This is a genomic window from Bacteroides sp. AM54-2NS (assembly GCF_003602935.1).
Classification (GTDB): domain Bacteria; phylum Bacteroidota; class Bacteroidia; order Bacteroidales; family Bacteroidaceae; genus Bacteroides; species Bacteroides xylanisolvens.
This window is the reverse complement of sequence record NZ_QTMZ01000005.1, coordinates 115,344-173,014: the sequence shown is the minus strand read 5'-3', so window position 1 is coordinate 173,014 and position 57,671 is coordinate 115,344. Positions and strand designations below refer to the sequence as shown.

Genomic DNA, 57,671 nt, shown 5'->3' with positions numbered 1-57,671 from the left:
TTTTTGGTTAGTCAAACGTACACGAGCTACTTTACGCATTGCAGAGTTCGGCTTCTTCGGAGTAGTAGTGTATACTCTCACGCAAACGCCACGTCTTTGAGGACATGAATCCAAGGCTGGAGATTTACTTTTCTCCACCAGCACTTCGCGTCCTTTTCTTACTAATTGCTGAATTGTAGGCATTTTAATTGTTTTTTGATTTATATTATTGTTATATTAATTTCGTAACTATACATTTTGGGCTGCAAAAATACGAATAATATTTGAATATTCAATGCGCTACAACTTTTTTTTCTTTTTTAATGTTTTTATATCATCCTCACGCTTCGCCTTTTACACCCGTCAAAGGAGAAATAGGGGGTTCATCCGAAGTACGAATCGGACCGAATACGCGCTCATACTTTGCTATATTATCTTCTAATGCCCGCAGCAGACGTTTTGCGTGCTCCGGAGCCACAATAATACGAGATTGCACACCAGCCTTCGGTATGCCCGGCATTACGCGCACGAAGTCAAGGATGAATTCAGAACTCGAATGAGTAATAATAGCAAGATTTGCATAAGTTCCCTGTGCAACCTCTTCTCTCAATTCAATCTGTAATTGTCCGTTGTTATTTTGTTCTTCCATATTTAATATGATTAAAAAGTTATCCTGCAAAATAACACATTTTTCCTGAAACTAATGGTAATACACGCGAGTAAAAAAGAAATAAAAAAAGGAGCAATTGCCCAATTAGGCAACTGCTCCTTTTCATATAGTCAATTGAATTGTATTTATTCTACTTCATTGTAGTCAAGTACTGTTTTCTTGTTAGCCAAGATACGGTCATACTCTTCTTTTGATCCAACGATGAGCTTTTCGAACTCGCGCTGTCCGGTACCGGCAGGAATCAAGTGACCACAGATCACATTTTCCTTCATACCTTCAAGCTTATCGATCTTACCGTTGATAGCAGCTTCATTCAATACTTTCGTCGTTTCCTGGAAGGAAGCAGCCGACATAAAGCTTGATGTTTGCAAAGCAGCACGCGTGATACCTTGAAGAATCTGAGTAGAGGTAGCAGCAACAGCGTCACGAACCTCAACCGGTTTCAAGTCACGACGTTTCAACATACTATTCTCATCACGCAACTTGCGGGCAGTTACAATCTGTCCAGCTTGCATATTTTGAGAATCACCAGCATCCACTACGACTTTCTTACCCCAGATACGATCATTTTCTTCCATGAATTCCAGTTTGTCTACGACTTGCTGTTCGAGGAAGCGAGTATCTCCCGGTTCATCAATTTGTACTTTACGCATCATCTGACGAACGATAATCTCAAAGTGCTTATCATTGATCTTCACACCCTGCAAGCGGTATACATCCTGAACTTCATTCACGATATATTCCTGTACAGCTGTAGGACCCTTGATTGCCAAGATATCTGCCGGAGTAGTAGCACCGTCAGACAACGGAGTACCAGCACGTACATAGTCATTTTCCTGTACCAGAATCTGCTTAGACAGTGCAACCAGATACTTCTTAACCTCACCCGTCTTGGAAGTTACGATGATTTCACGGTTACCACGTTTGATCTTACCCATTGTCACCTCACCGTCGATTTCAGAAACGACAGCCGGATTTGACGGGTTACGAGCTTCAAACAATTCAGTAACACGAGGAAGACCACCCGTGATATCACCCGCCTTACCTACGGCACGCGGAATCTTCACGATTACTTCACCGGCTTTTACCTTCTGACCGTTCTCAATGATAACGTGACCACCTACCGGTAAGTTATAAGTACGGATCAAATCACCGTCCTCTGTTAAGATATGAGCGGTAGGAACTTTGGTTTTATCCTTGGATTCAATAATAATAATTTCACGAAGACCTGTTGCTTCATCCGATTCAACCTTATAAGTAACGTTTTCAATCACGCCCTCAAATTCGATCTTACCAGTTGCTTCTGTGATAATAACAGCATTGAACGGGTCCCACTTAGCAATCAGTTTGCCTTTTTCTACCAAGTCGCCGTCGCTTACATACAGTGTTGAACCATAAGGTACGTTATGAGTAGAAAGAACGATACCGGTATTCACATCCACAAAACGTACTTCGGCCAAACGACCTACTACCACTTTTGCAGATTCACCCATCTCGTCAACGATATCTACTGTACGCAACTCTTCAAATTCAAGACGTGCATTATTTTTAGCAACGATACTGGCGTTAGCTGCAATATTTGCAGCAGTACCACCGGCGTGGAATGTACGCAATGTCAACTGTGTACCCGGCTCACCAATAGACTGAGCAGCGATTACACCGACAGCTTCACCCTTCTGAACCATGCGGCTCGTTGCCAGGTTACGTCCGTAACATTTAGCACAAACACCCTTCTTAGCTTCACAAGTCAATACCGAACGGATTTCAACACTCTCGATCGGAGACTCCTGAATCTTCTTGGCTACTTCTTCTGTGATTTCTTCACCACCGGCAACAAGCAATTCACCTGTGGTAGGATGAATAATATCATGTACGGAAACACGGCCTAAGATACGTTCGTACAGAGTAGCAATAACCTCATCGTTATTCTTAAGGTCCGTACAAACCAATCCGCGGAGTGTACCGCAGTCTTCTTCTGTAATAATCACATCGTGTGATACGTCCACCAGACGACGAGTCAAATAACCAGCATCGGCAGTCTTCAAAGCGGTATCCGCCAAACCTTTACGAGCACCGTGGGTAGAGATAAAGTACTCCAACACCGAAAGTCCTTCTTTAAAGTTCGACAAAATCGGGTTCTCGATGATCTGACCACCTTCAGCACCTGCTTTCTGCGGTTTTGCCATCAAACCACGCATACCTGACAACTGACGAATCTGCTCTTTAGAACCACGGGCACCAGAGTCAAGCATCATATATACAGAGTTGAAACCCTGATCGTCCGAAGAAATAGTCTTCATCAGGATATTAGACAACTCGGAGTTCACATGTGTCCAAATATCAATTACCTGATTGTAACGTTCGTTATTGGTAATGAAACCCATGTTATAGTTGTTTACGACTTGTTCAACTTCGTCGTAACCTTTCTGTACCAAAGTTTCTTTTTCCTTCGGAATGATAATATCACCCAAGTTGAATGACAAACCACCCTTGAACGCCATCTGATAACCTAAATTCTTGATTCCATCCAGAAAGTCGGCAGCCTTAGCCACACCACATACCTTAATTACATCACTAATAATATCACGAAGAGATTTCTTAGAGATAATTGTATTGATATAACCAGCTTCAGGTGGAACGATTTCATTCACAATCACACGTCCTACTGAAGTTTCGCGCATTACGTCTACAATGTTACCATTTTCATCAACGTCTTTCACGATAACCTTCACCGGAGCATGAATATCTACCTTACCTTCATTGTAAGCGATCAACGCTTCTTCCGGTCCGTAGAATGTCAAACCTTCACCTTTTGCACCGGCACGCAACTTAGTAATATAGTACAAACCAAGAACCATATCCTGTGCAGGCACAGTAATAGGCGCACCGTTTGCCGGATTCAAGATATTATGTGATTGAAGCATCAACATTTGTGCTTCAAGAATTGCTTCATTACTCAAAGGCAAGTGAACAGCCATCTGGTCACCGTCAAAGTCGGCGTTGAATGCCGTACATGCCAACGGGTGCAACTGGATAGCTTTACCTCGATCATTTTAGGCTGGAAAGCCTGAATACCCAAACGGTGCAAGGTCGGAGCACGGTTCAACAGTACCGGGTGTCCCTTCATTACATGTTCCAAGATATCCCAAATCACCGGCTCTTTGCGGTCTACGATTTTCTTTGCAGACTTAACAGTCTTAACGATACCACGTTCGATGAGCTTGCGAATAATAAACGGCTTGTATAATTCGGCAGCCATCAATTTAGGAATACCGCATTCACCCATCTTCAATTCCGGACCAACGACGATTACGGAACGAGCAGAGTAGTCAACACGTTTACCCAGCAAGTTCTGACGGAAGCGTCCCTGTTTACCTTTCAAACTGTCAGACAATGACTTCAACGGACGGTTGGCGTCTGTCTTCACAGCACTTGACTTACGTGAGTTATCAAACAAAGAATCGACAGATCCTGAAGCATACGTTTTTCATTACGCAAGATTACTTCCGGAGCCTTGATTTCAATCAGTCGTTTCAAACGGTTGTTACGGATAATCACACGACGATAAAGGTCGTTCAAGTCAGATGTAGCAAAACGGCCACCATCCAGCGGAACCAACGGACGAAGTTCGGGCGGAATAACCGGTACGATACGTACGATCATCCATTCCGGTTTGTTACGTCCACGTGATGCGCGGAACGATTCTACTACCTGAAGACGTTTCAAAGCTTCATTCTTACGTTGCTGAGACGCATCGTTTCCGGCGCGGTGACGCAATTCGTAAGACAAAGCATCCAGATCCAAACGAGCCAGCAAATCATAAATAGCTTCGGCTCCCATTTTTGCAACAAATTTATTCGGATCATTATCTTCAAGATACTGATTGTCTTTCGGAAGCGTATCCAGAATATCCAGATATTCTTCTTCAGAAAGCAAATCATATTCGGCTACGCCATCTTCAGCTTTCACACCCGGCTGAATAACAACATAACGTTCGTAGTATATAATCGAATCCAGTTTCTTTGTCGGCAATCCGAGCAAATAACCGATTTTATTAGGAAGCGAACGGAAATACCAGATGTGAGCCACCGGCACAACCAGCTGGATATGTCCCATACGTTCACGGCGCACTTTCTTTTCAGTAACTTCCACACCACAACGGTCGCAGACGATACCTTTATAACGGATACGCTTGTATTTACCGCAATGACATTCATAATCCTTGATAGGACCAAAAATGCGCTCGCAGAACAAACCGTCACGTTCGGGTTTGTACGTACGGTAATTAATGGTTTCAGGCTTCAAAACTTCACCACTCGAATTCTCAAGGATTTCTTCCGGAGAAGCCAGACCAATTGAGATCTTCGAGAAATTACTTTTCGTCTTATTTTCTTTTCTAAAAGCCATACTCTATATAATTGAGATTTGATAATTGAATCATTGGAAATTGAAAAAAGTGCGGATGCCAACAGACCTTCATCGGTACATTGACATCTCACATTCTTTCATTATTTTATTCTAGGTTGATACTCAAACCTAAACCTCTCAACTCGTGCAACAATACGTTCAAGGATTCCGGAATACCAGGTTGTGGCATCGGTTCACCTTTCACAATTGCTTCATAAGCCTTCGAACGTCCTACCACGTCATCAGATTTGATAGTCAGGATTTCCTGCAAGATATGGGCAGCACCGAAACCTTCGAGTGCCCAAACCTCCATTTCTCCGAAACGCTGACCACCGAATTGAGCTTTACCACCAAGAGGTTGCTGAGTAATCAATGAGTACGGACCGATAGAACGAGCATGCATCTTGTCTTCAACCATGTGGCCCAACTTCAACATGTAAGTTACGCCCACAGTAGCTGCCTGGTCAAATTGCTCACCTGTACCACCATCACAAAGATAAGTCTTACAGTAGCGAGGCAATCCTGCCTTGTCTGTCCACTGATCCAGATCTTCCATGGTAGCACCGTCGAAAATAGGAGTCGCGAATTTCACGCCCAACGTTTTTCCGGCACGTCCGAGTACAGCTTCAAAAATCTGACCAATGTTCATACGAGAAGGCACACCCAACGGATTCAACACGATGTCAACCGGAGTACCATCAGCCAAGAACGGCATATCTTCCTGACGAACAACACGGGATACAATACCTTTGTTACCGTGGCGACCAGCCATCTTATCACCCACACCAATCTTACGTTTCTTAGCAATATATACTTTTGCCATCTGGATAATACCAGCAGGAAGTTCATCACCAATTGTAATAGCAAACTTCTTACGTTTCAATTCAGCATCCAGCTCTTTATATTTCTTAATGAAATTCATCACCAGATCACGAATCATACCGTTAATATGATCGTCACTTGTCCAGTTGCTCAATTGAATAGAAGTAAAGTCAAGTGAATCAAAATCAGAAGCACTGAACTTAGAACCTTTCGCAATAACTTCCGCACCCAAATAGTCTTTCACACCTTGAGAAACCTTACCTTCAGTCAAAGTCATCAGTTTCTTAACCAGGATACGTTTCAGTCAGCTACCTTAGATTCAAATTCATCATCAATCTTAGGCAACAATGCTTTATCGGCCAGTTTAGAGCTACGATTCTTAATCACACGTGAGAAAAGTTTCTTATCAATCACCACACCTTTCAAAGAAGGAGAAGCTTTCAAAGAAGCATCTTTCACGTCACCTGCCTTATCACCGAAGATAGCCCGAAGCAGTTTTTCTTCCGGAGAAGGATCAGATTCACCCTTCGGCGTAATCTTACCAATCATGATATCACCCGGCTCGATACGAGCACCGATTCTTACGATACCGTTTTCATCCAAGTCTTTGGTAGCTTCTTCACTTACATTCGGGATATCAGAAGTCAACTCTTCCATACCACGTTTTGTTTCACGAACTTCCAGAGAATATTCCTCTACGTGAACTGAAGTCAACAAGTCTTCGCGTACCACACGTTCGTTCAATACGATAGCATCCTCATAGTTGTAACCCTTCCAAGGCATATAAGCTACCAACAGGTTCTTACCCAATGCCAATTCACCCTTTTCAGTAGAATAACCTTCAGTCAAGATATCACCTTTCTTCACACGCTGGCCCTTGTCACAAATCGGACGCAAGTCAATCGTCATGTTCTGGTTAGTCTTACGGAACTTAGGTATTCTATATTCCTTCAAAGCAGGTTCGAAACTTACAAATTCTTCGTCTTCCGTACGGTCATACAAAATACGGATAGTAGTAGCATCCACATAGTCAACCACACCATCGCCTTCTGCGGTATCTGGGTACGAGAGTCTCTTACCAACTGACGTTCGATACCTGTACCTACGATCGGAGCTTCACTTCTCAACAAAGGAACCGCCTGGCGCATCATGTTCGATCCCATCAATGCACGGTTAGCATCGTCATGTTCCAAGAATGGAATCAAAGAAGCTGCAATAGATGCGATCTGCTGTGGAGCAACGTCCATCAAGTCAACTTCAGATGGTTCAACAACCGGGAAATCTGCATCTTGACGAGACTTAACTCTGTTAAGTACGAATGTACCATCGTCATTCAACGGAGCATTTCCCTGCGCAATAACCTTTTCTTCCTCTTCTTCAGCAGTCAGATAAATCAGACCGTTATCAGAAAGATCCACTTTCCCATTTTCCACCTTGCGGTAGGGAGTTTCAATGAATCCTAGCTCATTAATCTTAGCAAATACACACAATGAAGAAATCAAACCGATGTTCGGACCTTCAGGAGTCTCAATCGGACAAAGACGACCATAGTGTGTATAGTGAACGTCACGAACCTCAAATCCGGCACGTTCACGGGAAAGACCACCAGGACCAAGGGCAGACATACGACGTTTGTGCGTAATTTCAGCCAGCGGGTTTGTCTGGTCCATGAACTGCGACAACGCGTTCGTTCCGAAGAATGAGTTGATTACTGAAGAAATAGTCTTCGCATTAATCAAATCAATCGGAGTAAACACTTCATTGTCACGAACGTTCATACGTTCACGAATCGTACGAGACATACGAGCCAGCCCCACAGCAAACTGATTAGAAAGCTGTTCACCAACAGTACGTACACGACGGTTACTCAAGTGGTCAATATCATCCACATCCGCTTTTGAGTTAATCAACTCAATCAGATATTTGATGATTTCAATAATATCTTCCTTCGTGAGGACACGCACGTCCATGTCAGTCGTCAGATTCAACTTTTTGTTGATTCTGTAACGACCTACATCACCAAGGTCATATCGTTTTTCTGAGAAGAACAAGTTGTTGATAACCTCCCTTGCACTTGCGTCATCAGCCGGATCGGCATTACGCAACTGACGGTAGATATACAACACAGCTTCTTTTTCCGAGTTACTCGGGTCCTTCTGCAACGTATTATATATGATAGAGAAATCGGACTGATTCGGTTCATCCTTATGCAAAAGGATGTTCTGAACTCCCGACTCCAAAATTTCATCAATATGCTCCTCTTCCAGTACGGTTTCACGGTCGATAATAACTTCGTTACGTTCAATAGAAACCACTTCACCGGTATCTTCATCAACGAAATCTTCAATCCATGTTTTCAAGACACGTGCAGCCAGTTTACGGCCTAACACCTTCTTCAGATTTGTCTTGTTTACCTTCACATCTTCTGCAAGATCGAAAATCTCAAGAATATCTTTGTCATTCTCGAAGCCAATTGCACGCAACAATGTAGTCACCGGCAATTTCTTCTTACGGTCGATGTATGCGTACATCACATTATTGATGTCAGTAGCAAACTCAATCCACGAACCCTTAAACGGAATAATACGAGCCGAATAAAGTTTCGTACCATTGGCATGTACACTCTGACCGAAGAACACACCCGGAGAACGGTGAAGCTGTGACACAACTACGCGTTCGGCACCGTTAATGACGAAAGTAGCCTTATCAGTCATATAAGGAATCGGGCCGAGGAATACGTCCTGAATCACTGTATCAAAATCCTCATGATCGGGGTCCGTACAGTAAAGCTTAAGTTTCGCTTTTAAGGGAACACTATAAGTAAGCCCACGCTCTATACAATCATCAATGGTATAACGCGGCGGATCAATATAATAGTCCAGAAACTCAAGAACAAAATTGTTTCTTGTATCGGCAATAGGGAAGTTTTCAGCAAATACTTTATACAATCCCTCATTCTTACGCTTTTCAGGTGGGGTATCTAATTGTAGAAAGTCTTGGAATGACTTCAATTGTACTTCCAGGAAATCCGGGTATTCTAGCGGATTCTTAGTCGAAGCAAAATTAACTCTTTGATTTACAGTATTTGAAGACATCTGTCAATGAATTTGGAGAACTTAATTTGAAATATATACACAAAAAGGTTAAGAATCCTCTTGTGAAGGATTCCTAACCGAATTACCTGATTACCAGGCCAATGTTATTTAAGTTCAACTTCAGCTCCAGCTTCTTCCAATGTTTTCTTCAATGATTCTGCTTCGTCTTTAGCCAAACCTTCTTTTACTGTGCTAGGAGCACCGTCTACCAAGTCTTTAGCTTCTTTCAAACCAAGACCACAAGCTTCCTTAACGGCCTTAACTACTTGAAGTTTAGCTGCACCAGCGCTCTTCAATACTACGTCGAAAGAAGTTTTTTCTTCTGCGGCAGCAGCACCAGCTGCAGGACCAGCAGCAACAGCTACAGCTGCAGCAGCAGGTTCAATACCGTATTCTTCTTTAAGGATAGTTGCAAGTTCATTAACTTCTTTTACTGTCAAGTTAACTAATTGTTCTGCAAAAGCTTTCAAATCTGCCATTTTTTGTATGATTTTAATTGTTTAAATACTTTGTTGATTTTTGAAAATTATTCGGGACGTTCACCAAGAGTCTTGAGAACTCCGTGAAGGGTGTTACCACCTGATTGAAGAGCAGAAATAACATTCTTGGCCGGAGATTGCAACAGGGCAACGATATCGGCGATAACTTCATTCTTACTCTTGATTGAAACGAGAGCATCCAATTGATCAGCACCAATGTAGAAGCTTTCTTCTGCATATGCAGCTTTCAGTCCGGGAATACCGTCTTTCGCTTTGTCTTTGATTAACTTAGCAGGAACGTTTGCAGTATTGCTAAACATAACAGCAGTAGTACCTTTCAAAGAACCGTAAAGAGGTGAGAAGTCTTCTTCCAAGCTTTCAAGTGCTTTGTGAAGCAGCGTGTTTTTAACCAACATCAATTTGATGTCTGATTTAAAACAATCTCTTCTCAATGCACTGGTAGCAGCAGCGTTCATAGCTGTAACGTCTACCAAGTAGAAGTGACCATATTCCTTTACTGTAGCAGCAATTTGCTCTATAATCGTACTTTTATCTTCCTTTCTCATTATTTCTCTGTTTTATTAGATTTCATCCACTGATTTCGGGTCGATTTTAATACCCGCACTCATTGTACTAGAAAGATAAATACTCTTAATATATGTACCCTTTGCTGCGGTCGGTTTCAGTTTGTTCAGAGTAGAGATGAACTCTTTCGCGTTGTCGCGAATCTGATCAGGACTGAATGATACCTTACCGATAGAAGTGTGAACGATACCGCTCTTATCAACTTTAAAGTCAATCTTACCTTGTTTTACTTCTTTTACAGCCTTAGCAACATCCATAGTTACAGTACCACTCTTAGGGTTCGGCATCAATCCACGAGGACCGAGAACACGACCGAGCGCACCAATTTTACCCATGATAGATGGCATAGTGATGATTACATCAATATCAGTCCATCCACCTTTGATCTTTTCAATATATTCGTCAAGACCAACGTAGTCAGCACCAGCTTCTTTTGCAGCAGCTTCAGCATCCGGTGTACAAAGTACCAATACACGTACTTCTTTACCAGTACCATGAGGAAGTGAAACAACACCTCTCACCATCTGGTTAGCTTTACGTGGATCAACACCTAAACGTACATCAATATCCAGTGAAGCATCAAACTTAGTAAAAGTGATTTCTTTTACCAAAGATGCAGCTTCTTTCAGTGAGTATGCTTTCCCTGCTTCAATCTTTTCTGCAGCTAACTTTTGATTTTTTGTCAGTTTACCCATTACAATTGAAGTTTATTAATTATTAACCGGGAACTCCCCTTTTACAGCGATACCCATACTTCTAGCTGTACCTGCAACCATTCTCATGGCAGCTTCCACAGTAAAACAGTTTAAGTCAACCATTTTGTCCTGAGCAATCGTACGAACCTGTTCCCAAGTAAGCTCGGCAACTTTCTTACGGTTAGGCTCAGCAGAACCACTCTTTACCTTAGCTACTTCAAGTAATTGAATAGCAACGGGAGGAGTCTTGATTACAAAATCGAAAGACTTATCTGCGTAGTAAGTAATGATAACAGGTAAAATCTTACCTGCTTTGTCTTGGGTTCTGGCATTGAATTGCTTGCAAAATTCCATGATATTGATACCCTTAGAACCCAAAGCAGGTCCAACGGGAGGTGATGGATTTGCAGCGCCTCCTTTAATCTGTAACTTGATTAGTCCAGCAACTTCTTTAGCCATTTTTTTATTGATTTATATATAAACATTAAACGAAGAACAACAACAGCGTAACAATTCCGCGTTATTCCTTTTCCACTTGCATAAAGCCCAATTCAAGCGGTGTTTTGCGCCCGAATATCTTCACCATGACCTTTAGTTTCTTTTTTTCACTATTCACTTCTTCAATGATGCCACTGAATCCGCTGAAAGGTCCAAAAGTAACTTTTACAGTTTCTCCCACTACGTACGGAATATTGAGTTCTTCACCCGTTTCCTGCAGTTCGTCCACTGTACCAAGTATACGATTCACTTCTGATTGTCTGAGAGGCACCGGTTTTTCGGAGCCGCCTAAAAAGCCTATCACATTCGGAGTATTGCGCAGGTGATGAGCGACCTCACCAACCAAAGCAGCCTCCACTAAAACGTAGCCAGGAAGATAACTTCTTTCCTTCACAATTTTTTTACCATTGCGAACCTGGTAAACTTTTTCAGTAGGAATCAATACCTGAGATACATATTCACCAAGGTCGCTGTTCTTAAGATCAGCTTCAAGATATTCCTTTACCTTAGCTTCTTTACCGCTAATAGCACGTAGAACGTACCATTTCTTTTCAATCTCAGCCATTTTCAATTCCTAATTTTTTAATGTGGATAAACGATTTTTTCCATGAAGTTCTGGAAACAGACATCCATACCCCATACTACCAATGCAATAAGCAGGGAAGCATATAAAACAACTACTGCACTGTTAGCAAGTTCAGAATACGTAGGCCACGATACTTTATGTACAAGTTCGTCGTAAGATTCTTTAATATAAGCTATTACCTTTTTCATTTCAATAATATTAGCACGGGAGGAGAGGCTCGAACTCCCGACACCCGGTTTTGGAGACCGGTGCTCTACCAACTGAGCTACTCCCGTGTGTACATAATCAGTCCGATGGAAAACCGGGAACTGATTAATTATTGTGTATTAGTCGATAATTTCAGTAATCTGACCAGCACCTACCGTACGTCCACCTTCGCGGATAGCGAAACGAAGACCCGGGTTCAATGCTACTGGGTAGATCAACTCAACTGTAATAGTTACGTTATCACCCGGCATTACCATTTCTGTTCCTTCCGGCAAAGTGATTTCACCTGTACAGTCCATAGTACGCAAGTAGAACTGAGGACGGTATTTGTTGTGGAACGGAGTGTGACGACCACCTTCTTCTTTCTTCAAGATATAAACCTCAGCTTTGAATTTAGAGTGCGGTTTAATCTGACCTGGTTTACAAAGAACCATACCACGTTTGATTTCGTTCTTGTCAATACCACGAAGCAAAAGACCTACGTTGTCACCAGCTTCACCTTGATCCAACAGTTTACGGAACATTTCAACACCAGTTACAACTGATTTCTTATCTTCACCTAAACCAAGGATTTCGATTTCATCACCAACGTGGATAACACCAGTTTCGATACGACCTGTTGCTACAGTACCACGACCTGTGATAGAGAACACGTCTTCAACCGGCATCAAGAATGGTTTATCAACATCGCGCGGAGGCAGTGGAATCCAGTTATCAACTGCATCCATCAGTTCCATAACTTTGTCTTCCCATTTTTCAACACCGTTCAATGCGCCAAGAGCAGAACCACGGATGATAGGAGTATTGTCACCATCGAAATCATAGAATGAAAGAAGTTCTCTCATTTCCATTTCAACGAGTTCCAACATTTCTTCGTCGTCTACCATATCGCACTTGTTCAAGAATACAACCAGACGAGGTACGTTTACCTGACGAGCCAACAGGATATGTTCGCGAGTTTGAGGCATCGGACCATCAGTTGCAGCACAAACGATGATAGCACCGTCCATCTGAGCAGCACCAGTTACCATGTTCTTTACGTAGTCGGCGTGACCCGGGCAGTCTACGTGTGCATAGTGACGGTTAGCTGTTTGATATTCAACGTGAGAAGTATTGATAGTAATACCTCTTTCTTTTTCTTCAGGAGCGTTGTCGATAGAATCGAAAGAACGCAATTCTGAAAGACCTTTCTTTGCCAACACAGTAGTGATAGCAGCTGTCAACGTTGTCTTACCGTGGTCTACGTGACCGATTGTACCAATGTTTACGTGCGGTTTGGTACGTTCAAATTTCTCTTTAGCCATAGCTTTACTTGTTATTTATTTGATTAATAATCAGCATTTACATCCTTTATGAGCTGTTACCGGGATTTGAACCCGGGACCTCTTCCTTACCAAGGAAGTGCTCTACCACTGAGCTATAACAGCAAGAAAAGAGAGCGGAAGACGGGGCTCAAACCCGCGACCCTCAGCTTGGAAGGCTAATGCTCTATCAACTGAGCTACTTCCGCATTCTTGCCAAAGTTGTCACTCTGATTGTGGGCAAAGATGGATTCGAACCACCGAAGGCGTAAGCCAGCAGATTTACAGTCTGCCCCATTTGGCCACTCTGGTATTTGCCCTTTTCAAAATCAAGAAATAAAAGAACTATTTTCAAACAATATGATAAAGACAGATGTTCTATCTTTGTTCTTCGGTTTCTTTTTGAGCCTCTTGTCGGATTCGAACCAACGACCCCGAGATTACAAATCACGTGCTCTGGCCAACTGAGCTAAAGAGGCAAACTTACTAAAAAATGCAACCGTCACGTTCTAACGCGAGCGAAACGGCTGCAAATTTAGTTATTTATTTCTTTCCCGCAAAATATTTGGGATTTTTTTATTTGCTACGTTGCTTTTCCTTGTATTTAACCAGCTGTTTTCCGAGTGCTTCCACATCTAAATCAATTGCTTCTTCAAATGTATCGCATACTTTGCTTGCATAAAACTCTCCATTTGGGATCAATATTTTAATGCCCGCTTCCTTGTTTTCAGCAACTTCTGGTTTAACTACCTTTAATGACACCTCTACTTTCTTTATATCTTCGTAATATTTTTCCAACTTGGACACTTTCTTCTGAATAAATGCCTGCAATTGCTCTGACGCATCAAAGTGAATTGATTGAATTCTAACATCCATACTTACCTCCTTTTTTTTAAGCTCTTGGATGAGCTTGTTTATACACTTTTTTAAGTTCTTCAAATGTGGCATGTGTGTAGATCTCGGTAGTTGTTATACTCTCGTGACCCAAAAGTTCTTTTACCGCCCCCAGCTCTGCTTCATTATTCAGCATTGTGGTAGCAAAAGTATGCCTCAACACGTGAGGCTCTTTTTCTTCAACGTCGCCACCTTTGACAGGTTCCGTTTCACTAAATTATAGACTAGATTCTTATAAAGCCGTTCACCATTCTCTCTAATAAAGAAAGCTTCCGACCTTTCCGGAATCGTTTCGTTTCTTACATTAATATATTCAAGCATCAACTCCTGCAGTTCGTCACCGAACGGAATCAGCCGTTGCTTGTTTCTTTTCCCGGTCACTTTCAGAAGAGAAGCCGAAAAATCCACATCCTTATTATCCAGACCTATCAATTCCGAAAGTCTCATGCCGGTAGCATAAAACACTTCAATAATCAACCGATCCCGACAGCCTTTAAATCCTTCACCAAAGTCCGTCTCATCCAACAACCGATTCATTTCGTTCTCTTTTAAGAACACAGGCAACGGCTTTTTGTTTTTAGGTCCTTTTATTTTACGCAAAGGATCTATAGTCGTTTCTCCCTGCCTCAAGAGATACTTGTAAAACGTTCGGAGCGAACTTAGCTTACGATTTACAGAAGTTGAGGTATACCCTTTATCCATCAATGAAACAATCCATTCACGAATCAGTTCCGCCTCGACCTCTAACGGATTAAATTTTCCATACTCTTCCTGAGCAAACTCCTGCAGTTGCTTTATATCTTCACCGTACGCAAGAACGGTTTTTTCAGAATAGTTCCGCTCATACTGGAGATAATCAAGAAAAGATTCTATCAACATAATATCGCTACATCTAAAATCGTGCAACGAATGTATGAAAAGAATTCAATAATTCAAAGGAAATTACGAATTATTAATCTTCTACTTGCTGAAGTTGTTGTACGTAAACTGCGCGTTCTTTCTTAAGTCTTTTAGTTACAGACGGTTTATCAAACTGTTGTCTGCTTCTCAACTCTTTTACAATGCCAGTCTTTTCAAATTTTCTTTTGAACTTCTTCAGCGCTTTTTCAATGTTTTCGCCTTCTTTTACAGGTACTACAATCATTTTGTTACTATTAATATGTTATGATTAAAAAATTCCGCAGTCAAATTGCGCCGCAAAATTACACATACTTTCTTTATTCACAAAACTTTCGGCAAATATTTCTCAAAAACTATTCATAAACAAGTTATTAAATGCAGAAAGTTAGTACCTTTGAAACACTTACATGTCTATAATAATATAATAAAGTATGAAACAGAGCATAAAAGAGCGAGTGCATGCACTGCGCATGACCTTTCATCCCAATTCTATCAAAGCGTTCATTATTCCCAGCACCGACCCTCATCTTAGTGAATATGTGGCTCCCCACTGGATGTCACGGGAGTGGATTTCCGGTTTTACTGGTTCTGCCGGAACAGCGGTTATCCTGATGGATAAAGCAGGATTATGGACCGACTCGCGTTATTTTCTGCAAGCGACGAAGGAATTGGAGGGCAGCGGCATTACCTTATATAAAGAGATGTTGCCGGAGACTCCCAGTATTACAGAATTTCTCTGCCAACACTTAAAACCTGGAGAATCTGTAAGTATCGACGGGAAAATGTTTTCTGTGCAACAGGTCAAACAGATGAAAGAAGAACTGGCGGCACATCAGTTACAGGTCGACATATTTGGAGATCCATTGAGTAGCATTTGGAAAGACCGGCCCGCCATGCCTGATTCTCCTGCCTTTATTTATGATATCAAATATGCAGGAAAAAGCTGTGAAGAGAAAATATCCGCCATCCGTACGGAGTTGAAAAAGAAAGGTGTCTATGCTTTATTCATATCCGCGCTCGACGAGATCGCATGGACTCTCAATTTGCGAGGAAACGATGTACATTGCAATCCGGTCATAGTAAGTTACCTGTTAATCACACAGGATGAAGTGACTTATTTTATTTCACCGGAGAAAGTGACGGCAGAGGTAGAGACTTATCTAAAGGAACGGCAGATTGGAATACAGAAGTATGATGAGGTAGAGACATTCCTGAATTCTTTTCCGGGAAAAAACATTCTGATTGATCCACGAAAAACGAATTATTCTATCTATTCATCTATTAATCCGCAATGTTCTATTCTTCGTGGAGAGTCGCCTGTCGCATTATTGAAAGCGATTCGCAATGAGCAGGAGATCGCCGGCATCCACGCTGCCATGCAACGGGATGGAGTAGCACTCGTCAAATTCCTCAAATGGCTAGAAGAATCCGTATCTACCGGAAAAGAGACAGAATTAAGTATAGATAAAAAGTTGCATGAGTTTAGGCTGCACAGCCTCTCTACATGGGGGAAAGTTTCGACACGATTGCAGGATATAAAGAACATGGGGCAATCGTACATTATTCAGCTACCCCGGAAAGTGACGTGACTCTTCAGCCCAGAGGTTCTTACTCTTAGATTCAGGAGCCCAATATCTGGACGGAACCACTGACATCACCCGAACCATTGCCTTAGGCGAACTTACAGAAGAAGAAAAAACGGATTATACCCTTATATTAAAAGGACACATCGCGTTGGCTATGGCCAAATTCCCTGCCGGAACCCGTGGAGCCCAGCTCGATGTACTAGCTCGTATGCCTATCTGGAACCACAGAATGAATTTTCTTCATGGCACAGGACATGGCGTCGGACATTTCCTGAGTGTACACGAAGGGCCGCAAAGCATTCGTATGAATGAGAACCCTGTCATTTTGCAGCCCGGCATGGTTACTTCCAATGAGCCTGGTGTTTATAAAGCAGGCAGTCACGGGATACGTACGGAGAACCTGACGTTGGTTTGCAAAGATGGAGAGGGAATGTTTGGAGAATATCTTAAGTTTGAAACCATCACTTTATGCCCAATCTGCAAAAAAGGGATCATCAAGGAGATGCTGACAAATGAAGAAATTGAATGGTTAAACAATTACCATCAGACTGTCTACGAGAAGTTGTCACCGGATCTTAACGAAGCAGAAAAAGTTTGGTTACAAGAGGCGACTGCTTCCCTTTAAACAGAACTTGTCTGACACCCGGGTGTCAAGCATACTGAGACCCGGGTGTCAGACTGCTCAAGACCCGGGTCTCATCCATCACGACACCGGTGTCGTACAACATAGAACTGCATTAAATAAAAAACTTTATTAGAAACAAATATTATATGGCTTTAATTAAATCAGTACGGGGTTTTACTCCCGAAATCGGAGAAAACTGCTTCCTCGCAGATAATGCAACTATTATAGGAGATGTAAAAATAGGAAATGATTGTAGCATTTGGTTTAATACGGTATTAAGAGGTGACGTCAACTCCATACGAATCGGCAATGGTGTCAACATTCAGGATGGAAGTGTCTTGCATACGTTATATCAGAAATCAACTATTGAAATTGGCGATCACGTATCCGTTGGGCATAATGTCACCATTCATGGGGCGACCATCAAAGATTATGCATTGGTAGGGATGGGGTCAACCGTCCTGGATCACGTCGTAGTTGGCGAAGGAGCAATCGTTGCCGCCGGTTCTCTGGTATTAAGCAATACCATCATTGAGCCGGGAAGTATTTGGGGAGGAGTACCCGCTAAATTCATTAAAAAGGTAGATCCTGAACAAGCCAAAGAACTGAATCAGAAGATTGCTCACAATTATTTGATGTATTCGCAATGGTATAAGGAAGATAAATAGCAGACTCTAACAAGTTAATAAAAACAGCGGGACATTCTAATGAAAGAACATCCCGCTGTTTTTATAAGATTTTTTATAAAGCCGTTTTTTTACAAAAAGCGAATTCATTGGATTCATCTCTTTTCGACACTATTTCCTCTAATCAAAAATTAATCATGTGCATTATCTTCTCTGTAGCACCGGCATTACTAGTCACATAATAACCGGCATTTGTTCCGGTTTCACGCAAGAACAATTCATCCGCCAGGAAACGATCCAGCAAAGTTTTCAGTTCATCATAATCTTTGATGGAATAAGCGCCTTTTGCTTCGATCAATTGAACGGCTTCCATAAATTTCTGATACTTCGGTCCGAAAATCACCGGAATACCATAGACAGCCGCTTCCAATGTGTTATGAATACCGACTCCGAAACCACCACCGATATAAGCTATTTCGCCATAACGGTAAATAGAGGACAGCAGTCCGAAGCAGTCTATAATGAGACAATCCGCTTTCAATACATTCCTTTCGTCGGCACGAGTATAGCGTACATACGGACGTTTCAATTTACCGATGATTTCAACCAAGTGATTCTCGTCGATCACATGCGGAGCAATAATCAGTTTCATTTCCGGATGGTTATTGAAATATTCGAGGAATAAATCTTCGTCAGGTCCCCATGAGCTTCCGGCAACAAAAGTAAAGGAATTGGTTCCTTTAAATTTCTCTACCAACGGGAGTTCTTTAGCCTCTTCACGGATTTGTAACACGCGGTCAAAACGGGTATCTCCCACTACTGTCACACGGCTGATACCGATTTTCGACAAGTAACGTTTGGATGCCTCATTCTGAACAAACAGATGATCGAAATCTTTCAATACATTGCGATAAGTTCCACCGTACCATTTAAAGAATATTTGTTCGCGACGGAAGATAGACGATACACTATATACCGGAATACGGCGTTTGTGAAGCTCATCCAGATAATTCTTCCAAAACTCATATTTAATAAAGAACGCCATGCAAGGATTTGCAATATCCAGGAACTTTTTCACATTCCGCGGTTTATCAAACGGCAGATAGCAGACAATATCCGCCCCCCGGTAATGTTTACGCACCTCGTAACCGGAAGGAGAAAAAAATGTCAGCAATATCTTATAGTCAGGATACTTCGCACGAATCATTTCTATCAGAGGGCGCCCTTGTTCAAACTCTCCCAGTGAAGCAGCATGAAACCAAATATACTGTTCCCCTTTCTCCACTTGCTGCCGCAGGAGTTCATACACCACCCAATGCCCTTTCATCATCTTTCGGGGCTTACGGCTAAACGGAGCAGCCAAATGGACGATAAAGTCATAAATGACTATTGCCAGGTCGTAAAGCATAGTACTGTGTCGATTACTTCAAAACCTCTACCGCACGTTTCATGCGAGCTATCGTCTCCTCTTTGCCCAATACCCAGGAAATATCGAACATGTGCGGGCCTTTTCCTTCACCCACTAATGTCAGACGGAAAGCATTCATGATATTACCTGTATGATAACCTTTCTCCGCAATCCAGTCCATAACGACTTTTTCCTGTCCTTCAATACTAAAGTCTTCAATGCCGGCAATCACTTCTGCCAATTCGGTCATACATTTTGCAGAATCTTCTTTCCAACGTTTCTTCACCGTCTTTTCATCATATTCGGTAGGAGCAACGAAGAAGAAGCTACATACGTCCCACAGTTCTTTGATGAAACTTACCCGATCTTTCATCATGCCAACTACAGTCACCACCTTTTCGAAAGAAGCTTCTACACCATGTTCTTTCAGGAAAGGCAAGAACAGTTCCGCAATTTCTTCGTTAGGTTTCTGCTGTATATATTGATGGTTGAACCATATTCCCTTTTTATAGTCGAACTTGGCACCCGACTTGCTGCAACGGTGAAGATCAAACAATTTAATCAATTCGTCCATTGACATCACTTCCTGGTCATTGCCCGGATTCCATCCCAACAAAGCCAAGAAATTAATCACTGCTTCCGGCAGATACCCCGATTCACGATAACCTGAAGAGATTTCTCCCGATTTCGGATCGTGCCATTCCAACGGAAATACAGGGAATCCGAGACGGTCACCGTCACGTTTACTTAATTTTCCATTACCTTCCGGTTTCAGCAATAAAGGCAGGTGGGCAAATTCCGGCATTGTATCTTCCCAGCCGAAAGCACGGTACAACAACACATGCAAAGGAGCGGAAGGCAGCCATTCTTCACCACGAATCACGTGGGAAACTCCCATCAAATGGTCGTCCACGATATTTGCCAGATGGTAAGTCGCAGTTCATCAGCCGATTTATAAAGCACTTTATCATCCAGAATGGACGAGTTAATAATAACTTCGCCACGAATCAGGTCATTCACATGTACATCTTCATTCGGTTCGATTTTGAAACGAACGACATATTGTTTGCCTTCAGCAATCAGTGCATCCACTTCTTCCTTCGGCATGGTTAATGAGTTGCGCATCATTCCGCGAGTAGATGCATCATATTGGAAGTTAGCAATTTCTGCACGCTTAGCGTCCAGTTCCTCCGGAGTATCAAAAGCGATGTATGCTTTTCCATTTTCCAGCAAAACCTGCACATATTTCTTGTAGATTTCGCGGCGCTCCGACTGGCGGTACGGACCACATTCGCCACCGAAGCTCACTCCTTCATCAAAGTGGATACCCAACCACTTAAAAGATTCGAGTATATACTCTTCCGCTCCCGGAACGAACCGGTTAGAATCAGTATCTTCAATACGAAATATCAAGTCTCCGCCGTGTTGACGCGCAAATAGATAATTATACAAAGCTGTACGCACACCACCGATGTGCAGTGCTCCCGTAGGACTTGGAGCAAAACGAACTCTTACTTTTCTTTCTGCCATAATTTGGGTTAGTATAGGTAAATCGTGGCAAAATTAAACCTTTTTTTCCACACTATTGTTTTTTTTTGTACTTTTCGCAAAAATTTCAGTGGATATGGAACATTTGAAGAAGAAAAAAAGTTTTTCATGGAGAGATTTACTATATAAATCACTGCTATTTGTGGGCACTGTGACGCTGATTGTCTATTTCCTGCCACGTGACGGAAAATTCAATTACCAGTTTGACATCAATAAGCCCTGGAAATATGGGCAGCTGATCGCTACTTTCGACTTTCCTATTTATAAAGAGGATGCAGTAGTAAAAAGAGAGCAGGACAGTCTGATGGCTTTCTTCCAGCCTTATTACCAATTGGATAAAGACATCGAAAAAAATGCAATCGCCAAACTGAAAGAGAATTATCACACCAACCTGAAAGGAATTCTTCCTTCCATCGATTACTTGCGGTATATCGAGCGTACCTTAAAAGAAATCTACCAGGCAGGTATCGTATCGACAGAGAATATACAACAGCTTCAAAAAGACAGCACTTCATCCGTCATGGTGATTGACGATAAACTTGCCAACCCGCAGGCTACCGAAAACATTTACACGGTAAAGAAAGCGTATGAACACCTGTTAACAGCAGACTCGACCCATTTCAACCGGGAAGTATTAAGGCAATGCGCGCTGAACGAATACATTACTCCCAACCTCACTTTTGACGAGGAGCGCACCCAGGCCGCCAAAGAGGAGATATTAAATAATTATTCCTGGGCAAACGGATTGGTAGTCAGCGGGCAGAAGATTATCGACCGTGGAGAGATCGTTAGTCCGCATACCTATAATATCCTCGAATCATTGCGCAAAGAATCCATCAAACGCAACGAGTCTATGGGACAAAACCGTTTGATTCTCGGTGGTCAGGTTCTGTTTGTGGGTATGCTGATGCTTTGTTTCATGCTCTATCTCGATTTATTCCGGAAAGACTATTATCAACGGAAAGGCAGTCTGTCGTTACTATTCACCCTGATTGTGTTCTACAGCGTCATAACGGCTTTCATGGTGACACATAATATATTTAATGTGTACATCATCCCCTACGCGATGCTGCCGATTATCATCCGTGTCTTTCTTGATTCGAGAACCGCTTTTCTGACGCATGTCATCACTATATTGATATGCTCCATCTCCTTGCGCTTCCCTCATGAGTTTATTCTGACGCAGTTGGCAGCGGGATTAGTGGCGATATTCAGCCTAAGGGAACTATCGCAGAGATCCCAGCTTTTCCGAACGGCCTTATTAGTGATACTGACTTATGCAGCCATTTATTTTGCTTTCGAACTGATGACGGAGAATGGTCTTTCCACCGACTTTTCGAAGTTGAATATACGTATGTACACTTACTTTATCATTAACGGAATCCTGTTATTGTTCACTTATCCTTTATTATTCTTATTGGAAAAGACTTTCGGATTTACTTCCAATGTTACTTTGGTGGAACTTTCGAATATCAATAACGATCTTTTGCGGCAGATGTCTGAAACGGTTCCCGGAACCTTCCAACATTCCATGCAGGTGGCTAATCTGGCAGCGGAAGCCGCTATCCGCATTGGAGCAAAAAGCCAGTTAGTACGTACGGGGGCTTTGTATCACGATATCGGGAAGATGGAAAATCCGGCTTTCTTTACGGAGAATCAGTCGGGAGGGGTTAATCCGCATAAGAATTTGAATTACGAACAAAGTGCACAGGTCGTTATCAGCCATGTGACGGATGGATTGAAACTGGCGGATAAACACAATCTGCCTAAAGCGGTCAAAGATTTTATCAGCACTCATCACGGACGGGGAAAAACAAAATATTTCTATATTTCCTGGAAGAACGAGCATCCGGACGAAGAGCCGAATGAAGAATTGTTCACTTACCCCGGACCGAACCCGTTTACCAAAGAGCAGGCTATCCTGATGATGGCGGATGCTGTGGAAGCTGCCTCGCGCAGTCTTCCGGAATATACGGAAGAAACAATCAGCAACCTGGTCGACAAAATTATCGACTCACAGGTTACTGAAGGTTATTTCAAGGAATGTCCTATCACTTTCAAGGATATAGCAACTGTGAAAGCTGTATTCAAGGAAAAACTAAAGATTGCTTATCATACCCGGATCAGCTATCCGGAGTTAAAGAAGTAAGCAGGCCGGCGCAAGCGTCTTCCAACACATCGAGTACATATTCAAATCCTTCGGCCCCTCCATAATAGGGGTCGGGGACATGATCTGCAGGAATACGGGTGCAGTACTCTGTCATGCGATGAATCTTTTTCCATTCTTCGGGAGAAGGTGCTTTGTCTTTCAGGTCGTCTATATTCCGGTCGTCCATACCGATTATCAAATCAAAATGATAGAAATCTTCTATACGGACGGGGCGCGAACGATGCACCAGTTGATAACCGCGACGAGCCGCGTGAGCACGCATCCGGCTGTCCGGCAGTTCGCCTGATGATAAGACAAGATTCCGGCGGAATCTATCACAAACTCTTTTTCCAATCCCGCTTCTTTTATCAAATGAAGCATCACGCCTTCAGCCGTAGAGCTACGGCAGATATTTCCAAGGCAGACAAACAATATCTTTTTCATAATTTCAGTTTTAACAGATTCAAGAATAAGTCAAATGATAATTTTGCGGAGTGCCCTGAAAGGGCTTAATTATATAGCGTAGGGCAACACCCTACGTAAAAACGACAATCTGAATTTGCGCCCTGAAAGGGCATAATTGTATACAGTTCCGCCCTTTCAGGGCTTGTGGCTGGTGTGTTTTTTTCGTAGGGCGTTGCCCTACGCTATATAATTAAGCCCTTTCAGGGCACTCCGCAAAATTATCATTTATCGTTCGAAGAACAATTCTTGTCCGCGATAAGACTCGTCTATTTCTCCATTGTTATACAACAGATGTCCGTTTGCAAATGTTTTCTCTACCTTCCAGTTGAATGTATGGCCTTCCAGCGGGCTCCATTTGCATTTGCTTAAGATGCAGTCTGTGGTAACGGTCCATTCGGAGTCGGGACGTACTAATACAAGGTCAGCTTGATAGCCTTTGCGGATGAATCCCCTGTTTGGTATCTCATACATCTGTGCGGGAGCATGAGCCATTTTTTCTACTACTTTTTCGATAGTAAACACTCCTTTATCTGCCAACTCCAACATGCTGACCAGCGAGAACTGAATCATCGGCATCCCGGACATTGCCTTTAATGCACCTCCTTCTTTTTCACTAAGCAAGTGTGGGGCATGGTCGGTTGCAATAGCATCAATCAGACCGCTGTTGACAGCCTCTTGCAAGGCTTTCCGGTCTTGTGCAGTCTTGATGGCAGGGTTACATTTAATGCGGGCACCCAATGTCTGATAATCTTCTTCCGTAAAGAGTAGATGGGAAACGCAGGCTTCTGCTGTAATTCTTTTTTGTGCCAGAGGAACGTTGGAAAACAGACTCAACTCTTTAGCGGTGGAAATATGCATGATGTGCAGGCGGGCATTTGTTTCCCGTGCCAGTTGCACAGCCAGCTCGGATGAACGATAGCAAGCCTCTTCCGAACGGAGAAGCGGATGAAGAGCCAGAGGTACATCGTCTCCGTATTCTTTCTTATATTTATCCGTATTTTCTTTGATAATTCCCTGGTCTTCGCAATGGGCGGCGATGAGCAGATCGGTTCCGCCGAATATATTACGCAAGCTGGCCATTCGGTCTACCAGCATATTGCCGGTGCTTGAACCCATAAATAACTTCACGCCACAAACCCGGTGTTTATCCAGTTGTGCAAACTGGGTATAGTTATTATTCGTTGCTCCGAAATAGCAGGAATAGTTGACAGCTGATTTCTCACCTAGTAGGATGAATTTCTCTTCCAAAGCCTCCAGCGTCGTAGTCTGCGGGTTTGTATTGGGCATGTCCATGATGGAAGTGACACCTCCTGCTGCAGCGGCATGGCTTTCTGTGGTAATATCAGCTTTATGAGTCAGTCCGGGATCGCGGAAATGAACATGTTCGTCGATGGCACCCGGCAGGAGATAACACCCGCTTGCGTCAATGACTTCGTCACAAGGGGCAGTTGCTTTTTCTTCACCCACCAATATTTCGGCTATCTTTTCATTTTCAATGACTACTGAACCCAGTACTTTTCTTCCTTCGTTAACAATAACGGCATTTTGAATCAGTGTACGTTTCATGACTTTTGCGGGAATTTATGGAACCAACTATTTACTTTTAATTTAATCACACCAAATATGGCCTCTCCAAAGATGCTGCTATTCATCTTGGAAGTCCCTAGTTCACGATTAATGAAAATCACGGGAACTTCGATGATTTTAAAACCACATTTGTAAGCGGTGAATTTCATTTCAATCTGAAAAGCATATCCCTTAAAACGGATATGATCCAAATCAATCATTTCCAGTACCTGACGGCGGTAGCAGACAAATCCGGCTGTCGTGTCGTGTACGGGTATTCCTGTGATGAACCGCACATATTTGGAAGCAAAGTACGACATCAATACCCGTCCCATCGGCCAGTTCACTACATTTACTCCGCTGATGTAGCGGGAGCCGATGGATACATCTCCACCCTGTTCCGAACAAGCCTGATACAAACGGGGCAAATCGTTCGGATTATGACTGAAGTCGGCATCCATTTCAAAGATATACTCGTATGCGTGTTCCAGTGCCCATTTAAATCCGGTAATATAGGCAGTGCCCAATCCCAGTTTCCCTTTACGCTCAATCATAAAAAGCCGTTCGGGAAATTCTTGTTGCAAGGTTTTTACGATGGTTGCCGTTCCGTCCGGAGAGCCGTCTTCTATTACCAGAATATGGAATACTTTGGGAAGGCCGAATACGGCACGGATGATATTTTCTATGTTCTCCCGTTCATTATAGGTAGGATAATTACAATGCTATCCGATGTCTGCATATAGATACTATAAAATTTAAAACAAAAGTAGTTCTTTTCCTTTAGTTATAGCCGAACTAAGGAAAATTTAACGTGAAGAGCAGAATGCAATCTTTTGTTTCTTGGTGTGAAACGGTTTGTTCCTCGGTGTGAAACAAGTTGTTTCTCGGTGTGGAACACTTTGTTTCTCGGTGAGAAACTTTTGGGGGATGAAAACTTTCCCACACTTATGTCTGTCCTGCGATTCTTTTTTGTAATTTTGCGGGGAAATTTTATAGGTATGACAATAACTGAATTGCAACAACAATATGCTGCCCACCCCAATATGGCAGTGATGAAGCGCTTGTTGAAGGACACTTCTGTTCAGACTGTTTTTTGCGGAGGACTGTGTGCATCTGCTGCTTCTCTTTTTTCTTCTGTATTGGTACAAGAGGGTGGTTGTCCGTTTGTCTTTATTTTAGGTGATCTTGAAGAAGCCGGATATTTTTATCATGACTTGACGCAGATATTGGGGACGGAAAAGGTGTTATTCTTTCCATCTTCATTCCGTCGCTCTATTAAATATGGGCAAAAAGACGCAGCCAATGAGATTCTGCGCACGGAAGTACTTAGCCGCTTGCAAAAAGGGGAGGAGGGACTGTGTATCGTTACGTACCGGATGCATTGGCAGAGAAAGTAGTGTCGCGAAAGGAATTGAGCGATAAAACTCTGAAACTGAATGTAGGGGAGAAAGTGGATACCACGTTTATCACTGATGTGTTGCATAGTTATGGCTTCGAATACGTAGATTATGTATATGAACCGGGGCAATACGCTGTTCGCGGTAGCATTATCGACGTTTTCTCTTTTGCTTCGGAATATCCTTATCGTATTGATTTCTTTGGTGATGAAGTAGAAAGTATCCGTACCTTTGAAGTAGAGTCCCAATTATCCCGCGAGAAGAAAAGTGGAGTGTCCATTGTTCCCGATTTAGCAGTGACAGGAGATGTGACAACTTCCTTTCTGGATTTTATCCCGAAAGATACTACTCTGGCAATGCGCGATTTTCTTTGGTTGCGTGAACGAATCCAGGTGGTGCATGATGAAGCGTTGACTCCCCAGGCAATAGCTGTTCAGGAAGCCGCAGAAAATGGAGGCATTACATTAGAAGGAAAACTGATAGACGGCAGTGAATTCACTGTACGGGCACTCGATTTCCGCCGATTGGAATTTGGTAACAAACCAACCGGAACGCCGAATGCCAGTGTTACTTTCAATACATCTGCCCAACCCATCTTTCATAAGAATTTCGATTTGGTAGCTTCTTCTTTCAAAGATTATTTGGAAAAAGGTTATTCGCTATATATCTGTAGTGACAGTATGAAGCAGACAGATCGTATCAAGGCTATTTTTGAAGATCGGGGCGATCAGATTAATTTTACTCCCGTAGAGCGTACCATACATGAAGGATTTGTAGATAACACACTACGGCTCTGTATCTTCACCGACCATCAGTTGTTTGACCGTTTCCATAAATATAACCTGAAAAGTGATAAAGCCCGTTCAGGGAAAGTGGCACTATCTTTAAAAGAACTGAACCAGTTTACTCCGGGGGATTATGTGGTGCATACCGATCATGGTATCGGACGTTTTTCCGGTTTGGTGCGTATACCGAATGGTGATACTACGCAGGAAGTTTTGAAACTGGTGTTTCAGAATGAAGATGTAGTGTTTGTTTCCATTCATTCTCTGCATAAAGTTTCCAAATACAAAGGTAAGGAGGGAGAGGCTCCCCGACTTAACAAATTAGGTACAGGGGCATGGGAGAAACTGAAAGAACGTACGAAGAGCAAAATCAAGGATATTGCCCGCGATTTGATAAAATTGTATTCGCAGCGTCGTCAGGAAAAAGGGTTCTCTTATAGTCCCGATAGTTTCTTGCAGCGTGAGTTGGAAGCATCCTTTATTTATGAAGATACACCGGATCAGAGTAAGGCGACGATTGATGTCAAAGCGGATATGGAAAGTGACCGCCCGATGGACCGTCTGGTCTGTGGCGATGTAGGATTTGGAAAAACAGAAGTTGCAATCCGTGCCGCTTTCAAAGCTGTTGCCGATAATAAACAAGTGGCCGTTCTGGTTCCGACAACGGTGCTTGCTTACCAGCATTTTCAAACATTCCGCGAACGTCTGAAAGGACTGCCATGCCGGGTGGAATATTTAAGCCGCGCACGTACTGCCGCACAAACCAAAGCTGTATTGAAAGGACTGAAGGATGGAGATGTCGGTATTCTGATAGGTACCCACCGTATCTTAGGCAAGGATGTTCAGTTTAAAGACTTGGGACTGCTGATTGTTGACGAAGAACAGAAATTCGGAGTTTCCGTAAAAGAAAAGCTGCGTCAATTGAAAGTGAATGTAGATACACTCACAATGACTGCTACTCCGATTCCCCGTACCCTTCAATTCTCGTTGATGGGCGCGCGTGATTTGAGCGTGATTTCCACTCCGCCGCCTAACCGCTATCCGATTCAGACCGAAGTGCATACTTTTAATGAAGAAGTGATAACGGATGCCATCAATTTTGAGATGAGCCGCAACGGGCAGGTCTTTTTCGTCAATAACCGGATTGCGAACTTGCCGGAACTGAAAGCAATGATAGAGCGCCATATTCCGGATTGCCGTGTAGCAATCGGACACGGACAGATGGAACCGACAGAACTGGAGAAAATTATTCTGGATTTTGTCAACTATGACTATGACGTGCTCTTGGCAACCACAATCATCGAAAGTGGTATCGATATTCCGAATGCAAATACCATCATTATCAATCAGGCGCAAAACTTCGGCTTGAGTGATCTCCATCAGATGCGTGGACGGGTAGGGCGTAGTAACAAGAAGGCATTCTGTTATCTGCTGGCTCCTCCGTTGGGTAGTTTGACGGCCGAAGGAAGACGACGTCTTCAAGCGATTGAGAACTTTAGCGATTTGGGGAGTGGTATTCATATTGCCATGCAGGATTTGGACATTCGTGGAGCCGGAAATTTGCTCGGAGCCGAGCAAAGTGGCTTTGTTGCTGATTTGGGATATGAAACATATCAGAAGATACTGACTGAGGCTGTCCATGAGTTGAAAACAGATGAATTTGCGGAACTGTATGCTGATGAAATAAAAGGTGAAGGACAAATTAGTGGAGAAGAATTTGTAGAGGAGTGTCAGGTGGAAAGTGACCTCGAACTTTTATTGCCGGCCAACTACGTAACCGGCAGCAGCGAACGTATGTTGCTCTATCGTGAACTGGATGGACTGACATTGGATAAGGATGTGGAAGCTTTCCGCGCCCGCCTGGAAGACCGCTTCGGACCGGTTCCCCGGGAAACGGAAGAACTACTCCGCATTGTTCCTTTACGTCGTTTGTCAGCGCGTTTGGGAGCAGAGAAGATTTTCCTGAAAGGCGGACGAATGACCTTGTTCTTTGTTTCCAATCCGGATAGTCCGTTCTATCAAAGTAAGGCTTTCGGTAAAGTGATAGACTATATGATGAAGTATACCCGGCGCTGTGATCTGCGTGAGCAGAATGGCAGACGGAGTATGTTGATTAAAAATGTAACTAATGTGGAGACGGCAGTCAGTGTGTTGCAGGAGATTGTGGCGTTGCCTGTGAAAGAAGAATAAATAAGCTTTTCGGGGAAGATAAGCGAGGAATTGTTTGTTTTATACCAAGGGGATCTTTATCTTTGTAGATATAACTTAATAACTGATATGGCTAAGAAATCATATAAACCTCAAAATAATGAATTGCCACAGGTCAATGAACCAGTGGCTGCTTATCATGTAACTACTCCTAATGCAAATCTTTATGTTCCTACAGAATATGAACAGGAAATTATAATGCATTCTGAAAAAGATTATGAAGAGGGTAGATTGCATACTCAAGAAGATGTGGATAAGCTGGTGGAACAATGGCTAAGTTAAAAATAGTCTGGACAGAAACAGCGACTATTGTTTTTCAGCAAATTCTGACTTTCTATAATGTGAGAAATGGAAATACCCAATATAGCCGTTCCATTTATACAATGGTGAGAGACGTATTGCAATTAGTCGCTAAATATCCTTATATGTATAAAGCTACTTCTGTACCTAATATACGTGTTTTTCATTGTGATTATTTCAAGGTCTATTATCGGGTACTTGAAAAGCAGATTCTTGTGGAAGCTGTTTTTGATACTCGCCAAGATCCTGATAAGGCTCCTTTTTAGAGGTGGTTTTGTAAGTGATGGAATGGAGCGAATTAGCGTTTTCCGTATAATTTGTCTATCAAGTCAGAACGTCCGATACGTCTCAACTCATTGATGATATTTCTCCTTTCTTCCGGCTTATACCAGAAGAAGAACTGCCGTTGGGCGAGTTTCTCCCGTTGGGTTTTAGCACTGAATATCGGTTCTAACGTGTATGGATGAAATCCGGTATACCAGGCTTCGGTGGCTACTGTCATCGGAGTGGGAGTGAAGTCCTGCACTTGTTCCAGGTGGAAGTCCAGACGTTTAGTGATAACGGCAAGTTCCGCCATATCTTCTTCTTTGCATCCGGGATGCGAGGAAATGAAATACGGAATCAGTTGTTGACGTAGATTCTCTTCCCGGTTGATACGGTCGAATATCCTCTTGAATGTTTCAAATTGCTCGAAAGAAGGTTTGCGCATCACAGATAATACCCGGTCACTGGTATGCTCCGGAGCTACTTTCAGCCGACCACTTACGTGATTGACAATCAATTCACGGGTATACTCGGCAGTGCTGCGGTTGATTGCTTCATCTTTACTTTGATGAAGTAACAGGTCATAGCGTACTCCGCTACCGATAAACGATTTTTTTATTCCGGGCAAGGCATCTACTGCACGGTAAATATCCAGTAAGGGGCGATGGTTGGTATTTAGATTCGGGCAAACTTTCGGATGGATACATGACGGTCGTTTGCACTTCTTGCAAATAGCTTCGTCTTTTCCTTTCATCTGATACATATTAGCGGAAGGACCACCCAAATCACTTAAATATCCTTTGAAATCGGGTAACTGGATGACCTCTTTCACCTCTTTCAGTATGGACTCTTTGCTACGGCTGACGATAAACTTTCCCTGATGAGCGGAAATGGTGCAGAAGGCACAACCGCCGAAACATCCCCGGTGAATGTTGATGGAAAACTTAATCATGTCATAAGCCGGAATCCGTTTCCCTTTATATTTAGGATGAGGTAGCCGGGTATATGGCAAATCAAACGAACGATCGAGATCTTCCTGGCTCATCGGAGGATATGGAGGATTGACTACTACTATCTTGTTTCCGACGGCTTGCGTGATTCGGGAAGCCGAATATTTGTTAGATTCTTCTTCGATATGCCGGAAATTACTAGCCTGTTTCTTTTTATCTGCCAGACATTCTTCGTGCGAATAAAGTGGAAGGTCATCTTCGGCAGAGGTCCATTCTGTTGCACGACAAAGATAGGCTGTTTGAGGAACTGATCCGATGATTGTTCTGAATTTACTGCTTGTCAGTATTGGCTCTTCAGCAGTAAGCAGACTTTTCATATTCTTCACCAGGTCTAGAAGTGGTTTTTCTCCCATTCCGTAAATGAGCAGGTCGGCACCGCTGTCGCATAAAATGCTCTTTTGCACTTTGTCCTGCCAATAATCGTAATGACTTAACCGTCTTAAACTGGCTTCGATTCCTCCGATAACTACGGGAACATCCGGATAAAGTTTCTTTAGTATCTGGCTATAAACCGTAGAAGGATATTCCGGACGCATATCCGGACGACCGTCCGGGGTATATGCATCTTCACTGCGCAATCGTTTGTTGGCTGTGTATTTATTTACCATCGAATCCATGCATCCACCGGAGATGCCGAAGAATAGCCGTGGGCGTCCCAGCTTCTTGAAGTCACGCAGGTCGTCACGCCAGTTGGGCTGGGGTACAATGGCTATTTTCAAACCTTCCGCTTCAAGAATCCGTCCAATAACGGCAGCACCAAAAGAAGGGTGATCCACGTATGCATCAGCACTGAATAGAATGACATCCAATTCATTCCATCCGCGAAGTTCTACTTCTTTCTTGGTAGTAGGTAACCAGTCAGTCAATCGATATTCTTTCATGCTGCAAAGATACGGATAATAAAAAAACATCCCAATGATTTTTTTATTCATTGAGATGTTTAACTTCGATTATCAGGATGTTTTGCTTCAATCATTGAGATGTTTTTTTATAACTTCCCATTGATTGTGAACTGTAATGTCATTTGTTCTCCATCATAGATTTCACGAAAACCGATACCTTGCTCGGACAGATATTCCTTTAGATCCTGAAACGCGTCAGCATGGTTCATGATAATCTCTATCGTTTCTCCCGGAGAGGCAGTGCACATTGCTCTTATTGCAGGAATCAGCGGACTGTATGCTGTTATTCCGCAGGTATCTACCGTAATCATTATTCCTCCTCTTCTTCCGCTTCCGTGTTGGAAAGCCAGGTAAGATAGAGCTTAATGAGCTGTTGCAGACCGAATGCCTTCATATTATTGTGATAAATCACGTCGATACAAAGGTCCAGCAAGTCTTTACTGTCTTCTTCCTGACTGGCGATAAGGGAGCGGATATTAAGTTTCAACTTATCCAGAACTGCTTCATCTACAATACCGGTACTGTCGATAAGATGACGGAACAGAGCATATTTCTCAATCGTTCTCAAGTTTTCATTAGATACTTCTATGCTGCGTGTACCGCTAGGATTTGCTTGTATAGTATACATTGTTTTTTAGTTTTAAAGGTTATTATAGTAGCAAAGATAGAATTTAAAATGAGAAACGGATTAAAAAAAAAGGATATTTTTTATTTTTGAGTAAAGAATCCCAAGATGCCTGCCATGATGGTTGCCCGATCCGCTTCCGACTGGATGCTTTCGAAAGGAAAGCCCAATACAAAAGTGCGGTAGTTTCCTTTGTAAGCGATACCTGCGCTCTGATTGCCGGGTACATACGTAAATACAGGGAAAGCAGTATCTACGGGAACGATGCAATCTGCTGCAGGAACCGCATAACTGTTCTCATTGGGCAGACGCGGGATCGTGATTGTGCGCCCCAATCCTTTAATCTGATTCGAACTCTTATCCGTCAGGCTACTTTGATAACCATATTTCAGTATTTTCTCTGTAAACTCCCGGTTTCCTTGTGTGCCGCTCATATCGCTTCCTACATAAGCACCGCTGACAAACAGATTACCTCCTGACTGACAATAACTGGTCATAATTCGTTGCATAGCCGAGGAGAATGTCTTGTAGTACGCTTTATTTGCGGGGTCTTCTTTTTCCAGTCCCAGGATATAATCTACCACCGGATAATCTTCTAACGTAACCAATCCGTTTTCTACCGCTTCGTCACTGCATGACACAAAACTATATTTGCCGGCTGCCTGAATCGCTTTTCCATGAATGAAGGATAATCGAATGTGTTCCCTGCTATTTTCATTCCTTCTAACTCGTTTCCGCTATGTCCCAGACTGCCTTTTCCTTCTTTTCCGGCTTGTGTACGGTCGAAGCCTGTTTGTGCTCCGCAAAACGAAATGTTTGATATATACGGGACTCCGGGATCTTGTGATAAATCGAATCCTGCTCTATCAGAAGTATTAATGATCGCCGGACCGCTGATTCTGTCAAAGCCATTGATGATAATTACCTTTTCCTGTTCGCGTTTGGCTTTATAAGCGGAAAGGATTTCGGAGGGAAAACTTTCCCCGCCGCGGTTTACGGCAGTCACTTTGAATGAATAAACGAGCCCTGGTTCTATTTTAACGGTGTGGGACGTTTTGCTGACTAAGGTTCCATTGTCAAAGCCTCCATAACCGATGCGTGTATATACGATGTATTCCCGTGGGCGTGCAGTCGGTTCTTGCGGATCATCTTCACCTTTCCATGAAAGTTCCAGCGTATTCTTTTTCTTTCCGAATTGAATGGCGAAATTGCTGACTGGCAGGGGCTGAACTATATATTCTTTATCATGCTGGCTGGTAATGAACTGCAAAATACCTTTATAAATGGCTCGTCCCACTGTAAACTTGAAGTTCGGATCATGCCCTAACTGCATATCTGCGAAGTTCTGATGGGAGAGCAGTTCGATAATCGTAGAAGGCGTAGCCGGGAGACGTGTTTCACTGTAATTCCGGTTCCACATACTGCGGCGTGTCCAGGGGATGCTGTAACTGGAATAAATATCTTTTTGAATCTGTGTGAGCAGAATATCGGCTAAATCACGTGATGCATACCGGTCCGTTCCTGCATTCAGTTTTCCATTATTGAAATCGGTGGTATAGATACCGAGCGATCCGATAAGCTCATCAGTCTTGCTGCATCCGGCATCACTGTGCAACGCCATAGTCATTTCCAAAGGTACGCCTAAACCCGATTGTTGCGGGTTGTAGACAGAACTGCCCGACAAATAGTTGATAGCGTTGGAACGTGTGTTGATGTCGTCTGTATAGTCGTTTTCACCTTTACGTCCTGCATATACTTCGTATGGCATTCCCGCCCATTGCGCAGAGTAGCGTGCTCCTTCCAAATAACGGGGCAGCCCGCTGGTTCTTCCTCCACGGGCAATGTTTCCCATTCCACCTCCAAAACGTACTGCATCGGCGCATACAACTCCATGTTCGCTGCTCTCGTTGCTAAGTACCACCATGCCGTAGTCGTTGTTCCCTTTATCAAATTCAAACGTTCCGAGGTAAACCCATGTGCCTCCACCTATTTTCTGATTAACTTTAAATTCGGTTACTCCTCCGTTATGGAATACCAGATATTTGGCGTCGCTTACACTATTGGGGAGTGTCTGATAAGAAACATAAACAGCATACTTGCCTGTTGCCGGTAGAGTAGGTACCCATTCGGCAAATACCTGGTCTTTATTCTTCTTTTTCTTTCTTTCGGTTGGTATGAAACGGCAGGTTCCGTCGGTGAAAGGATTTTCGCCCTCTTTATAGATCGTTTTCTTTTGAGCAAATCCTCTTACCGGAGCATTTGTCCAATTAGCTTTTTTGCTACCCACTTCCAGATAAAGGGAAGCGTTGGGAGTGTCATTATCTACAATGATCTCATTCTTCTGCGTATCCCGTTCACGAGGGGTATAAACAATCGCTCCAGCATTTTCCAACATGGGAATCACGTAAGGAAGGACGAAAGATTGAGTGAACATATCTTCCGTGGTGCAGAACAATCGAGGGCGTTGCCATCCCCATTCGTTTTTATCATTTTTGAAGTAGTTGCCGTGGCTTTGCCAGATTGCGATATGACGGTCTTGCAGTCCGCGTGAAATTTCATTGGGGCGTGAAATGTTTTTCACCCAGGGAGCTCCTTTATAATCTATATTCAAAGATAACCGCTCCTTATCCTTTTTCTTATTCCGGTAGAAATTAGGAACCAAATCCTCAATAGGTTTTCCATCCGCATAAATGGTGAGCTGGTAATAATGAACAGGCCCCGGAAGCAGTTCTTTAACTTGATTATAAATGTTTTCTACAGTTTCCAGACGGAAAGGCTGATAGGCGAAACTCTCCGATGCATAGATTGCAATCGTCTTGCGATCATAATTTATATCGAAACTGTTCAGTTTAGGAGTGCTGATTTTGGCTGTTGCGGTATATTTGTTGAAGTAATCCGTCAGCCGTTCTTTTACATTTCTTTCAATATCTTGAGCGAAAAGAAAATTAGCACTTACAGTAAGGCATAGAAGAAACACTATTATCTTTTTCATTATTCAATGCTTTTGTTCTCATTTTCACCACAGAGGAAAGGAGAACACGGAGGGCAAATCTATGAAGCGATATAAAAATGGTTGTTCATAATAACTCTGTGTCCTCCTTTCCTCTGTGGTGAATTATCCCCGCAAAAATAACAAAAAAAGAGCGAGAAGTATCGAAACTTCCCACTCTTCTTTCATTGTTTTATATTCTCTTAATTAAGAATATTATTCTTATAAAGGAACGTATTCTACAAATGCTTCCATTGCTTCGTAAGAAGCCAGTCCTAACTTATCATACAAAGTAGCTGTGCCACGGTTGCGGTCTTCGCTACGTTGCCAGAACAAACGTTCGTCATTACCCAGGAACGGAGCGCTTTCCATCTGCGACTGATGTTTCAGGATAGAGTTACGTTTTGCACGAAGTTCTTCCGGACTGATCGGCACTGCCATTTCAATATTTTCGATTTCCCATTCAGCCCACGCACCACGGTACATCCAGATACGGCAGTCTTTCAGCCATTTGGCACCTTCTTCTTTTTCAAGATCAACGGCTGCGAATACGGCGTCCGTACATACACGGTGTGTTCCGTGCGGGTCGGCCAAGTCACCTGCAACGAAAATCTGATGAGGTTTCACTTCACGAAGCAAGTTACGTACGATTTCCACGTCTGCTTCACTGATCGGGTTTTTCTGAATCTTACCTGTTTCATAGAACGGCAAGTCTAGGAAGTGGCATCGTTCCAATGGTATATTGTTATAAGTACAGGCCGTACGGGCTTCACCACGACGAATCAGACCTTTGATAGTCAGAATGTCACGACTGTCCATATCACCATCTTTCTTCTCTTTCAAGAAATTACGTATTTCTGCATATTTCTCATTGATAACCTGATCTGCACTGTTATTGAAGAGTTGGTTGAATCCGTTGATGAAATGCATGAAACGAACTACTTCTTCGTCACCAACGGCGATATTACCGGAAGTTTCGTAAGCTACGTGTACTTCATGTTTTTGCTCTACCAAACGACGAAGCGTACCACCCATCGAAATAACGTCATCATCCGGATGCGGAGAGAAAATGATTACACGTTTCGGATACGGTTTTGCACGTTCCGGACGGTAGGTGTCATCAGCATTAGGTTTGCCACCCGGCCATCCGGTAATGGTGTGCTGTAAATCATTGAAGATTTTGATGTTTACATTGTACGCAGAACCGTAAAGTGCCAGAAGTTCACTCAAACCGTTTTCGTTATAGTCTTTATTTGTCAACTTCAGAATCGGTTTGCCGGTCAACTGACACAACCAAACGATGGCACTACGGATTAGTTTATCATTCCATTCGCAAGAAGTTACCAGCCACGGACGTTGGATACGTGTTAAGTTCATAGCTGCTGAAAGATCAAGAGCTACATGCGCGTTGTTGTGAGTTTGCAGATAAGAAGCCGGAATAGTGTCAGTGATCGCACCTTCCACACATTCTTTAATCATAGCTGCTTTGTTTTCCCCCCATGCAAGCAGATAAACCTTCTTTGCGCCAAGGATAGTGGATACACCCATTGTAATAGAACTGATCGGCGTATTATCCAGCGTTCCGAAAATCTTGGATGCTTCGTTGCGTGATGCATTATCCAACAAAATCAGACGAGTGGTAGAATTCAGTCGGGAACCCGGTTCGTTGAACGCGATGTTACCTACACGGCCAATGCCCAACAAGGCAATATCAATACCTCCGAAGCTTTCGATGCGTTGTTCGTACAGACGGCAATATTCGAAGATGGTATCTTTGGCAATGCTTCCGTCGGGAGTGAATATATTTTGTTTGTCAATATCGATGTGATCCAATAACATACTCTTCAAAGCATTGAAGTTGCTGTTGATTGCATCGGGAGCCAACGGATAATATTCATACATATTAAATACGATTACATTGCGGAAGCTAAGACCTTCTTCCTTATGCATGCGGATGAGTTCGGTATATACGTGGCTGGGCGAATCACCTCCGGGGAGTGCCAATACGCAGAAGCGTCCTGCTTTTTGTTTTTCGCGGATGGTTTGTGCTATTTCGCGAGCAATATAGTTAGCACCTTCTTCTACGGATTCGTAGATGTCCGTAGGGATTTTTTCGAGTCTTGTCAAGACTGATTTTTCAAATGCATTCTCCGGTCTGTAGTATCTGGGGGAGACCCGGTGGAGACTGATTTGAGAACTAAGATTTGTTTTCATAAAGTTGTTAATTAAGTTATGTAAGATTAGCGTCCTTACGACTGTATTTTCACGACAAAGATACAAAAGAAGTCTATATAATTAACTACCGAGTTCTAGGTATTGTTGCTACATGAATCTGTTTTTAACATTTGTTATTTGGCAAATGTTACAGATGAAATTCGTCTGCATCTTTCCATACCGGGAACTTCTCTCTGAATTGGTTGAGAGCAGTGAGATTTACACTGACCGTCGTTATGCCCTCCTTTTCATCTGGAATTGAGCCGATTTCTTCTCCGAAAGCGGAGTAGACTTTACTTCCTCCATTATATGAAAGTTGGTACCCGTCTGTACCTACTCTGTTGACACCGCATGCATAGCATTGATTTTCTAAAGCGCGTGCCCGGAGTAGAGTATCCCAAACCAGACGGCGGGGGATAGGCCAGTTGGCTACATATATTAAAAGGTCGTACTCGTTGCCTACGTTTCGGCTCCATACAGGGAAACGAAGGTCATAGCAAACCAGCAGGCAGATATTCCATCCATGATAGGGGATGATGAGTCGTTTATCACCGGCCGAAAAGTGTTCAGCTTCCCGTCCCATACGAAACAGATGTCGTTTGTCATAATAAAACTCTTCTCCTTCCGGTGTCAGAAAGAACGCACGGTTATAAAACAGTTCGTTCTCTGTTGCTATATAGCTTCCGCAAATGGCTAGCTGGAATTTGGCGGCCCATTGTTTGAGTGTTGTAATGGTTTCCCCGGAATTTGGCTCTGCCAGTATTTTACTCTGCATACTGAATCCGGTAGAAAACATTTCCGGTAAAACAACAATCTCCGTTATTCCACGAAGACTTTGCAGCTTTTCGTGGAGCAAACGGAGATTTTCTTGTTTATTTTCCCAAACAATATCGGTTTGTATGATAGAAATACGGATAGACTCCATGATAACTAAGTATTATACTTAATACCTAATACTTAAATCATATTTCTCCAAGAGCGAAATTCTCCGGATGTTTTCCTTTGAAATCCTTGAAGTAAAGTTTGATTTCTCTCATGTCCTTATTAATATCTCCTGACGGCATGATAGCTTTCGTTGCCGAAATCGTTTTTTTGCTGTAATCAATACCAATCAGAACGATCGGAACTTGGGCTTTCAAGGCTATAAAATAAAAGCCTTTTTTCCAGTTTGGATTCGCTTTACGGGTTCCTTCAGGAGTGATAGCCAAATTAAACTTTTTATATTCGGCAAATTTATGAACCATTTGATCTACTAGCGAAGTTTTTCGACTGCGGTCGACGGGAATTCCGCCAACTGCTTTGAAAAAGATTCCAAGCGGAAAGAAAAACCATTCCTTTTTCATCATGAAACTTGTCTTACGGCCTATAGCACCATAAAATAGTTTTCCAATAAATAAATCAAGGTTTGTTGTGTGTGGAGCGGCACATATCACGCATTTGTCATAATTAGGCACCGTAACGTTTGTCTTCCACCCTAACAGGCGGTAATAGATAAAGCTATAAATTGCTTTTTTCATTCTGTTGTTAGTTCAATTTCCCTATAGCTTCAATAATCTCGTTTACCTTTGCATTAAAATCAGCACGGAATTTCTTATAAAAACCTTTCACGTTGCCCGGTTCTGTGTGGCTGATGCGAGTAACAAATTCATCCTGCATCTTCAGTACCTCTGCCATCAGTTCATCTGCTTTCACCTTGTCGGTGCCAGGGATGAACATGCTGTTGATTAAACACTCGGTGAATAATTCTCCTGCGATATAGTTTACGTTCTTTTTGAGTTCTCTTCTACTTGCCATAATCTTTACATTTAATGGTGAATAATAAAAAATACTTGCGGTAAAGATAGGCACTTTCTTTGATTTGGGCGAATTATACAAGGAAAAAATAAAATAAGGGAGTTTTTAATATCTTTTTTATATGTATATAATGTGGTATTAAATCAAAGTATGGGATATATGATATGAATTAAAATTAAACGTTATTGAATGGAATATGTCCTGATATTATAAAATGGCATGAAAATGTGGTGAACTTTATTTATTTCTATTCCTTTTTGACAGATTATTGAACCTTTGGAATAGATAAAAGGAGTAATTTTACGGTATTCTTAATCTAGGTAATAAGCAGACAAATTTTTATCTAAATAAATTAAAGGGAAGACAATGAATTTAAGTTTTTTGATGGAGAAGAGACATTCCTATTTTATATCTATGATATTGCTTTGGACGTCTTTTAGTTTGGTGAGTCAGAGCAGTTGTGCGCAAAATCAGGAGAAAATAATATGTAATGGTATTCCTTGGTTTGATGATCAGGGAAAAATTGTAAATGCTCATGGAGCATGTATTGTGGAAGATGCCGGACGGTATTATTTATTCGGGGAATACCGTTCGGATGAAACGAATTCTTTTGTTGGTTTTAGTTGCTATTCGTCCGACGATTTATCTAATTGGAAATTTGAACGTATCGTGCTTCCAATACAAAAAGAGGGATTGTTAGGTCCTAATAGGATTGGTGAACGCGTGAAGGTCATGAAGTGCCCTTCTACTGGAGAATATGTGATGTATATGCATACCGATGATACAAAATACTGTGATCCTTGTATCGGGTATGCCACTAGTAAAACTATTAATGGTGAGTACATATTCCAAGGACCTTTTAAAATAGGGAATGAACCTATCCGAATGTGGGATATGGGAACTTTTCAGGATACCGATGGGACAGGCTATTTGCTGATTCATGAAGGAGATATCTATCGTCTTAGCGAGGATTATCATTCTGCAGAAAAAAGACTCGTGAAGAATATGGCGCCTGGTGGCGAGTCGCCTGCCATGTTTAAAAAGGAGGGCATTTATTATTTTTTGTTTTCAAATAAGACAAGTTGGGAAAAGAATGATAATTATTATTTCACAGCTCCGGCAGTGGGCGGTCCGTGGAAGAAGGGTGGTTTGTTTGTCCCTGAAGGTAAATTAACGTATAATTCACAGACTACTTTTGTCTTTCCTTTGACACAAGGAAAAGATACAATTCCAATGTTTATGGGAGATCGCTGGTCCTTTCCTCATCAGGCTTCAGCTGCCACTTATGTCTGGATGCCTATGCAAGCGGATAAGGGAAAACTTTCCATACCAGAATATTGGCAGGCATGGGATATAAAAACATTATCACAGGTGGATGCACTGGATAATGGTCAAATATTATCTCTCCGGAAAACACGATCTGAAGCAGGATGGGAAAGGAGAGGGGAACAGTTGTGCTCAAACTTGAAAAATAGTGTATTGAACATTCCTTTTAAAGGTACGCAGGCAGCTATAATAGGAGAAGCCAATTCTCATGGTGGATATGCAAAGGTGAGTGTACTTAATAGAAAAGGTAAAACCCTTTATTCGTCATTAATTGATTTTTATAGTAAATATCCGGAGTCAGCTATCCGAATCGTGACTCCAAGTTTTGCTAAAGGAAAATATATTTTGAGAATTGAGGTTACAGGAATTTCACCAGTGTGGACGGACAAGACAAAAGCTCGATATGGTAGTGACGATTGTCTGGTTACATTGGATAAAATAGTTGTTTTTGAATAATATATTAATCATAGTGGAAAAACAAAATGGAAAAAGTAAAGAAGATGTTACCTAAGTTTTGTGGCTTTCTGTTTTTCGGAATGATGGGTACATTTGTTTCGGCACAGAAAATTAGTTATCAGGTGAATTCTCAAACAGGAGCCTTGCAAACATTAAGTATTGCGAATGACCCACAGAAGATGAACTGGCTGGTAGCTACTGACGGAAGTCAATATCGGTGGGTCAAGGAGAATTATGGATGGGGATTGGGATATGCAACTCAAGTAAAAGGAAATCGGAAAGAAAAAGTATCTTGGGAAGTCCCTGTTGAAATAAAGCAAGAAGGAAACGAGGTCGTTTATATGGCAGGTGACATACGTATATGTGTGAAAAGAAAAATGGTAGGTGATGAGCTTGTAGAAGAATATACTTTTCGGAATCAGGGAGAGGATGAGGTGGTACTTGTTGATATAGGCGTCTATACACCATTTAATGATAATTATCCCGGTTCGCGTACATGTATAAATGCCCGCACTAATACCCATATTTGGGAGGGAGAAAATGCCGCCTACATAAATGCTCTTCGAATGGGAGGCTATGCGCCGCACCTGGGGTTAGTGTTGACGAAGGGGGCAGTTAAAAGTTATGAGATATGGGAGCGTGGCAGAGATAAAGGTAATTCTCATACAAGAGGGATTATAGCTCTGAATTTGCCGGATTTGCAGTTGATGCCCGGGAAAGAATATTCGATATCTTGGTGTTTATTTGCTCATAAAGGTATAGACGATTTTCGTCAGAAACTGTTAGAAAAGGGAAGTGTATTTGTTTCTTGTAATAAATATGTGTTTGAAAAAGGGGAGAAGGCATGTATAGAGTTGGCCGCTGAAAACTCCATTCAGAAATGTGTATTAAAAAAACAGGATATTCATATTCCGATGAAAAAGCGAGGTAACTTGTGGATAGCAGAAGTTAAGATGGAGCAATTAGGAGAGAATCGTTTTGATATTTTTTATGGGGAGGGGAAACAAACGCACGTAACTTGCTTGGTTATCGATAATGTGGACAGCTTGATAAAAAAACGGGTTGACTTCATTTGTGACCATCAGCAGATGAAAGAGTCAAATACACGTAAAGATGCTTTCATGGTTTATGATAACGAAAAGAATGAAATATATTTGAATAATACTCACAACTGTAATCCTGTCGATCGGGATGAAGGTGCCGAACGTGTTGGAATGGGAGTCTTGTTGGCTAAATATTATCAATTGCATCCTGATGATCATATAAAAACAGCTTTGTTGAAATATGCAAAATTTCTGCGTAATAGATTGCAGGAAAGTGATTATAAGACATTTTCTTCTGTTGACCGTAAAGGACGGAATAGAGCATATAATTATGCATGGGTTGCGGATTTTTATTTTCAAATGTACAAAATCACAGGAGACAAGCAATATGCAGTAGATGGCTATATGACTTTGCGGTCTATGTTTCGTCAGTTCGGACATGGTTTTTATGCTATAGGGATTCCTGTGCATTTAGGGTTGCAAACATTGAAAGCTGCCAATATGAATGTTGAATATGAAACTCTGAAGAATGATTATATACAGGTTGGGGATACTTTTGTGAAAAACGGACTGAATTATCCGGCAAGTGAGGTTAATTATGAACAAGCAATTGTAGCTCCTTCAATTATCTTTTTGTTACAGCTTTATATGGAAACGGGAATTCAAAAATATTTGGATGGAGCTAAACAGCAAATGCCGTCATTGGAAGCGTTTAATGGGAATCAACCAAGTTATCATCTGAATGAAATTGCTATCCGGCATTGGGATGGTTACTGGTTTGGAAAACGGGAGATGTGGGGAGATACCTTTCCTCATTATTGGAGTACATTAACAGGAGCTGCTTTTTATCTTTATGCACAATGTGTCGGAAACAATACTTATAAAAGACGTGCTGAAAATATTGTAAGGAACAATCTTTGCCTGTTCTTTGAAAATGGTAAAGCCTCTTGTGCTTATATCTATCCTAATAGAGTAAATGGCGTAAAAGCCGGATTTTATGACCCTTATGCTAATGATCAGGATTGGGCATTAGTTTATTATTTATTGGTGAATAAGGATATTTATTAGTGAGTGATAGCAAGTTTTTAGATCACAATAAAGCCGGTTAACTTCAAACATTAACCGCTTTATTGTGACTTTATCTATTTACTTGTTATTCTGGGATACCCAAAGCTGTAAATTCATAAATGCCGTCAGCCCACATTGCGGAATTACCTTTATGTACATTGACAACACCATAGATACGTAGACGTAAATATCTATAAGCTGTAGGATCTTCTACATTCAGAATCAGAAATCCCACTTGCCAATTTGTTCTGCCATCCACGAGCATTTTGTAACTTTTGCCATCCAGGCTTCCTTCAATTGTGTATTTATAGGCGGCTTCAGAACCATTGACTAATCTTGTGGAAAGATTAATTTCTGAAATTCTAGCTTTTTTCTGCATGTCTACAGTGAACATATAAGGTGCACCTATGGTAGCATTTGAACTTTTTTGGAAGTAAGTAGAGGAGTCTAAGCTTGCTCCATCCGTAATACAGTCAGCTTTGACTCCTTTTGCTCCAGGTACAGCAGATGTAACAGGAACATTTAATGTCAAATTCTTACCATTCTGTACAGGGATAATTCCATAATTGTCATTGAATTCCAAATATCTGTAATAATCCATAGAAGCATACCCTTTATTAAATGCAGCAATAGAGATTCTGGGAAAGTTGCCGTCCGGAGTTTTATATTTCCTTTGTGCCCCCCAATGATAGCTCCATACTCCATAAGTTGTTCCTACTTTACTAATTCTGTTGAACTGTGCATCAAAGGTAGTATTATTACCAATTTCTCTTATAGGTGTCCATTCACCTGTCAAGTCAGTTGTTGAGGTATACATTGTTTGACTTGGATACCATCCGGAGGCCTTTGAACTGAAGAAGTAGTATTCTCCGTCTTTTTTGATAATTGCAGGAGTTTCTCTATGTAATCCTTTGCATATTGTATTGACTAATTCGACTGGTTTTGTCCAGGAGGCATCCAATTTATATATATTTATATCACTGTTTGTGTTAGTGGCAGAAAGAAGATATGCCGTATTATCATCATCAATAAAAAGCGATTGATCTCTTGAGTCATGTCCTAATGGACGTTCCATAGTACCTACTTCAAGTTTACCTTTAGGGGTAATTTGCGCTAGATAGATTTTAGCTGCTGTGTATCCATTTTCATCTTCATAATGCGAAGATAATACGACTTTTCCTGTCTTTGGATTATATCGGAACGCATTACCTTCCATTTTAACATTCGGATAAAAGGCCAACTCTCTAGGAGTACTCCAACTTCCATTTAATCCTGTTTTAGAGTAACTTTCAGTGACTAGCCATCCTTTGAGTTGTTGTCCATCAACAGTCTTCTCCGTATTTTCTATTTTATAAGAAAAATAAAGATCATTGATTTTCATTCCTTGTGGTTTGTCGCCGGAGGATTTTTTTGTGATATATTTGCCATTCAGGTTGTCGTAAACTTTACTTTCACCGGTAGGGATAAAAGTGGTAGCTTGTTGAGAAATGGAAGTCGCAACTTTTTGTCCGTTATAAAAAGCTTCTATATGGTAAGTAAAAGTTTTGTTGACCATTAGGTTATAATCATCGTATGTGTTACCTTTAGCTTCTCCAATCAGGTTATTGTCCCGGTATATTTTGTAGAGGTCAGCATCTTTTCGTTGCATCCAGTTTAACTTGACATTGTTGACTTCATTGCTGCCTGCTAGTTTGAAAACGGTAGTTGTGACTGCCCAACTACTTACTGTTTCCATACTGATCTCTCGGGATTGAAAAGCGAAAGAAGGAACAATTGACAGATTGGACAGACATATAAAAATGAATAAGAGGTAGATCTTTATTCGTTGCTTCTTTATATTCATAATCTAATTAATTTAATTAATTGTTTGAAATATGTCTGGAAGTTATTGGGCTCCCATTAGTTTCAAATTATTAGTCCTGTAAGTTGCAGCGAAAATATCTGCTTCTTTATATTGGTATTTATCTGAATCGAAATATACAGCAAAATCCTGCATAAGTTTTTTAGAATACTCCGTAAGGTATAAGCTTGTTCCATCGAATGTGTTTGAACCGGAAACAGTAATATATTTCTTGTCTTTTGCATTCTGTATCTGATAATAACCGTCTTCTAGCAAGTTAAATATCCAACATTGGGCATCATTCTGTTTTTCCGGATTTAAACGCAGAGTTCCGAACAATGATTCTAAGAATTTTCCAGTTTTAATGTCTTTTAGTTTATATCCATTAGGAATATCAGTTTTAATAAACTCCAAACTTAAATTAATGGTATCATTGTCATCTGCTATACTAAAACCATTAATCGGTTTTGATACCAAACGGTCTGAGTTTTTCTCCAATAGTGAATAAATATTACCGTTTATGATCTTTTCAGCTCTTTTGTAACGGTACATTTTATCAAAGATACTTAAATCCCATTTGTTATACCATTTCACCACAGGATATCCTGAACGCATACTGATCGGCAACCATACATGGTGGGATTTCTCTACATTTTTGGAATTCCAGCGATCTCCCATGTAGATATATGCATTTGTTTTATTGTTCACTTTAAAAACATAGCAGCTTTGTGAATTATAAGTTACTTGTTTTAGTTTGTCTACTGCAAAGTTGCGACCGGTAGTCCATTCATTTAAAATACTTGTAGTATATGCTGTTTTTCCTGGATTGGGAGCCCAGCCAGTACAACCCGAGAACAACCCATAATAGTAATCACCAACTTTAAAAATAGCTGGTGCCTCGTATTTTAGCCCTTTTAATATTTTGGTTTCAGTAGGGGTGGGTTCTAAATAATCATCTCTCAATAAAGAAACATTCATGTTGGTGTTCATGTCTGTTGAACAGAAATGGTAGGCATCTCCGTTTGTATCTACAAAAAGAGTTTGATCACGTGATTCGTTTTTGTTGGGACGAAAAGTTTTATATAGTATATAGGGACCTTCTATCCTGTCACTTGTTGCCACACAGACTCTTGCAGCTCCATATCCATTACCACTTTCCCAATGAGTCCACATAACCCACTTTTTTGTTTGAGGGTTATAAATAACCTTGGGACGTTCAAATAAGCGTCCATGTGATATGTCATTCATGTCCTCTTTTGGTTCTCCTTTTGTTTTCAAAGATAACCCCAGTCGCTTCCAATTATATAAATCTTTAGACTGATAACAACTTACCCCATTAGAAACAAAGCCTGTACGATCTTCTCCAAACCAATAATAAAAACCTTTTTCAAATACCACGCAACCACCGTGTGCGTTGATTTGTTCCCCGTTTATATCATTCCACAAAACACCCGGACTAATCTGAGTGTTTTGTGAAAAAGCAGAAATAACAGAAAACATAAAGTATATAAATAGAATATGTCTCATGATTTTGCTATTTATTTTTCTATATTTTATTATATCTTTTGGCAATGTTATTTAGATGGAAGATTAATTGTTATAGTAGGTTGCATGGGGGCATAGGCACCGGATTCATCAATAGCGAAGTATTCTATATCTGCAGTATTATCTACGAAACCAAATTTGGGTACATAGTTGCATGATACACCAGTTAATTTGGCGTTGTCAACTCGGATTGCACCGATGTCATTACCCCATTTACCACGTCCTACAGTGAAGGATATGCGTAGCTGTTTACAATCTGCAGAAGTTGTATAGTCCATAGAGTACATTTCCCAATTGTCACTGGCTATTTCTGTAACGACTCTTTTTTCTTTATTTTGTGCTTCTTCAATGATCATTTTACCAGTCAGTGTACCTGTTTTTTTGGCAATGCCACCTTTGAGTAAGGCAGATAATGTATAAGTTTCATTAGGGCGACGTCTACGACCTGCATGAGAATTCCATCACTCCAGCCAGCGGCCCATTTATAAGGCTTTATTTCGAAGATATGATTATCAATATCTTGCATATTGTCTATCTCTTCTGGCTTGATATATTGTTCAGAATTCCATCGGTCACCTATTACAACATCCCATCCTTCAACGGCTGTTACTAGTTTGCTTTCCGGATTTGTATCAAACTCCCCTTCAAAGCCGGGATTTTTCAATAGATTTTCTACTGCTTTTCCGATTCCCGATGCAAAATATGGCTGGGGAGCATAGTCGATTATACGAACTGAGTCAATTGGCATACCGTCTCTGTAAATGAAAGCACGGTTATCAGGGGTTACTGCAATACGATAAGTGTGTGCCTCTCCGTCGTTGTTATAGAATTTACCTTGTCCACCTTCCTTTCCTGCAGTGGCGGGGTTGGAAATATTTTTTTTGTATGCATTATATAATCCAACTTCAGTAGAAGTTATATATGCCTTAAATCCATATCCTTTTTCATTGACAAAGTAAGGATAGAAGCATTTTTCCGGTTCATCAGTTTTTACTCTAAATTCAAGAGTGTATCCTTTGGAACCGGGAGTAAACGTTTTATTGAAGTCGGAATCATTTCCACCTTTGTAAACGGATGATTTTGAAATGTCTTTTGCGGGAAGTGTAGTGCCATATCCTTTTACTTTCAAATAAGAACGATAATCTCCATTTCGTAGTACTATTTTGCCTTCTGTTAGTATTTTGGAACTGTTTAAAGTTACGGTTACTTTTTGTTTGCCGCTATTGGCAGGTATAACGGATGGAGATACGGTAAATCCGTTTGGTGCAGTAATTTTTATTTCTTTATTTGTGAGTGATTCGGAACTAACGAAAAAGTGTTCAGAGTTGTTTGTTCCATTGATAATCATTAGTGGCAAATGAGCATCTTCTGTTACTTTTGGTGCTTCTTCTTTTTTCTCATCTTCTGGTATTGTAGCGTAAGCAGTTGTTATACTACTAGTCAACAATGTCATTGATAAGAACATGATTTTTACATACTTTCTTTTCATGATACTGAATGTTTTATAGTTTAATATTAATAATTGATTTTATGAGCGTATTATTCTTTTGCAAAGTTGCGGAAACTATTTATAATAAGAGTTCTTGAATTAATCAAATACGTCTAATTTTGAATTATCAGTTTTTAGTTATAATTATAGGGGTTTAAAAATCATTCAGAAGGTTCGAAAATCGTTCATAAACATCATTTCATAACATTTTAGAAAATCGTTCATAAACATCATTTCATAACATTTTAGCTCTATTTTATAGTTAAATGGTTTGCTTGAAAATAATATTTGCTTTAATATTGTATTTAAATAATAAAAGTGCTATGGAAATAAAGAAAAGAATTATCATATTTTTGCTATTTATTTTAAATATATGGAGTTTTATTGCTGCGCAACAATTATCTGTTGATGTACTACCTTTGGGGGGGCAGTTGCCTTCAAATTCCGTGCAAAGAATATTTCAGGACCGTGAAGGTTTTATGTGGTTTGGTACTCGTGAAGGATTATCACGTTATGATGGCTATCGAGTGTTAACTTTCCGATCTGGAAAAACAACGCCGAATCTTTTGACTGATAATCAAATTACAAGTATTACTGATTCATGGGAACGTGTCTTGATTGGTACAAAGAAAGGATTGAATATATTAAATAAGAAAACTTATGAAATCTGTCATGTGGATAATGAGGAATTAAAAGATCAGGAAATTCGTTCGATTCTTTTTGATTCTAAAGGATATATATGGGTAGGCACTTATATTGCCCTATACAGATGTTCCAGTGACTTTTCTTCTTGTAAAAGATATGATAATTCTTTGCCAATCACTAGTGTGAACTCTATTTATGAAGATGTTGATAATAATATTTGGGTAACTTTCTGGAGAAAGGGTATATTTCGCTATGATCGGGTAAAAGATACTTTTGTTAAATATCCGTCAGTCGGTAAAGAGAATAATCCGTTTTGTGTTTTTCAAGATGATAAAAAACAGCATTGGATAGGTACTTGGGGAGAGGGGCTTTATAAGTTTTATCCGGAAGAAAAAAATGAGCAGATTTATATACCGGTTAAAAGTATTAAAGAAGGCGAATTGCCGGAAAATGGAACTTTCTTTAGTATTCAGCAGGATGATAGATATGGATATCTTTGGTTAGTTAGTGCTCGGGGGCTTTATGCTATTCGGAAAAGAGTAGATAATTTTGTGGAAACTGTCGATATTAGTGATATTTCCTCAAAATTGAATAATATATTTAGTGAAATATGTAAAGATAAAGCGGGTAATTTGTGGATTGCTTCCTTTAATGAGGGAGTATCTTATATTAATATGGATAAACCTGTTATCCAGAATTATCTGATGCCTTTTATTAAGGAGACGACAGGATTAACAACCAATATTCAAGCTATCTATAAGGATAAGGATGGAGATATTTGGATAAATCAAAATCGTTTAGGATTAGGAATTTATAAAAAAGATAGCGATAAAGTTATTTGGTATAAGGATATACCGGACTTGAATAATTTGCTAGGCATGGAGACTATTAATTTTATTGGATATTCCTCTTCAAATGATGAAATATGGGTCGGCCCATCTTATCAGCCATTTATTTATACAATGAGAAAGGAGAATGGGAAAATACGACTTATTTCTCGTCTAAATTTGCAACAATATACAAAAGGGGTAGGCAATAATCCACAATTCTTTTATGAAGATAAAAAACAGAATGTATGGATTGTAACATCATTGGGATTGTTGGTGAAACCTGCCAATAGTCATAATATATTAAAGGAAACTGGTTTTCTCCAAAGGGAAATAACAGGTCTAGCTGAAGATAATTCAGGACATATATGGATTAGCACAAGACGCAATGGTGTTTTTTGTTTGACTGTATCTGAGGATTTCCAGATTAGAAAGGAAAATATTGTAAAGTTTGATATGGCGTCAGGACGTTTAATCAGTGATAATATCGAAGACCTATGTACAGATAAAGAAGGACGAGTATGGATGGGGAGTCAAGAAGGTTATGTCTTTCTATATGACCAAAAAACAAAAACGGTTGAGGATTATTCTGATATATTTCCTACTTTAACTGAGGGGGTACAGGATATGAAGATGGATGATACAGGTCATCTTTGGATTTCTACTAACAAGAAGATTATAGAATATGACCCTAAGACTGGAGGGCAGATTAGTTATCAGGCTGGACAGGATATTGTTGTAAACTCTTTCCCTAAACATTCTTGCTTTAAAAGTCCGATAGGAGAAATGTTTTATGGAGGTAATAGGGGCATTGCGGTGTTTGTCCCTTATAAAAAGTTGGCTGATAAACCAAAGAAAATTCGGACACACATTGTAGATGTGAAAATGGATGATGAGTCATTATTGACAGGAAAGACTAATGAACGTTTTAATTTGCTTAAGCGGACATTAAAATTACATGCTGAAGACCAGAATATTGAGATTGATTTTTCTTCCTTAAATTATAGTTTCCCAACAAAAATACAATATGCTTATAAAATGGAAGGAGTAGATAAAGACTGGGTGTATATTAAAGATGGACGTCGTTTTGCGTATTATAATCGGCTTCCAAAAGGGAAACGTACTTTTTGTGTAAAGGCAACAGATGTAAACGGATTATGGAGTAGTCTTGTAACGAAGATACAAGTGGATAAAGCTCCGGCATTTTACGAAACTTGGTGGGCTTATACGGCTTATGTTGTGTTTGTTTTATTGGCTGGTTATTCATTTTATTATAGGACAAAACGAAGGATGCAATTGCGTCATGAATTGAGAATAGTTCAGATTGAAAAGGAAAAATCGGAAGAACTAGTTCAGGCTAAATTGCGTTATTTTACGAATATTTCTCATGATCTTCTCACTCCTTTGACTATTGTTACTTGTTTGATTGATGATGCAGAAATCACTTACAAGAATAAGATTCCACAGTTTGAAATGATTCGTGCTAATGTAAACCGCTTGAAAAGATTGTTGCAGCAGATTCTTGACTTCCGTAAAGTTGAGAGTGGAAATATGAAATTGAAAGTAACTTCAGGAGATATTGTATCTTTGATTTACAATGTTTGTAATTCTAATTTTATGCCTTTAATTCAAAAGAAAAAGTTGACAATTTCTTTTGAATCATCAGAGGACACAATACAAGCATATTTTGATGTAGATAAGATAGATAAAGTGGTCTTTAATCTTTTATCTAATGCTTGTAAATATACAGAAGAAGGGGGAGAAATAAAGATTGCACTATCGACCCATTCGCAGAATGGGCATACTTATTTATCTATTATAGTCAGTGATACAGGCAAGGGGATTGCTCCTGAAGATCTAGATAAGATATTTACGCGGTTCTATACTAATCAACATTGGGTATCTAGTGAAACTAATGGCATAGGACTTTCACTTACAAAAGACTTGTTGGAAATACACCACGGAACAATTAGTGTAGAAAGTGAAATAGAAAAAGGAACTTCATTTACAGTAATTATTCCTATTGATAAAGAAAGCTATGCTGAGAGTGAGATAAATATCGAATCATCACAGGAACTGAGAAAGGAAGGTAGGACGGATATTGTAGATGTTGATATGGAAGCTTGGGAGCAGCATGAAGGAGAGAATGTGGAAACTACAGTTAATGATATTCATTTGTTACTAGTAGAAGACAATGAAGAATTATTGTATTTAATGGAGCGTATTTTGTCCAGACGTTATCATGTGATGATGGCTAAAAATGGGGTAGAAGCTTTAGAACTGATGAAAGATAATGAAGTCGATATCATTGTAAGTGATGTTATGATGCCTGAAATGGATGGTTTGGAATTATGTCGCACCATTAAGGGAAATTTAGAGACGAGTCATATACCTATTATTCTATTAACAGCGAAAAATACGGCAGAGGATCGTATTGAATGTTATAATGCCGGAGCTAATGCCTATATATCCAAACCTTTTGAGTTAAAGGTACTTGAAGCGCGTCTTGATAATTTCTTAATGGATAAAAGGACCAAGCAAGAAGAATTTCGTACTGATATAGAGGACATAAACTTTAATTTGTTGGATGCGACCGATATTGATAAAGAATTCTTGGAGAAGGTTATAGAGGTTATACAAGAAAATTTATCTTCTTCTACGTTTGACGTCATTCAGTTGGCAGATGCTTTGGCTATGTCCAAATCTTCTCTTTATCGTAAGACAAAAGCGATAATAGGTTTGTCCCCGGTTGAGTTTATCCGGAATGTCCGTTTAAAGCAAGGCGTAAAGATGTTGAGAAATAAATCAATATCTGTATCAGAAGTTGCGTATACGTGTGGATTCTCCAATCCTAAATATTTTTCGACATGTTTCAAAGAGGAATTTGGGGTGACTCCTAAAGAGTTTCAAAAAGCAGATACTAAAATTAAATAAATTATAAATATATTAATCTTAGTATGATTTATCATGAATATCGACTATCTGTTTTATAGTTGATATTCATGATGTTTTTATGGTGTATTTATTCTCATTACTTTTAAAATATTAATTGATTTTTAAACCTTATGAATAATTCTCGAACTAACTGCCATAACATAAATAAGTAATTTTATCATTGCTCCAAATTTAAACCCATTTGATTGATTTCTGTACTTCAACTTTCTCGGAAAGTCTCAATTTTGTCTTTTGATAAATGAGTACTAATTTTAAATTCTACGTAAATGAAAAAACGTTTTTTATATTGAGCATATCTTTGACTTTTTATTTCTATAATACATGCGGCTCAATATATTGAGAATCCATTAATTATTTCTACTGCTGAAGGTTTAAGAGCTTTTTCAGAGTCTGTTAATAATGGGAATTCTTATCAGGGGAGAGTGGTCAAACTATCAGCTGATATTTGGTTAAATGATACAATTGGATGGCAAGAGTGGAATCGACAAACAAAAATAAAGTCATGGATCCCCATTGGAACATCTAAGAACCCTTTTGAAGGGACCTTTGACGGGAATGGACACTATATTGCAGGTCTGTTTACGAGAGCGGGTTCTGAAACCTTTTTTCAGGGGCTATTTGGTTTTTTGAAAAAAGCAACAGTGAAGAATACTCACATTCGCTATTCTCATATAATTGCATACAATTATGTTGGTGCTATTGCTGGTTATATTTCATATAATACACAGATATTGAATTGTTCAAATGGAGGTATTGTGGAAATGATCGTAATTTTACTGGTGGACTTATAGGTTTTTCTTCTGGACAAAACCGTATTATCGGCTGTAGTAATTATGGTAAGGTTTATGGGCATCGTTGTGTTGGGGGGATTATCGGTTATTTTGAAGGCGGCTCTATTTATAATTCTTTTAATAGAGGAGAGATTATTGGGCGTTATGAACATGTAGGAGGTATTATAGGTGAATTTACGGAACCTTATCAAAAGTCTATAAAAGATTCAGGATTGAAAGAACTTCCGAATGATACTGTGGCTAATTGTTATAATACAGGAATCATCATGGCAAGAGATGTGGCAGGTGGCATTGCCGGGCATATAAACTTACATCCAATACAGATTTCTACATGGAAAGTTTTGTTTGCTAATAATTACAGCTCTGGAAAAATTCGTACTAGATATCCTGTTATTACTGACGGGTTGGTAGGTGTATATGCTTATTTTGCCAATTCTGATAATTTGGTAATACCGACTATTGATCGTATCAACCGTGATGGAGCTGCATGTTATTGGAGTGAAGAATCTTGTAAACTAAGCACTATTAAGAAACCTCGTTTTGAAGGAAGTAAAATTCGCTCTGAAGCTTGGAATGAAATCATGTACGGATCGATGAAAATACCCGACTCTTTTAGATATTTCAGTAATAGTGAGATGAAACAGGATTCATTTGTTGATTTGTTGAACAAATGGGTAGACAAAAAAAATGTATTTAACCAGTGGGGGCTGGATAAAAAAGGCATAAACGATGGATTCCCTATTTTTATAAATTAAATAAATACACATTATGAAGAAAATTTGTATTCTATTGATATTAATCTTGTTTGCGGCAGGAGTAATGAAGGGGTATGGGCAAACTGAAAAGTTTAATAAAGATTCATTAACCAATCGTTTTGTGACTCAATTAAGTGTATTTCCGCAAGAAAAAGTTTATTTGCATATTGATAAAGGTACCTATATGGCAGGTGATACTTTGTGGTTTCGGTCTTATATTGTGGATGCTACATTACATAGTCCCTTACATGACAAATATATATATGTAGAATTAGTAAATCCTCTGGATTCTATTGTTTCCCAAGCATTAGTGCGTCCTGATAATGGTATTTATCATGGTTATCTATCTTTGGGACGTGAACTGGCTGATGGTGATTATACGTTGCGTGCTTATTCTCGTTATATGTTGAAAAATAGAAGCGAATGTATTTTCAGACGTCCTGTTCGAATAGTGACTGTTTCATGGAATAAAATAAAGATGAAGCCTTTTGTAAGGAATAATAGTAAGTTTCCAGACTTGACCTTTAAATTTACTGCCAGTGATACCCTTATGGTCCTTAATCAGGCAACTATGTCAGTAAATAAACAGCCGGGCATGTCGTTGAAACTGTTAGAGATGAAGAATGGATTTATGGTAGAACGGGGCCAAAAGGATTGGAAAGGCAATACATCATGGCTTTTGTCAATGAAGGATAAAGATGATAATGTTTATCGTCGGTATTTGCCGATTTCTACCCAAAATGAAGATTATGATGTGACATTTTATCCTGAAGGCGGATATTTATTGGCTGGACAAGCCTGTCGTATTGCCTTTAAAGTAATTGGTTGTACAGGAAATGCAGCGGATGTGCAATTGGATATTGTGGATGAATTTGGAGAGGTGATTACTTCTACTCGTACGCTTCATGAAGGAATGGGATCATTTATTCTGACTCCGGAAACAGGTAAGTTATATATGGTAAAATGTGTGGATAAGTTTGGACGGAGGAAAGAGTTTAAGTTGCCTTCTATTGATATGAAAGCATTGTATGGATTGAGAGTTGACACACAACGGGAGAATTTCAGAGTTTCTTTATTGTCTGTAGAGGGAGCACCTTTGGAGTCTCTGTATTTAGTGGCTCATGTTCGTGGAATTGTCATTGCGTCGGAAGAGTGGAAAGAGCCTCAAAAAAAATATTTGTTTCCCAAACAATATTTTCCGGCTGGTGTTGTGCAGTTTTTGTTATTAAACAAAGATGGGAAGGTGTTAAGTGAACGCCTTGCGTTTTCAGATTCTTATCTTCCTGTAATTTGTAATCTGACAATTGATGGTATTCTTGAGCAGAAGCGGGAAGCAGTTTCAATAAGTACTAATCTTTTAGATGCTAACCAACGACCTTTAGCAGGAGTTTATTCAGTATCAGTGACTGATAGCAAATTCGCATCGGTTGATTCATGTTACAATATTCTTTCCCATTTGTTATTAACCTCTGAACTAAAAGGGGCTATACGGTCTCCCGGATTTTATTTTAAACAAGGAAGTGCAATAGCTCGGAATAGTTTGGATCTGCTAATGTTGACACAAGGATGGAGGCGATATAAGTTACCAGAAATTATTCAAGGTAAATATGAAACACCAATTTTGGAAAAACATACAGAGATGGCAGTGCAAGGACGTACGCTAAGTGCTGGAGGTATTTTGACGAAATCAAGTAATGAACATTTGGTTTCAATTTCCGGTACTGGTAGTTTGAAAGGTTTCCAGCGAATTATTTCTACTGATAAGAATGGCTACTTCTGTTTCGATAGTATAGCCTATGCCGATGGCAGTGGTTTTCATATTAATGCTGTGCAGATGAAAGCAAAGGAGACTGGAAAAATCGAGCTTTTTGATAGAGAGTATCCTCATAATATTCCCCTCTATCCACAAAGTCCGTTAGAAGAAGATTCTATGCATAATGTACAGAAAGAGGATATGGAGATGATTACTCGTTTGGATAATTTGCATTTTATGTTGCAGGATATCATTGTCAGGGCACCAATGTGGGGAAGTCGTGATTATAGTAAGTTCACGGATAGAGAAATGGTACGTTATAAGGATATGCGTGCATTATTGAAATCTCAAGGCCTGACTATTTCTACATTAGCTGAAGATACAGATGCAATGCAGGCCCGTCTGAAGGCGGACGAAATATTGGCTACTCGTGATACATCGCTTTTTAGCGGGTATGAGTTGGATGCGGTAGAAAGTAATTCTTCTCGATCCATGCAATTGGTCGAGGATATGGTATATTATGGTGATCAGCAGATATTGTTGTTTGTTGATGATAATTTCTGTAAGCCGGATATATTGGTAAATTGGATAACTCCAGGTGACGTAGAGAGCATGGTATTGGTTAAGGATGTTGACCGAAATAGAGCGAATGCTTTGTTGCAGGGAACATTGAAGTGGAGCGAGAAGTTTTATTTGAATACTGGTCGTGATTTATGTCAGGCTTATTGTCGTATTCCTCTTAATCGGAAAAAAAATTGCAATTTTAAATGTTACTACAAAAGACAATTTTGATTCACGTTGTCTAGGATGGTGGTCGAAATATTATGATGGCATCCAACAACAAAACATGCGAAATACTACATTCTATCCTTTAGGCTATCAACAACCAATAGAATTTTATTCACCGAAATATGATACGACTATTGGGAAAAATAGTGAAATACCTGATCTGCGTACTACTCTTTATTGGAGTCCGAGATTGATGACAGATGAGCAAGGTAATGCAAGTTTTTCTTTTTATACTTCTGATCAACCAGGTAATTATTTCCTAAATATAGAAGGGATAGCAGAAAATGGGGAATTGGTTCATGTCATAAAAGCATTAATGCCATCGCATTAACGAAATGAATAAATATTTGCAGTTAATGTCTTGAACTATATTTATACCTTTCTGAATGATTTTTGGTAATATATAGTCCTGAAGATGTCTGAACCGCAAAAAGGTCTGAATTTAGACCTTTTTGAACCAAATCTAGGACATAGGTTGATGAGATTTTATCTTCCTTTGTGTCATCAAGCTTTCATTATATAATGTTTGGGTAATTGAATTTATAATATCTTTTAAAATCTATCAACAGATGAGAAATGCAATAATTCGTTTTTGCGCTATTGTAGCTTTGTTGGGATTTGGAAATGAAATAAGGGCAGTCCGAAGTAGTGGACACCTTTTTCTTCTGAATGATAGTATTTCCCCGGATGAAAATAACGGGAAAGTAGTAGGAGAGTATGATTCTATTCGTGCGGTTTATGCTATGAAGGAAAACGCAGTAGTTTATGCTTCTAAAGACACGCTTGATTTATGGCGGTTGTCATGTTCTC

33 protein-coding genes, 5 tRNA genes and 10 pseudogenes (2 of these 48 cut by a window edge) are annotated in these 57,671 nt (G+C 40.4%); 13 read left to right on the top strand and 35 right to left on the bottom strand.

Going from position 1 to position 57,671, the window contains the following annotated elements; genetic code table 11:
* From rpsL to rpsU, 19 genes and pseudogenes are all read right to left on the bottom strand, one after another.
* Nucleotides 1-183, bottom strand: the beginning of a protein-coding gene (gene rpsL, locus DXA05_RS04945; protein ID WP_002558078.1) for a 30S ribosomal protein S12. The gene continues 228 nt to the left of window position 1, outside the view; 183 of the gene's 411 nt are visible here — the first part of the coding sequence; the start codon lies at nt 181-183; its stop codon lies beyond the left edge, outside the window.
* A gap of 136 nt (nt 184-319) precedes the next feature.
* On the bottom strand, nt 320-628 hold the full coding sequence (locus DXA05_RS04940; RefSeq protein ID WP_004296354.1) for a DUF3467 domain-containing protein: 309 nt from the start codon (nt 626-628) through the stop codon (nt 320-322).
* Nucleotides 629-774: 146 nt separating this feature from the next.
* Nucleotides 775-5,056 (bottom strand): annotated as a pseudogene (gene rpoC / locus DXA05_RS04935) (DNA-directed RNA polymerase subunit beta').
* Between the two features lie 106 nt (nt 5,057-5,162).
* Nucleotides 5,163-8,973: pseudogene (gene rpoB, locus DXA05_RS04930) on the bottom strand (DNA-directed RNA polymerase subunit beta).
* A gap of 104 nt (nt 8,974-9,077) precedes the next feature.
* Complete coding sequence (gene rplL / locus DXA05_RS04925) at nt 9,078-9,452, bottom strand: 50S ribosomal protein L7/L12 (RefSeq protein ID WP_004296358.1); 375 nt, start codon at nt 9,450-9,452, stop codon at nt 9,078-9,080.
* A 47-nt stretch (nt 9,453-9,499) separates the two neighbouring features.
* The gene (gene rplJ / locus DXA05_RS04920; RefSeq protein WP_004310893.1) at nt 9,500-10,018 is read right to left on the bottom strand and encodes a 50S ribosomal protein L10; all 519 of its coding nucleotides are present in this window, start codon (nt 10,016-10,018) and stop codon (nt 9,500-9,502) included.
* A 15-nt stretch (nt 10,019-10,033) separates the two neighbouring features.
* Complete coding sequence (gene rplA / locus DXA05_RS04915) at nt 10,034-10,732, bottom strand: 50S ribosomal protein L1 (RefSeq protein ID WP_004310894.1); 699 nt, start codon at nt 10,730-10,732, stop codon at nt 10,034-10,036.
* A gap of 15 nt (nt 10,733-10,747) precedes the next feature.
* Nucleotides 10,748-11,191: a 50S ribosomal protein L11 gene (rplK, locus tag DXA05_RS04910; RefSeq protein WP_004296361.1), complete on the bottom strand. Its 444-nt coding sequence runs from the start codon at nt 11,189-11,191 to the stop codon at nt 10,748-10,750.
* Between the two features lie 61 nt (nt 11,192-11,252).
* Complete coding sequence (gene nusG, locus DXA05_RS04905) at nt 11,253-11,795, bottom strand: transcription termination/antitermination protein NusG (RefSeq protein ID WP_004296362.1); 543 nt, start codon at nt 11,793-11,795, stop codon at nt 11,253-11,255.
* Nucleotides 11,796-11,812: 17 nt separating this feature from the next.
* Nucleotides 11,813-12,004: a preprotein translocase subunit SecE gene (gene secE, locus DXA05_RS04900; protein WP_004296363.1), complete on the bottom strand. Its 192-nt coding sequence runs from the start codon at nt 12,002-12,004 to the stop codon at nt 11,813-11,815.
* Between the two features lie 14 nt (nt 12,005-12,018).
* Nucleotides 12,019-12,091 (bottom strand) — tRNA-Trp (locus DXA05_RS04895).
* A gap of 51 nt (nt 12,092-12,142) precedes the next feature.
* The gene (tuf, locus tag DXA05_RS04890) at nt 12,143-13,327 is read right to left on the bottom strand and encodes an elongation factor Tu (protein ID WP_004307553.1); all 1,185 of its coding nucleotides are present in this window, start codon (nt 13,325-13,327) and stop codon (nt 12,143-12,145) included.
* A gap of 51 nt (nt 13,328-13,378) precedes the next feature.
* A tRNA-Thr gene (locus DXA05_RS04885) sits at nt 13,379-13,450 on the bottom strand.
* Nucleotides 13,451-13,460: 10 nt separating this feature from the next.
* Nucleotides 13,461-13,533, bottom strand: a tRNA-Gly gene (locus DXA05_RS04880).
* A gap of 28 nt (nt 13,534-13,561) precedes the next feature.
* Nucleotides 13,562-13,644, bottom strand: a tRNA-Tyr gene (locus DXA05_RS04875).
* Between the two features lie 85 nt (nt 13,645-13,729).
* Nucleotides 13,730-13,803, bottom strand: a tRNA-Thr gene (locus DXA05_RS04870).
* A 97-nt stretch (nt 13,804-13,900) separates the two neighbouring features.
* Nucleotides 13,901-14,200: a ribosome-associated translation inhibitor RaiA gene (gene raiA / locus DXA05_RS04865; protein ID WP_004310895.1), complete on the bottom strand. Its 300-nt coding sequence runs from the start codon at nt 14,198-14,200 to the stop codon at nt 13,901-13,903.
* 16 nt (nt 14,201-14,216) lie between these two features.
* Nucleotides 14,217-15,097: pseudogene (gene xerC, locus DXA05_RS04860) on the bottom strand (tyrosine recombinase XerC).
* Between the two features lie 73 nt (nt 15,098-15,170).
* Complete coding sequence (gene rpsU, locus DXA05_RS04855; protein ID WP_002558090.1) at nt 15,171-15,362, bottom strand: 30S ribosomal protein S21; 192 nt, start codon at nt 15,360-15,362, stop codon at nt 15,171-15,173.
* Nucleotides 15,363-15,549: 187 nt separating this feature from the next.
* Between rpsU and DXA05_RS04845 the strand changes: the two are divergent.
* Together DXA05_RS04845 and DXA05_RS04840 are read left to right on the top strand one after the other, a co-directional pair.
* Nucleotides 15,550-17,329 (top strand): annotated as a pseudogene (locus tag DXA05_RS04845) (aminopeptidase P family protein).
* Between the two features lie 146 nt (nt 17,330-17,475).
* Complete coding sequence (locus DXA05_RS04840) at nt 17,476-17,997, top strand: gamma carbonic anhydrase family protein (protein WP_004313451.1); 522 nt, start codon at nt 17,476-17,478, stop codon at nt 17,995-17,997.
* 142 nt (nt 17,998-18,139) lie between these two features.
* Here the strand turns inward: DXA05_RS04840 and DXA05_RS04835 are convergent, their stop codons facing one another.
* Both DXA05_RS04835 and gltX read right to left on the bottom strand, forming a co-directional pair.
* Nucleotides 18,140-19,363: a glycosyltransferase N-terminal domain-containing protein gene (locus DXA05_RS04835; protein WP_128858869.1), complete on the bottom strand. Its 1,224-nt coding sequence runs from the start codon at nt 19,361-19,363 to the stop codon at nt 18,140-18,142.
* A gap of 13 nt (nt 19,364-19,376) precedes the next feature.
* A pseudogene (gene gltX, locus DXA05_RS04830) lies at nt 19,377-20,893 on the bottom strand (glutamate--tRNA ligase).
* Between the two features lie 94 nt (nt 20,894-20,987).
* Between gltX and DXA05_RS04825 the strand changes: the two are divergent.
* Entirely contained in the window at nt 20,988-23,060 is a 2,073-nt protein-coding gene (locus DXA05_RS04825; protein ID WP_015531725.1) for an HDIG domain-containing metalloprotein, read from the top strand.
* Here DXA05_RS04825 and DXA05_RS04820 read toward each other — a convergent pair.
* The 3 genes and pseudogenes from DXA05_RS04820 to DXA05_RS04810 all read right to left on the bottom strand — a co-directional run bounded on the left by DXA05_RS04820 (nt 23,035) and on the right by DXA05_RS04810 (nt 25,830).
* Nucleotides 23,035-23,504, bottom strand: a pseudogene (locus DXA05_RS04820) (low molecular weight protein-tyrosine-phosphatase). The gene DXA05_RS04825 and the pseudogene DXA05_RS04820 sit on opposite strands and share 26 nt — an antisense overlap.
* A 246-nt stretch (nt 23,505-23,750) precedes the next feature.
* Nucleotides 23,751-25,091: a dihydroorotase gene (locus DXA05_RS04815; RefSeq protein ID WP_128858868.1), complete on the bottom strand. Its 1,341-nt coding sequence runs from the start codon at nt 25,089-25,091 to the stop codon at nt 23,751-23,753.
* Nucleotides 25,088-25,830 (bottom strand): annotated as a pseudogene (locus DXA05_RS04810) (polyprenol monophosphomannose synthase). The gene DXA05_RS04815 and the pseudogene DXA05_RS04810 overlap by 4 nt, the downstream one beginning before the upstream one ends.
* A 259-nt stretch (nt 25,831-26,089) precedes the next feature.
* Between DXA05_RS04810 and mfd the strand changes: the two are divergent.
* From mfd to DXA05_RS04795, 3 genes and pseudogenes are all read left to right on the top strand, one after another.
* A pseudogene (gene mfd, locus DXA05_RS04805) lies at nt 26,090-29,463 on the top strand (transcription-repair coupling factor).
* Between the two features lie 87 nt (nt 29,464-29,550).
* Nucleotides 29,551-29,763, top strand: a complete 213-nt coding sequence (locus DXA05_RS04800) for a hypothetical protein (RefSeq protein ID WP_008021814.1) — start codon at nt 29,551-29,553, stop codon at nt 29,761-29,763.
* On the top strand, nt 29,751-30,047 hold the full coding sequence (locus tag DXA05_RS04795; protein ID WP_004312602.1) for a type II toxin-antitoxin system RelE/ParE family toxin: 297 nt from the start codon (nt 29,751-29,753) through the stop codon (nt 30,045-30,047). Before DXA05_RS04800 ends, DXA05_RS04795 begins: the two co-directional genes overlap by 13 nt.
* A gap of 32 nt (nt 30,048-30,079) precedes the next feature.
* Here DXA05_RS04795 and DXA05_RS04790 read toward each other — a convergent pair whose 3' ends face one another.
* The 8 genes and pseudogenes from DXA05_RS04790 to DXA05_RS04755 form a co-directional block, all read right to left on the bottom strand.
* Entirely contained in the window at nt 30,080-31,936 is a 1,857-nt protein-coding gene (locus DXA05_RS04790) for a YgiQ family radical SAM protein (protein ID WP_128858875.1), read from the bottom strand.
* 107 nt (nt 31,937-32,043) lie between these two features.
* A complete protein-coding gene (locus tag DXA05_RS04785; protein WP_004312598.1) occupies nt 32,044-32,268 on the bottom strand; it encodes a sulfurtransferase TusA family protein in 225 nt (74 codons plus the stop codon).
* A complete protein-coding gene (locus DXA05_RS04780; protein WP_004312597.1) occupies nt 32,268-32,585 on the bottom strand; it encodes a hypothetical protein in 318 nt (105 codons plus the stop codon). Before DXA05_RS04780 ends, DXA05_RS04785 begins: the two co-directional genes overlap by 1 nt.
* An 80-nt stretch (nt 32,586-32,665) precedes the next feature.
* Nucleotides 32,666-35,574, bottom strand: a pseudogene (locus tag DXA05_RS04775) (xanthan lyase).
* 219 nt (nt 35,575-35,793) lie between these two features.
* Complete coding sequence (locus DXA05_RS04770; protein WP_004312593.1) at nt 35,794-37,785, bottom strand: glucosamine-6-phosphate deaminase; 1,992 nt, start codon at nt 37,783-37,785, stop codon at nt 35,794-35,796.
* Between the two features lie 148 nt (nt 37,786-37,933).
* Complete coding sequence (locus DXA05_RS04765; protein WP_128858867.1) at nt 37,934-38,710, bottom strand: amidohydrolase; 777 nt, start codon at nt 38,708-38,710, stop codon at nt 37,934-37,936.
* 37 nt (nt 38,711-38,747) lie between these two features.
* Nucleotides 38,748-39,302, bottom strand: a complete 555-nt coding sequence (locus DXA05_RS04760; protein WP_004312588.1) for a 1-acyl-sn-glycerol-3-phosphate acyltransferase — start codon at nt 39,300-39,302, stop codon at nt 38,748-38,750.
* A 7-nt stretch (nt 39,303-39,309) separates the two neighbouring features.
* Nucleotides 39,310-39,579 (bottom strand): hypothetical protein, encoded by a 270-nt coding sequence (locus DXA05_RS04755; protein WP_004306027.1) that lies wholly within the window; start codon nt 39,577-39,579, stop codon nt 39,310-39,312.
* A 366-nt stretch (nt 39,580-39,945) separates the two neighbouring features.
* Here DXA05_RS04755 and DXA05_RS04750 point away from each other — a divergent pair, with 366 nt between their 5' ends.
* Nucleotides 39,946-41,361, top strand: a complete 1,416-nt coding sequence (locus tag DXA05_RS04750) for a family 43 glycosylhydrolase (protein WP_117611062.1) — start codon at nt 39,946-39,948, stop codon at nt 41,359-41,361.
* A 26-nt stretch (nt 41,362-41,387) separates the two neighbouring features.
* Nucleotides 41,388-43,472, top strand: a complete 2,085-nt coding sequence (locus DXA05_RS04745) for a DUF5695 domain-containing protein (RefSeq protein WP_128858866.1) — start codon at nt 41,388-41,390, stop codon at nt 43,470-43,472.
* An 85-nt stretch (nt 43,473-43,557) separates the two neighbouring features.
* Here the strand turns inward: DXA05_RS04745 and DXA05_RS04740 are convergent, their stop codons facing one another.
* The 3 genes and pseudogenes from DXA05_RS04740 to DXA05_RS04730 form a co-directional block, all read right to left on the bottom strand.
* Entirely contained in the window at nt 43,558-45,315 is a 1,758-nt protein-coding gene (locus DXA05_RS04740) for a family 43 glycosylhydrolase (protein ID WP_128858865.1), read from the bottom strand.
* A gap of 42 nt (nt 45,316-45,357) precedes the next feature.
* Nucleotides 45,358-46,839 (bottom strand): family 43 glycosylhydrolase, encoded by a 1,482-nt coding sequence (locus DXA05_RS04735; protein ID WP_120143401.1) that lies wholly within the window; start codon nt 46,837-46,839, stop codon nt 45,358-45,360.
* Nucleotides 46,840-46,886: 47 nt separating this feature from the next.
* Nucleotides 46,887-48,346, bottom strand: a pseudogene (locus tag DXA05_RS04730) (sugar-binding protein).
* Nucleotides 48,347-48,669: 323 nt separating this feature from the next.
* Here DXA05_RS04730 and DXA05_RS04725 point away from each other — a divergent pair.
* The 5 genes from DXA05_RS04725 to DXA05_RS27095 all read left to right on the top strand — a co-directional run.
* Complete coding sequence (locus tag DXA05_RS04725) at nt 48,670-52,752, top strand: two-component regulator propeller domain-containing protein (RefSeq protein ID WP_128858864.1); 4,083 nt, start codon at nt 48,670-48,672, stop codon at nt 52,750-52,752.
* A gap of 757 nt (nt 52,753-53,509) precedes the next feature.
* The gene (locus tag DXA05_RS04720; protein ID WP_284515428.1) at nt 53,510-54,319 is read left to right on the top strand and encodes a hypothetical protein; all 810 of its coding nucleotides are present in this window, start codon (nt 53,510-53,512) and stop codon (nt 54,317-54,319) included.
* 13 nt (nt 54,320-54,332) lie between these two features.
* Complete coding sequence (locus DXA05_RS04715; protein ID WP_284515427.1) at nt 54,333-56,864, top strand: hypothetical protein; 2,532 nt, start codon at nt 54,333-54,335, stop codon at nt 56,862-56,864.
* 55 nt (nt 56,865-56,919) lie between these two features.
* The gene (locus DXA05_RS27100) at nt 56,920-57,192 is read left to right on the top strand and encodes a hypothetical protein (RefSeq protein WP_284515426.1); all 273 of its coding nucleotides are present in this window, start codon (nt 56,920-56,922) and stop codon (nt 57,190-57,192) included.
* Between the two features lie 238 nt (nt 57,193-57,430).
* Nucleotides 57,431-57,671: the beginning of a TonB-dependent receptor plug domain-containing protein gene (locus DXA05_RS27095; RefSeq protein ID WP_284515425.1), read on the top strand. The gene runs 674 nt beyond the window's last position; only the first 241 of its 915 coding nucleotides appear in the window; its start codon is at nt 57,431-57,433; the stop codon falls past the right edge of the window.

What these genes read in the sequence shown, in the direction of transcription:
- DXA05_RS04770 (WP_004312593.1), bottom strand. Translation starts at nt 37,785, where the DNA reads ATGAAAACAAATCTTAGTTCTCAAATCAGTCTCCACCGGGTCTCCCCC.
- secE (WP_004296363.1), bottom strand. Translation starts at nt 12,004, where the DNA reads ATGAAAAAGGTAATAGCTTATATTAAAGAATCTTACGACGAACTTGTA.
- DXA05_RS04800 (WP_008021814.1), top strand. Translation starts at nt 29,551, where the DNA reads ATGGCTAAGAAATCATATAAACCTCAAAATAATGAATTGCCACAGGTC.
- DXA05_RS04940 (WP_004296354.1), bottom strand. Translation starts at nt 628, where the DNA reads ATGGAAGAACAAAATAACAACGGACAATTACAGATTGAATTGAGAGAA.
- DXA05_RS04815 (WP_128858868.1), bottom strand. Translation starts at nt 25,091, where the DNA reads ATGAAACGTACACTGATTCAAAATGCCGTTATTGTTAACGAAGGAAGA.
- DXA05_RS04840 (WP_004313451.1), top strand. Translation starts at nt 17,476, where the DNA reads ATGGCTTTAATTAAATCAGTACGGGGTTTTACTCCCGAAATCGGAGAA.
- tuf (WP_004307553.1), bottom strand. Translation starts at nt 13,327, where the DNA reads ATGGCTAAAGAGAAATTTGAACGTACCAAACCGCACGTAAACATTGGT.
- DXA05_RS04825 (WP_015531725.1), top strand. Translation starts at nt 20,988, where the DNA reads ATGGAACATTTGAAGAAGAAAAAAAGTTTTTCATGGAGAGATTTACTA.
- DXA05_RS04835 (WP_128858869.1), bottom strand. Translation starts at nt 19,363, where the DNA reads ATGCTTTACGACCTGGCAATAGTCATTTATGACTTTATCGTCCATTTG.
- DXA05_RS04765 (WP_128858867.1), bottom strand. Translation starts at nt 38,710, where the DNA reads ATGGAGTCTATCCGTATTTCTATCATACAAACCGATATTGTTTGGGAA.
- rplK (WP_004296361.1), bottom strand. Translation starts at nt 11,191, where the DNA reads ATGGCTAAAGAAGTTGCTGGACTAATCAAGTTACAGATTAAAGGAGGC.
- DXA05_RS04715 (WP_284515427.1), top strand. Translation starts at nt 54,333, where the DNA reads ATGAAGAAAATTTGTATTCTATTGATATTAATCTTGTTTGCGGCAGGA.
- DXA05_RS04745 (WP_128858866.1), top strand. Translation starts at nt 41,388, where the DNA reads ATGGAAAAAGTAAAGAAGATGTTACCTAAGTTTTGTGGCTTTCTGTTT.
- DXA05_RS04795 (WP_004312602.1), top strand. Translation starts at nt 29,751, where the DNA reads ATGGCTAAGTTAAAAATAGTCTGGACAGAAACAGCGACTATTGTTTTT.
- DXA05_RS04735 (WP_120143401.1), bottom strand. Translation starts at nt 46,839, where the DNA reads ATGAGACATATTCTATTTATATACTTTATGTTTTCTGTTATTTCTGCT.
- rplL (WP_004296358.1), bottom strand. Translation starts at nt 9,452, where the DNA reads ATGGCAGATTTGAAAGCTTTTGCAGAACAATTAGTTAACTTGACAGTA.
- DXA05_RS04725 (WP_128858864.1), top strand. Translation starts at nt 48,670, where the DNA reads ATGGAAATAAAGAAAAGAATTATCATATTTTTGCTATTTATTTTAAAT.
- rpsU (WP_002558090.1), bottom strand. Translation starts at nt 15,362, where the DNA reads ATGATTGTAGTACCTGTAAAAGAAGGCGAAAACATTGAAAAAGCGCTG.
- DXA05_RS04790 (WP_128858875.1), bottom strand. Translation starts at nt 31,936, where the DNA reads ATGAAAGAATATCGATTGACTGACTGGTTACCTACTACCAAGAAAGAA.
- rplJ (WP_004310893.1), bottom strand. Translation starts at nt 10,018, where the DNA reads ATGAGAAAGGAAGATAAAAGTACGATTATAGAGCAAATTGCTGCTACA.
- DXA05_RS27100 (WP_284515426.1), top strand. Translation starts at nt 56,920, where the DNA reads ATGCGAAATACTACATTCTATCCTTTAGGCTATCAACAACCAATAGAA.
- nusG (WP_004296362.1), bottom strand. Translation starts at nt 11,795, where the DNA reads ATGGCTGAGATTGAAAAGAAATGGTACGTTCTACGTGCTATTAGCGGT.
- DXA05_RS04750 (WP_117611062.1), top strand. Translation starts at nt 39,946, where the DNA reads ATGAATTTAAGTTTTTTGATGGAGAAGAGACATTCCTATTTTATATCT.
- raiA (WP_004310895.1), bottom strand. Translation starts at nt 14,200, where the DNA reads ATGGATGTTAGAATTCAATCAATTCACTTTGATGCGTCAGAGCAATTG.
- DXA05_RS04740 (WP_128858865.1), bottom strand. Translation starts at nt 45,315, where the DNA reads ATGAATATAAAGAAGCAACGAATAAAGATCTACCTCTTATTCATTTTT.
- DXA05_RS04755 (WP_004306027.1), bottom strand. Translation starts at nt 39,579, where the DNA reads ATGGCAAGTAGAAGAGAACTCAAAAAGAACGTAAACTATATCGCAGGA.
- rplA (WP_004310894.1), bottom strand. Translation starts at nt 10,732, where the DNA reads ATGGGTAAACTGACAAAAAATCAAAAGTTAGCTGCAGAAAAGATTGAA.
- DXA05_RS04760 (WP_004312588.1), bottom strand. Translation starts at nt 39,302, where the DNA reads ATGAAAAAAGCAATTTATAGCTTTATCTATTACCGCCTGTTAGGGTGG.
- DXA05_RS04785 (WP_004312598.1), bottom strand. Translation starts at nt 32,268, where the DNA reads ATGATTACGGTAGATACCTGCGGAATAACAGCATACAGTCCGCTGATT.
- DXA05_RS04780 (WP_004312597.1), bottom strand. Translation starts at nt 32,585, where the DNA reads ATGTATACTATACAAGCAAATCCTAGCGGTACACGCAGCATAGAAGTA.